Annotated in this window: 42 protein-coding genes (2 of these 42 running past the window's edge); 18 read left to right on the top strand and 24 right to left on the bottom strand. The window is 54.4% G+C overall.

Features of this window, described 5'->3' with window-relative positions; translation table 11 throughout:
- A protein-coding gene (locus AAHF05_RS10860) for a benzoate/H(+) symporter BenE family transporter (protein WP_129325006.1) crosses the window boundary here: on the top strand, positions 1–34 show its 3' end. 1,136 nt of this gene lie to the left of the window's left edge; only the last 34 of its 1,170 coding nucleotides appear in the window; its start codon lies beyond the left edge, outside the window; it ends in the stop codon at positions 32–34.
- On the opposite strand, the gene AAHF05_RS10855 is transcribed toward AAHF05_RS10860, so the two are convergent.
- Positions 14–886: a helix-turn-helix transcriptional regulator gene (locus AAHF05_RS10855; protein WP_028017448.1), complete on the bottom strand. Its 873-nt coding sequence runs from the start codon at positions 884–886 to the stop codon at positions 14–16. The genes AAHF05_RS10860 and AAHF05_RS10855 overlap by 21 nt on opposite strands.
- A gap of 174 nt (positions 887–1,060) precedes the next feature.
- Here AAHF05_RS10855 and AAHF05_RS10850 point away from each other — a divergent pair, with 174 nt between their 5' ends.
- Positions 1,061–1,957 (top strand): DMT family transporter, encoded by an 897-nt coding sequence (locus tag AAHF05_RS10850; RefSeq protein ID WP_129325005.1) that lies wholly within the window; start codon positions 1,061–1,063, stop codon positions 1,955–1,957.
- A 34-nt stretch (positions 1,958–1,991) separates the two neighbouring features.
- On the opposite strand, the gene AAHF05_RS10845 is transcribed toward AAHF05_RS10850, so the two are convergent.
- Together AAHF05_RS10845 and AAHF05_RS10840 are read right to left on the bottom strand one after the other, a co-directional pair.
- Positions 1,992–2,666 (bottom strand): DUF3313 domain-containing protein, encoded by a 675-nt coding sequence (locus tag AAHF05_RS10845; RefSeq protein WP_129325004.1) that lies wholly within the window; start codon positions 2,664–2,666, stop codon positions 1,992–1,994.
- Between the two features lie 135 nt (positions 2,667–2,801).
- On the bottom strand, positions 2,802–4,397 hold the full coding sequence (locus AAHF05_RS10840; protein WP_129325034.1) for an ABC transporter substrate-binding protein: 1,596 nt from the start codon (positions 4,395–4,397) through the stop codon (positions 2,802–2,804).
- Positions 4,398–4,508: 111 nt separating this feature from the next.
- Here AAHF05_RS10840 and pepT point away from each other — a divergent pair, with 111 nt between their 5' ends.
- Positions 4,509–5,738 (top strand): peptidase T, encoded by a 1,230-nt coding sequence (pepT, locus tag AAHF05_RS10835; protein ID WP_129325003.1) that lies wholly within the window; start codon positions 4,509–4,511, stop codon positions 5,736–5,738.
- Here pepT and tehB read toward each other — a convergent pair.
- On the bottom strand, positions 5,735–6,328 hold the full coding sequence (gene tehB, locus AAHF05_RS10830; RefSeq protein ID WP_129325002.1) for a tellurite resistance methyltransferase TehB: 594 nt from the start codon (positions 6,326–6,328) through the stop codon (positions 5,735–5,737). The genes pepT and tehB overlap by 4 nt on opposite strands.
- Before the next feature lie 135 nt (positions 6,329–6,463).
- Here tehB and ydcK point away from each other — a divergent pair, with 135 nt between their 5' ends.
- Positions 6,464–7,444 carry a YdcK family protein gene (gene ydcK / locus AAHF05_RS10825; RefSeq protein ID WP_129325001.1) on the top strand — a complete coding sequence of 327 codons (981 nt, stop codon included), beginning with the start codon at positions 6,464–6,466 and terminating at the stop codon, positions 7,442–7,444.
- Here the strand turns inward: ydcK and rimL are convergent.
- From rimL to AAHF05_RS10790, 7 genes are all read right to left on the bottom strand, one after another.
- Complete coding sequence (gene rimL, locus AAHF05_RS10820; RefSeq protein ID WP_129325000.1) at positions 7,439–7,978, bottom strand: 50S ribosomal protein L7/L12-serine acetyltransferase; 540 nt, start codon at positions 7,976–7,978, stop codon at positions 7,439–7,441. The two genes, ydcK and rimL, sit on opposite strands and share 6 nt — an antisense overlap.
- A gap of 11 nt (positions 7,979–7,989) precedes the next feature.
- On the bottom strand, positions 7,990–8,607 hold the full coding sequence (locus tag AAHF05_RS10815) for a hypothetical protein (RefSeq protein WP_129324999.1): 618 nt from the start codon (positions 8,605–8,607) through the stop codon (positions 7,990–7,992).
- Between the two features lie 14 nt (positions 8,608–8,621).
- On the bottom strand, positions 8,622–9,980 hold the full coding sequence (locus tag AAHF05_RS10810) for an McrC family protein (protein ID WP_129324998.1): 1,359 nt from the start codon (positions 9,978–9,980) through the stop codon (positions 8,622–8,624).
- The gene (locus AAHF05_RS10805) at positions 9,977–11,959 is read right to left on the bottom strand and encodes an AAA family ATPase (protein WP_129324997.1); all 1,983 of its coding nucleotides are present in this window, start codon (positions 11,957–11,959) and stop codon (positions 9,977–9,979) included. Before AAHF05_RS10805 ends, AAHF05_RS10810 begins: the two co-directional genes overlap by 4 nt.
- Positions 11,960–12,074: 115 nt before the next feature.
- The gene (locus AAHF05_RS10800; protein ID WP_129324996.1) at positions 12,075–13,730 is read right to left on the bottom strand and encodes a glucan biosynthesis protein D; all 1,656 of its coding nucleotides are present in this window, start codon (positions 13,728–13,730) and stop codon (positions 12,075–12,077) included.
- A gap of 242 nt (positions 13,731–13,972) precedes the next feature.
- Positions 13,973–14,746 carry a transporter substrate-binding domain-containing protein gene (locus AAHF05_RS10795; protein ID WP_049007271.1) on the bottom strand — a complete coding sequence of 258 codons (774 nt, stop codon included), beginning with the start codon at positions 14,744–14,746 and terminating at the stop codon, positions 13,973–13,975.
- Between the two features lie 10 nt (positions 14,747–14,756).
- The gene (locus tag AAHF05_RS10790) at positions 14,757–15,926 is read right to left on the bottom strand and encodes a pyridoxal phosphate-dependent aminotransferase (RefSeq protein WP_049007272.1); all 1,170 of its coding nucleotides are present in this window, start codon (positions 15,924–15,926) and stop codon (positions 14,757–14,759) included.
- 114 nt (positions 15,927–16,040) lie between these two features.
- Between AAHF05_RS10790 and AAHF05_RS10785 the strand changes: the two genes are divergently transcribed.
- Positions 16,041–16,883 (top strand): LysR family transcriptional regulator, encoded by an 843-nt coding sequence (locus tag AAHF05_RS10785; protein WP_129324995.1) that lies wholly within the window; start codon positions 16,041–16,043, stop codon positions 16,881–16,883.
- Here AAHF05_RS10785 and AAHF05_RS10780 read toward each other — a convergent pair.
- Positions 16,870–18,375, bottom strand: coding sequence for a carboxylesterase/lipase family protein (locus AAHF05_RS10780; RefSeq protein ID WP_129324994.1), 1,506 nt, complete (start codon positions 18,373–18,375; stop codon positions 16,870–16,872). The two genes, AAHF05_RS10785 and AAHF05_RS10780, sit on opposite strands and share 14 nt — an antisense overlap.
- Positions 18,376–18,418: 43 nt before the next feature.
- Positions 18,419–19,762: a VOC family protein gene (locus tag AAHF05_RS10775; RefSeq protein ID WP_129324993.1), complete on the bottom strand. Its 1,344-nt coding sequence runs from the start codon at positions 19,760–19,762 to the stop codon at positions 18,419–18,421.
- A gap of 362 nt (positions 19,763–20,124) precedes the next feature.
- Here AAHF05_RS10775 and AAHF05_RS10770 point away from each other — a divergent pair, with 362 nt between their 5' ends.
- The 6 genes from AAHF05_RS10770 to AAHF05_RS10745 all read left to right on the top strand — a co-directional run bounded on the left by AAHF05_RS10770 (position 20,125) and on the right by AAHF05_RS10745 (position 27,889).
- Positions 20,125–21,528 (top strand): cytochrome ubiquinol oxidase subunit I, encoded by a 1,404-nt coding sequence (locus AAHF05_RS10770; protein WP_129324992.1) that lies wholly within the window; start codon positions 20,125–20,127, stop codon positions 21,526–21,528.
- Positions 21,528–22,538, top strand: a complete 1,011-nt coding sequence (gene cydB / locus AAHF05_RS10765; protein ID WP_129324991.1) for a cytochrome d ubiquinol oxidase subunit II — start codon at positions 21,528–21,530, stop codon at positions 22,536–22,538. Before AAHF05_RS10770 ends, cydB begins: the two co-directional genes overlap by 1 nt.
- Before the next feature lie 270 nt (positions 22,539–22,808).
- The gene (locus tag AAHF05_RS10760) at positions 22,809–23,198 is read left to right on the top strand and encodes a YdeI family stress tolerance OB fold protein (RefSeq protein ID WP_049007278.1); all 390 of its coding nucleotides are present in this window, start codon (positions 22,809–22,811) and stop codon (positions 23,196–23,198) included.
- Between the two features lie 64 nt (positions 23,199–23,262).
- Positions 23,263–24,147, top strand: a complete 885-nt coding sequence (locus AAHF05_RS10755) for an SDR family oxidoreductase (protein WP_129324990.1) — start codon at positions 23,263–23,265, stop codon at positions 24,145–24,147.
- Between the two features lie 180 nt (positions 24,148–24,327).
- Positions 24,328–25,251, top strand: coding sequence for a LysR substrate-binding domain-containing protein (locus tag AAHF05_RS10750; protein WP_028017465.1), 924 nt, complete (start codon positions 24,328–24,330; stop codon positions 25,249–25,251).
- 256 nt (positions 25,252–25,507) lie between these two features.
- Positions 25,508–27,889 carry a glucose/quinate/shikimate family membrane-bound PQQ-dependent dehydrogenase gene (locus AAHF05_RS10745; protein WP_129324989.1) on the top strand — a complete coding sequence of 794 codons (2,382 nt, stop codon included), beginning with the start codon at positions 25,508–25,510 and terminating at the stop codon, positions 27,887–27,889.
- Between the two features lie 51 nt (positions 27,890–27,940).
- Here the strand turns inward: AAHF05_RS10745 and AAHF05_RS10740 are convergent, their stop codons facing one another.
- The 6 genes from AAHF05_RS10740 to AAHF05_RS10715 form a co-directional block, all read right to left on the bottom strand.
- The gene (locus AAHF05_RS10740; protein ID WP_028017467.1) at positions 27,941–29,632 is read right to left on the bottom strand and encodes a methyl-accepting chemotaxis protein; all 1,692 of its coding nucleotides are present in this window, start codon (positions 29,630–29,632) and stop codon (positions 27,941–27,943) included.
- A 160-nt stretch (positions 29,633–29,792) separates the two neighbouring features.
- Entirely contained in the window at positions 29,793–30,911 is a 1,119-nt protein-coding gene (locus AAHF05_RS10735) for an S-(hydroxymethyl)glutathione dehydrogenase/class III alcohol dehydrogenase (protein WP_029740540.1), read from the bottom strand.
- A gap of 31 nt (positions 30,912–30,942) precedes the next feature.
- Positions 30,943–31,218: a metal/formaldehyde-sensitive transcriptional repressor gene (locus tag AAHF05_RS10730; protein WP_028017469.1), complete on the bottom strand. Its 276-nt coding sequence runs from the start codon at positions 31,216–31,218 to the stop codon at positions 30,943–30,945.
- A 133-nt stretch (positions 31,219–31,351) separates the two neighbouring features.
- Positions 31,352–31,588, bottom strand: a complete 237-nt coding sequence (locus AAHF05_RS10725) for a hypothetical protein (protein ID WP_374936463.1) — start codon at positions 31,586–31,588, stop codon at positions 31,352–31,354.
- A 39-nt stretch (positions 31,589–31,627) separates the two neighbouring features.
- Positions 31,628–31,870 (bottom strand): hypothetical protein, encoded by a 243-nt coding sequence (locus AAHF05_RS10720; protein ID WP_374936462.1) that lies wholly within the window; start codon positions 31,868–31,870, stop codon positions 31,628–31,630.
- A 24-nt stretch (positions 31,871–31,894) separates the two neighbouring features.
- Positions 31,895–32,200, bottom strand: a complete 306-nt coding sequence (locus AAHF05_RS10715; RefSeq protein WP_129324987.1) for a hypothetical protein — start codon at positions 32,198–32,200, stop codon at positions 31,895–31,897.
- 614 nt (positions 32,201–32,814) lie between these two features.
- Between AAHF05_RS10715 and AAHF05_RS10710 the strand changes: the two genes are divergently transcribed.
- From AAHF05_RS10710 to AAHF05_RS10700, 3 genes are all read left to right on the top strand, one after another.
- Positions 32,815–33,183 carry an NlpC/P60 family protein gene (locus tag AAHF05_RS10710; RefSeq protein WP_129324986.1) on the top strand — a complete coding sequence of 123 codons (369 nt, stop codon included), beginning with the start codon at positions 32,815–32,817 and terminating at the stop codon, positions 33,181–33,183.
- Positions 33,183–33,686, top strand: a complete 504-nt coding sequence (locus AAHF05_RS10705; protein WP_129324985.1) for a YbjP/YqhG family protein — start codon at positions 33,183–33,185, stop codon at positions 33,684–33,686. Before AAHF05_RS10710 ends, AAHF05_RS10705 begins: the two co-directional genes overlap by 1 nt.
- Before the next feature lie 63 nt (positions 33,687–33,749).
- Positions 33,750–34,616, top strand: coding sequence for a GyrI-like domain-containing protein (locus AAHF05_RS10700; protein ID WP_129324984.1), 867 nt, complete (start codon positions 33,750–33,752; stop codon positions 34,614–34,616).
- Between the two features lie 49 nt (positions 34,617–34,665).
- On the opposite strand, the gene AAHF05_RS10695 is transcribed toward AAHF05_RS10700, so the two are convergent.
- Entirely contained in the window at positions 34,666–35,595 is a 930-nt protein-coding gene (locus tag AAHF05_RS10695) for a LysR family transcriptional regulator (RefSeq protein WP_129324983.1), read from the bottom strand.
- 89 nt (positions 35,596–35,684) lie between these two features.
- Between AAHF05_RS10695 and AAHF05_RS10690 the strand changes: the two genes are divergently transcribed.
- From AAHF05_RS10690 to AAHF05_RS10680, 3 genes are all read left to right on the top strand, one after another.
- Positions 35,685–36,161 (top strand): GNAT family N-acetyltransferase, encoded by a 477-nt coding sequence (locus AAHF05_RS10690; RefSeq protein ID WP_129324982.1) that lies wholly within the window; start codon positions 35,685–35,687, stop codon positions 36,159–36,161.
- Positions 36,162–36,286: 125 nt separating this feature from the next.
- Positions 36,287–36,955: an epoxyqueuosine reductase QueH gene (locus AAHF05_RS10685; protein WP_129324981.1), complete on the top strand. Its 669-nt coding sequence runs from the start codon at positions 36,287–36,289 to the stop codon at positions 36,953–36,955.
- A 119-nt stretch (positions 36,956–37,074) separates the two neighbouring features.
- The gene (locus AAHF05_RS10680) at positions 37,075–37,347 is read left to right on the top strand and encodes a YqjD family protein (RefSeq protein WP_028017472.1); all 273 of its coding nucleotides are present in this window, start codon (positions 37,075–37,077) and stop codon (positions 37,345–37,347) included.
- Between the two features lie 31 nt (positions 37,348–37,378).
- Here the strand turns inward: AAHF05_RS10680 and AAHF05_RS10675 are convergent, their stop codons facing one another.
- On the bottom strand, positions 37,379–38,842 hold the full coding sequence (locus tag AAHF05_RS10675) for an EAL domain-containing protein (RefSeq protein ID WP_129324980.1): 1,464 nt from the start codon (positions 38,840–38,842) through the stop codon (positions 37,379–37,381).
- Positions 38,843–39,119: 277 nt separating this feature from the next.
- Between AAHF05_RS10675 and AAHF05_RS10670 the strand changes: the two genes are divergently transcribed.
- Positions 39,120–40,004 (top strand): MarR family transcriptional regulator, encoded by an 885-nt coding sequence (locus AAHF05_RS10670; RefSeq protein WP_129324979.1) that lies wholly within the window; start codon positions 39,120–39,122, stop codon positions 40,002–40,004.
- 35 nt (positions 40,005–40,039) lie between these two features.
- On the opposite strand, the gene AAHF05_RS10665 is transcribed toward AAHF05_RS10670, so the two are convergent.
- The 3 genes from AAHF05_RS10665 to AAHF05_RS10655 form a co-directional block, all read right to left on the bottom strand.
- Entirely contained in the window at positions 40,040–41,215 is a 1,176-nt protein-coding gene (locus tag AAHF05_RS10665; protein ID WP_129324978.1) for an HlyD family type I secretion periplasmic adaptor subunit, read from the bottom strand.
- Positions 41,212–43,392: a type I secretion system permease/ATPase gene (locus tag AAHF05_RS10660; protein ID WP_129324977.1), complete on the bottom strand. Its 2,181-nt coding sequence runs from the start codon at positions 43,390–43,392 to the stop codon at positions 41,212–41,214. The genes AAHF05_RS10665 and AAHF05_RS10660 overlap by 4 nt, the downstream gene beginning before the upstream one ends.
- A 176-nt stretch (positions 43,393–43,568) precedes the next feature.
- Positions 43,569–57,671: the 3' portion of an Ig-like domain-containing protein gene (locus AAHF05_RS10655; RefSeq protein WP_374936461.1), read on the bottom strand. Its footprint extends 3,903 nt past the window's final position; only the last 14,103 of its 18,006 coding nucleotides appear in the window; its start codon lies off the right edge, out of view; its stop codon occupies positions 43,569–43,571.

Below are 57,671 nucleotides of genomic sequence, written 5' to 3'. Positions count from 1 at the left end.
CTATGCCCTGTTATCACGCACTCGCCGCGCGTAGCTGAGAAGGCGTCATTCCCGTCACGCTGCGAAAGCGGTTACTGAAGTGGCTGGCGGAGTTAAACCCACAGGCAAGCGCGATATCCGTCAGCGGCGTCGCCGTGTGTTGTACCAGCGCTTTCGCCTTTTCCATTCTGCGCTGCATCACGTACTGATGCGGCGCCAACCCCGTCGACTGGCGGAACATGCGGGCAAAATGGTATTCGCTGAGGGCGGCCTGCGCCGCCAGTTCTGCCAGCGTCAGGGGCTGCCCCAGGTTCTCTTCGATAAAGGCCAGCACGTTACGCAACACGAACGGGGATAACCCGCCCGTGACGACCGGCAATTTCCACTGAACGTTCGAGTAGTTTTGCAGCAGATGCGTTAACAGCAGCGTAGAGGCCGTGCTCAGGGTGAGCTGGTTAGCGTGCTGCTGCCAGTCGCAGCCAAGTAAAAACTGACGGTACAACGCGGTTATCTTCGGGTCACTGCCGAAAATACGCTCGTCCAGGGTCAGCGAAAGTGGCCGCTTGTCCCAGATTTTTTCTCCCACATCGCGCAGATGTTCATCGGTGCAGTAGAGATGCACAAACGACAGGTCATCCCGGATATCCCACGTTGATTCGCTCTCTTTGGGCATCAAACAGAAACGATCCGGACCACCGCCATTTTTCCAGCCGCCCGGCGTTTTTTGATAACTTTCGTAACCGTCAGCCACGTACAGGCTAAGGGTATGATGATTGCTTTTTACCGTTATCGTATCGTGCTTGTTGTACCACGCTGCCAGCTGAATACCCGAGTTCAGCGAGACGGTTTCCCGCAGGACTGCATTCTGTTGGCGCAGCGTTTCAAAGGTATCGTAAGCGTGAGACATAACCGTTAGCGTGTTATTGATCAGAATATCAGTCTAAGAATTGTTGCCGCCGGTTGCCAGTCCCCATAAAAGAAAAAAGCGCAAGAATTTGCAAGTCTACCGCAAGGCAGTGCAAGCCCCTTGCGGCTCAGCGCGCCATACTGCGCGCTTCCGTGGTTTGAGAAGAGAAAAAGTATGAACGCATTATTATACGGACTGGTGGTCATTATCTGGGGAACCACCTGGATTGCGATTTTCCTGCAGCAGGGCCCAGTGGCGGCGCCCGTCTCTATTTTCTGGCGCTTCGCGGTTGCCAGCCTCACGATGATGGTGGTGTTACTCGCCCTGCGTCGACTGCGCAAACTGGCGCTGCGGGATCACCTGTTCTGCATACTCCAGGGATGCTGCGTTTTCTGCTTTAACTTCTGGTGTTTTTATACCGCGGCCTCGCACATCAATACCGGGCTGGAATCGGTGATTTTCTCAATGGCGGTGCTCTATAACGCCATTAACAGCTTTATTTTCTTCGGCCAACGCCCACCAGCGCGGTTCTGGACCGCTGCGGCTCTGGGGTTGATTGGCATTATCACCCTCTTCTGGGACGATCTTCTGGCCAGCGGCTGGAGCGCGTCACTCCTGACGGGTATTGGTCTTTCCGCACTCGGTACCTACGGTTTTTCGCTGGGCAATATGATCAGCATGCGCCATCAGCGCAAAGGCCTTGAAACCATGACTACCAACGCCTGGGCGATGCTGTATGGCACACTGGTGATGGGCTGCATTGCCCTTTTCAGAGGCGACAGTTTCACCCCGGAATGGACGGTGAGCTACATTGGCGCGCTGCTCTATCTGGCTTTGTTTGGTTCGGTGATTGCTTTCGGTGCTTACTTTACGTTGGTGGGACGTATCGGCCCAGGCAAAGCGGCCTACAGCACGCTGCTCTTCCCGCTGGTGGCGTTGTCCATCTCCACGGTGTATGAAGGCTACGTCTGGCATATTAACGGTATCGTCGGATTATTGCTGATTCTGGGGGGAAATATGGTGATGTTTACCAAGCCAGAAACCTGGTTCAGGCGCTTACGAACGGCGTAAATAAAACGGCCTGCATTTCGCAGGCCGTTTTATTTTATTTAGAGGTTTTTTTCACATCAAACATGGTGGCATCTGTCGCCATGTCATCAACAACCTGTTTTAGCGTTGCGAAAGTCATTGGCGTGCTTTCGTTATTCAGCTCTTTGCCTTCGCCTTTACGAACCACTTTAATGACAGGCTTGCCGGTTTTCGCATCAATCAACTCACCTTCAAAGTAAAGGTGGGTATCCATTGTGCGGTGGCCGGTCGCCATTTGCGTACCCGCTACAACCAGCGCCACAGGCACCACTTCATAGAACTGCAACCCTTCTTTCTTCGAGCTTACGCCGGTGATCGCACCACGGAAGATCAGGCTACGCGGCCCTGGCGTGGTAACAATCGGTTTGCGTTGACCAATTGCAGTTTTCATTTTGTTGTTGGTATAACTCAGCAGCTCATCCAGTGTTTTTTGACCAATCTGCGTGGTTGGTTTTGGAGCCGGATAATAAGTAATCGGGTTCCAGACAATATTGTCATAATTAGCTTCGTTATATGACGGATCAACCCAACGTAAGGTCGGTTTACCCGTTGCAGAAGTTGTTTCCTTTAAACCAGAATAGTCTTTTAAAAAGCCTGAGTATTGTTCGGGAGCGGCCACTTTTGATGAACAGCCCGCCAAAGCCAACAGACCAGTAAGCACTGCAACTTTTAAAAAAGTTTGAGTACGCATGATGGTTTTCCATGTTATCTGCAAGTATGCATTTGAAGTTATAGCAAAGGACTGGAGGGTTTGTTGTGACAAAAAATGATGTCGGGAGCACAAATTGCAAAAAGACTGCCCGGATGCGTGCCGGGCAGTGAAAAATTACTGATGTATATCCAGTTGCCAGAACAGATGCTTACCGAACGGGTCAATTTCATAACCCGTCACCTCTTTGCGCACCGGTTCAAAAATGGTTGAATGCGCAATCATCACCGCTGGCATCTGGTCATGCATCATCTGCTGAGCCTCTTTATACAGCGCCACACGTTTATCGTGGTCGGTTATTGATTTTGCCTCCGCAATAATTTTATCAAATGGCTTATAGCACCACTTCGCCGAGTTCGAACCGCCATTTGCAGAGGTGCAGGTAAATAGCGGACCAAAGAAGTTGTCCGGATCGCCCGTTGCGGTCGTCCAGCCCATCAGCGCAGCCTGATGCTCCCCGCCCTTCACGCGCTTGAGGTATTCACCCCATTCATAGGTGACAATGTGAGTTTGTACGCCCACTTTCGCCCAGTCGGCCTGAATCATTTCGGCCATACGTTTCGCATTCGGATTGTACGGACGCTGCACCGGCATTGCCCACAAATCAATGTTCACTCCGTTTGCAAAACCTGCTTCCTTCAGCAGCGCTTTTGCCTTTTCCAGATCGTAATCGTAATCCTTAAGTTCACTGTCGGCGCTCCATACCCCTGGCGGCAGCAGGTTCTTCGCGGCGGTCCCCGTGCCATGGAACACCGCGTCAATAATGGCTGATTTGTTGATGGCGATGGCCAGCGCCTGGCGAACCTTCACGTTATCCAGCGGTGGCTTTTGGGTGTTAAACGCCAGAAAACCAGTGTTCAGCCCTGCCTTGCTCATCAGGTTGATGTCTTTGTTCGCCTTCATACGCGGCAGATCGGCTGGGTTCGGGAACGGCATCACCTGACATTCGTTCTTTTCGATTTTGGCAAAACGTACTGAAGCATCCGGCGTGATGGTAAACACCAGTCGATCGAGTTTCGATTTACCCTGCCAGTAGTCTGCAAACGCGGTGAAAAGGATGCGGGAGTCCTTCTGATACTGTGTGAGCTTAAACGGCCCGGTGCCAATCGGCTCCATATCCACCTTCTCTGGTGTCCCCGCTTTCAGCATCGCGTCGGCATACTCCGCAGAGAGGATCGAGGCAAAATACCATGCCAGATCCGCGACAAACGGCGCCTCCGGGTGTGCCAGCGTAAAGCGCACGGTGTGGTCATCGACTTTATCAATGGCGGTTATCAGACTGCCAAACTCCAGACTTTCGAAATTGGAATAGCTGCCGTTAGAGACGTTATGGTAAGGATGATTCACATCTTTCTGCCGCATAAACGAAAAGATGACGTCATCGGCGTTAAAGTCCCGGGTCGGTGTGAACAATTTATTGCTCTGGAATTTCACCCCCTTGCGCAGATGGAAGGTATAGACTTTACCGTCGTCGCTGACCTCCCAGCTCTCCGCCAGGCTCGGTACCAGCTCCGTGGTGCCAGGTTTGAAATCGACCAGCCGGTTATAAACAGGTACGGCACTGGCATCCACGCTGGTGCCCGACGTGTATAACTGAGGATTAAAGTTTTCCGGCGATCCTTCGGAACAATACACGAGCGTTTTCGCAGCGACAGTGGAACTGACGGTGAGCGCCGCAAGAGCAAGCGTTAAGATTGTGAGTTTGCTTTTCATCATTTATTCCTGTCTTTTTAATTCGACGGCTAATTAATTCTTTTGCCATTTCATAAATAACATTAAAGTGAAGTGGCAAACACCTGAAAAATAAATAAGAAATAAATCACTATGGGCTCGCCACTTTCCAGACAATTAACGCACCGCTTTTTTCGCTATCTCTCCATCACCAGCCAGAGCGATGCCAGAGTAAAAACGCTGCCCTCTACGCCAGGCCAACACAACATGGCGCAGGAGCTTGCTCAGGAGCTGGCACAGCTGGGGTTAGACGACATTGTGATTGATGAATTCGCCACAGTGACCGCGGTGAAAAAAGGTAACGTCGCCGGTGCGCCGCGTATTGGTTTTATTACCCATATTGATACCGTCGACGTGGGATTATCACCGGATATTCATCCGCAGATATTAACATTTACAGGTGAAGACCTCTGCCTGAATAAAGACAAAGACATCTGGTTACGCGTAAAAGAGCATCCGGAAATTCTGGCCTATCCGGATGAAGAGATTATTTTCAGTGACGGAACCAGCGTTTTGGGCGCAGATAATAAATCAGCCGTTACCGTAGTCATGACCGTGCTGGAAAACCTGACCGCGGAGCATCAACACGGCGACATTGTGGTCGCATTTGTCCCGGATGAAGAAATCGGTCTGTGTGGCGCGAAGGCGCTCGATCTGAAACGCTTCGACGTTGATTTTGCCTGGACCATTGACTGCTGCGAGCTGGGTGAAATTGTCTACGAGAATTTTAATGCGGCAGCCGCGGAAATCCGCTTTACCGGCGTGACGGCACACCCCATGTCCGCCAAAGGCGTGCTGGTGAACCCCCTGCTGATGGCGACCGATTACATCAACCATTTTGACCGCCAGCAAACGCCCGAGTGTACCGAAGGTCGTGAGGGCTATATCTGGTTTAACGGTATTCAGGCGGGGCAAAACGAGGCCATCCTCAAAGCGAATATCCGCGATTTTGACAAGGACAGCTTTGCCGCCCGCAAGCAGCAGATTGCCGACGTTGCCGCGCTGATAGCCGCCCAACATCCAACGGCCAACGTGGACTATCGCATTGAAGATACCTACAGCAATATCAGCAATGCGATTGGCGAAGACAGGCGCGCCATCGACCTGATGTTTGAAGCGATGGAATCGCTCGGCATCACGCCGAAACCGACGCCGATGCGCGGCGGCACAGACGGTGCGGCACTCTCGGCAAAAGGGCTACTTACGCCAAACTTCTTCACCGGCGCGCATAACTTCCACTCGAGGTTTGAATTTCTGCCGCTGTCGTCGTTCGAGGCCTCTTACCAGACTGCCCTGCAACTCTGTCTGCTGGCCGCCCGTTAAGTGGGCTTACGCGCCAGCATGGTGGCAAAGCGCAGCTTAATGCGATTGCCGTTTTCATCGGTGCGGTGCAGTTCACCAACGTCTTCGTTGTATTTGAGCAACTCCCAGCCTTCATAGTAGTTGCTCAGTTCACCGCTTTTGAATGCAAACGGGAAACCAACGGTACACGGGTAGTCCACCGTATCCATGGCGGCGACAATCAGGTTGTGACCGCCTGGTGTAGTGCAGCGCTGCATATTGGCGATAAGACCGGGGATGGTTTTTGCATCCAGAAACATCAGCACGACGGTGGACAAAATAAAATCATATTCACCGTCGAAACTCAGGGTGTTGAGATCTTTTATCGCCGTGTGGAGGTTGTCGATCCCTTCTTCAGCCTTAATGCGCTCGATATTATCAATGCTCATCGGGTTTTTATCCCAGGCCGTCACCTCGTGACCGTTAGCAGCAAGGTAGAGACTGTTACGGCCATTGCCACAGCCCAGATCCAGCGTTTTACCCGGTTTAACCCTTTCTGCACTGAACAGCACCTCGGAATGCGTTCGGGTTAAGCCATATTTCTCTGTGAAGTAATTCTCATCGACGGTCATTATTTTTTCCTGATCCTGCATAAATTTAAAGTGCATTTTTAATGCCATTTTAAGGCGTTTACCGTCTGGTTGCCAACCGTTCGAAAACCGAAATATTTGCTACGTTTAGTTAAGACGGTTATCAGAGAGAGCAAGATGAACAAATATCGCCTGAGCGACGATACACGCCTTTGGCAATGGAAAAATGGCGAAACAACCCACTCGACCACATTACGGCAGATTATCGCCACGGCGGAGTTTAACGACGTGACGATAGGTACGAAAGGTGGATGGATTGACGATGAGCGCGCCCTCGCACAAGACGGTGACTGTTGGATCTACGACGAAAACAGCGTGGTGTTCGCCGGTGCCACCGTATCCGGCAACGCGCGGCTTACTCTGCCTTGCATCATCAGCCACGAAGCGCATATCGGCGACAATTGCTGGCTGGACGAGGCTGAAGTCAGCCATGGAGCCCGAATAAGTGACAACGTCACCATTCAGCACTCCTGTGTTCGGGGTGAATGTCATATTTATGGCAATGCCCGCGTGCTTCACAACAGCGTCGTTATTGCCGCCAAAGGCCTGACGCCGGACCATGAACAGATCCTGCAAATCTACGATAACGCGACGGTCAGCCAGTCACGCATTGTGCATCAGGCGCAAATCTACGGCGATGCGATGGTGAATGATGCCTTTATTGAGCACCGCGCCGAAATATTCGACAACGCAATCCTTCAAGGCAACGATCTCAATAACGTCTGGGTGTGCGACTGCGCAAAGATCTATGGCAATGCCCGCGTGATTGCCGGTTTTGACGACGATGCCATTCCGACGGTGCGCTACAGCTCTCAGGTCGCGGAGGATGCGGTGGTAGAAGGAAACTGCATCATAAAACACCACGTTCTGATTGGGGGACAGGCATGGCTACGCGGTGGGCCGATCATGCTGGATGATAAAGTCGTGATTCAGGGACGGGCGAGGATCAGCGGCGATGTGCTGATTGAGCACCGGGTTGAAATCACCGACGATGCGGTGATTGAAGCGTTTGCCGGTGAGAATATTCATCTGCGCGGCGAAAAGGTCATTAATGGCAACCAGCGCATTACCCGCACGCCCCTGCTGGGCGCGCTATAGCGTGTAAATCTTGCCGTAGATGTTCACATCGTCGAAATGACCATTGAGGAATTCCGCTTCGCGCAGGCAACCTTCCAGCGTAAAACCGTTGCGCAGGGCAACTTTGTTGCTGTGCTGATTCGCGACCCGACACTTAATCACAAAACGACGGATTTCACCGCGTTCAGCGTAGTAACGCATAAACGCCTGCAATGACTGAGAGAGGATCCCCTGCCCTTGATGCGCTTCATCCAGCCAGTAGCCGATGTACCCGGCTTTGTTGGCCGGTTCAATCGTGTTAAACGACAGCACGCCGACCAGCCCATCATCCTTAAAGATCAAAAACATTTTGGCGTAGCCGCGCTGGTGCAGCATCTGGTTACTCTGCACGTTACGGCGGGTATCTTCTTCGCTGCTCGCGTGCTGGGCCCAGTCAAAGGCGGTTTGCAGAAAAGCTCTGTTTTTGACGACAAGGTTGTGCAGTTCGGCGGCGTAGCGCTCTTCAACGGCGCGCAGTTCGATGTGTTGCGATACAGGGATGATTTCAGATGTCATAATACCTCATATTAACGAATGTGACTCTTTAAACAAGAATGCCGTTTCACAATACTAAGCTTTGTTATTCTCATGGCTTCTTGCTCGAGCGCATAAAAATTTGCTGAGCAAATCTTAAAGTATTCATTACCCGTGAATGGCTCAGAGTGAGTGTAACTACGTTCATTATTTACTGAAGAGCAACCGGCAGAATGCAGGAAAGTTGAATTTGAAGGATCCATCTCACTGCTTATTTCACTTCTTTTACGCAAATTTAAAACATAGCCTTCAGGGTTTGCATTCAGCCAGTTTTTATATTGCACTTCGCTGTTATCGAGTTCTTCACTGTGAAATCGCACAACGGAGGCATTACGATCAGTAATATATTTCATCGCAGCCAGAAGATAGGAGGCTTTGAAAGTCACATCCTGGTAGTCTTTCGCTAACAAACTTTCAGCTTCTTCAAACCGCTCAACAAATGCTGCAACCTCTTTGGGATCGATACGGCTAATATTATCTTTTCCATTTCGGACAAACAGCTTTTGCTCTTCAGTGTAGAGAGTGAAAGGAACATTCCTTGATCCAGTGTACAGCTCGACGGGGTGGGAAAAATACTCCAACATTAGATGATAGAAATCTTTATAAGCCATGATTCTGTCTCCCTTTAATATTCGTGAAATGCGTGGCTGTTTTGTTGCTCATCATAAATGACTTCAGGCTCATCTTCAGGGAAGCAACTGAACGAATCCTGCCATTCGCCTTTCACCAATCCACCAGATTCAAGGTCAAAGGGCACACACCATAGAGATAAATCTTCGTCAAAACGGAACACCGGTAATGGCGCAGCAAAGTACTGATGACGCGGATAAATCAGCATCATTTTGCCTTTCCCATGAAGATACTTTTGCCCATAGGCGAACATCTGATACAGGTCCGACTGGCTGATTTCATACTTCCTCAGAGCATCATCAGCTCTGCTATCTAATAGCTTCCATTTAGCATCCATAACCACCGTCTGCTCGCCGGTGATAAGAAAGTCAGGTTTAAGCATGAACCATCGTTGAGATAACTTTTCGCCAACAGGAACATGTTCTAACAAGTACTGGCTCTTAGTCTGCTCAATAAGCTGGTAATCGTGATGCAACGCTCCAGCCAGACCGTATCCTACCCAGCCCTCATATAACTTCTCCATAGGGAACAGCAAAGATATTCCCTGATGCAATCCATATTGAAAATCTGGATTCATCTGTTCAAGAATGAGCTGGCACCACGGCTTTATCGCGCGATAGCCAAAGAGATATTTACCGTCACTCCACTGCCTCATTGAAAGTGTTGTACTGCCAGAGATCGGCACTATGCCATCCAGTTGGTGGCTAAGTGAATTTGCCTGCCTCCAGCTCTGCCCTTGTCTGGTCATTTTGAGAGTCCAGTCTAAAGCAGTCCGTAACAGGCGATTTTCGATACGCTGAGGGGAGAACTCAGCATAACGCACATGAAAATGAGTGCCTCTGCCCGGAGGCATTCTCATTTGCGCAGTGACATCCAATTGACCACGGATGAATGCACTATGCTCATCCTCAATGAGGTGATAATCGAAACGCAGTCCTTTGCGAACTAAATCAGTAAGATGTCGCAAAAACTCGCTGATTATCCATTCATGTAGAGGCTGGTCACTACGTTGCAATACCGCCTGGCTCGCCTCACGAGGTGCAATTCCGGTAGAGGCACTTAGCATTCGGCGTAAAAGCTGACGCAGAGGGACTATTTCAGCGGGAACGTCAAGAGTGGTTTTTGGCAGAATTTCAATTGACTCGCCAGTCGGGGATTGCAGATAACCGACATAGCTTCCCAAACGCAAAAATCGCCTCCCTTCCCGGCTGAGAATTTGAGAGGTACCACTCCACTTTTGTTGCAATTGCTCAAGCCAGGAAAATGTTGCTTCAGAGACAATTCCCAAATCCATACTGGCTGGTTGAGAGTTATCACAGGTAAGCAGAGCATATTCCCGGACCTGAATCATCATGCCACAATACCCTGATAAGCTTCTGCCGACACGAAAGCATGTTCATTGATACGAAAACGCCTGTCAGACAAACTATCCGCAATATCTTTCGGGAATAGCGCAGAAAATGACGGTAATTGTGCTGACTGTTGCAAGAGAATAAAACGGTTTTCTTTCGCTTTCACTGAATCATTAAGCACCCAACCGATACGTTCATAATCATCAAAGAAATACTCTCTCAGCAATGGAATGAGTTTTTCCTGGAAGATGCTGGCAAGACAGGCTTCACGGTCGGCGTTATTTTCTAATTTCTTTAATGGCATGAAGTAAGCATGACCAATCATATGCTCACTATCCAGCAGTGCTTCGATACGTTGATTAATGCGCGTTAACAACGTTTCGACATCAACGCCAAACGCAGTGACCCCAGCTAATAACTCCGGTCGTGCAGGCATTTCGGTAAAGCTAAAGCGTCGTCTTAGCGCCAGGTCCATTTGTATCAGGGATTTATCCGCAGTATTCATCGTCCCAATGACATAGACATTTCTTGGCACGGAAAACAGCTGTTTAGAATAAGGCAGGACTAAGGAGCGGGAATCTTCAGCTCCCAATCGTTTATCGGATTCCAACAGAGTAATCAATTCACCAAAGATACGGGCAATATTTCCCCTGTTTATCTCATCGATAATGAGCACATGCGGTAATGCTTGATTATCACTTGTTTCTACCGGGGCCAATAGTTGAGACAGTTTTTCTCTGTCAATTGAGGCATCCCTCAACTCATATAATGTCATCTGTGAAAGTGCTTTTAAAAAAAGCTGCTCTTTCGGTAAGCTCGGTGAATAAGTTCGTAACCAGTTGACCTTACGCATTTGGTGATAGCCTACGCGTTCATCATTTGGCAGGAATTGATAATCCCCGGCGATCTCGGCGATGGCCCTGAACTTATGATTACCATCGGAAATAATAACCAGATCGCCATTCCGAATGATATTTTTAAACATGTTGACCGCAGTCAACATGTATTCACTTCTCTCAACCTGGCCTTCATTCGATTCGTCTATGCGTAATCGGACATCCGCAGGAGTAGTGCAACCACTAAAATCAAGATTATCTCCCCAACCCAATAAAATATAATTGTTCGCAAGGCACTCATCGAAAATATAATCTTCACCGTCAAGAGTATTTCCAAGAGACATTTTCCAAATCCGTCTCCCATTCAAAGACAATGACTGGGTTGAACTACCACTCGTTTTAACTTCAGCATTCAGGCACAGCTGCTTAAAAATACCATCCATAACTTCGTAGCGAAGCGTACCCGAGCTTTCATCAGTAGTCGCACGAATACCCTCGATAAAGTCCTCATAGGAGAAACTTTGATGGAAAGTGGTAAACATGATGCGCTGCTTTTCTACCAGAATCTGATACCGCTGCTTTACCTTTTCCCGTAAGTCATTGCCATGATGCTCACGCGTAGCCTGTTGATACCATGCATTATCCGCAATTTTGACTGCCAATTCGGTCGTCGTGTAGGTTTTACCCGTGCCTGGTGGTCCAAAGAGAATCTGGTTTAAGGGATACATTAACGATTGCTCCTTGTTTTCGTTGTCTCTTTTTAGTCCAGGCTGGGTGATCAAAGAGGGTTGGCCTCTCAACAAATTCACGAGAGCCTGTAGCGCTTCGACTGATTCAACATCAGTTGCATAACCATATTGGGAGGTACCATTATCTTTCGGGTAACGTCGATAGCTGGTGCTTTTTACTTTTTCCCAAAGGCAGTAGAGACCCTCAATGCGATCAATTTCCGCCTTTAAGGCAAGGGTGTCTGGTGCGAGAACCAATGGGCTCTTGTTAACAACGCCGTCCCGACTGCGTTTGACATACAGATACTTCCCATTTCCGAGCGGATGCTCGGATGCATAGCTTGGCTCGAATTTTCCATCCTCAAGCCGGTAACCCAATTCATTCAGTGCATGGAATATCTGGAGCGAATTCAGCATTTCCTACACCACTCCTTGTTAAGAAAGCAGCACAAATGAGAACATATGCTAAATCATGATTTATAACAGTTAATCGCCCGGCAGCGTTACGCTTACCAGGCGCAGTTCAACTCGATTAACGCATTACCCTGTCATCAACGTACTGACGTTTATCCGGTGCTGGCGGGAAATACTGATACAGCCAGGTTTCACTGATGGCATCCCCCTGGCAGCGCAGGAACAAACGCATGTCCACTGGTTCGGTCGAATCCGATGTTGGATACCAGTCAAACAGAATGCGATAGCCGTCAAACGGTTCAACGTAAAGGATCTCAACCCGCTTCGCTTCACCGCTGGAGAGCGTAATGACCGGCTCGATGCCTTTTGGTGCAGCCGCTTTCAGGTCGCCACCGACAAAGTCGATAGCGAAGCGACGGGCCCACACTTTCGGGTAATTTTCGCCGGGTGCCCACCCTTCCGGGAAGCCCCCCATACCGGTGCGGGTCGCGAAGACCGTTGCCAGCGGAGAACGCACTGGCGGCATGGCGCTCCAGTAGAGGCGATATTTGAAGTCCAGCTCGTCGCCCGCTTTGACCGCTTTTTCTGGCTGCCAGAAACAAACCACGTTATCCAGCGTTTCACCCGTGGTCGGGATCTCCATCAGGCCAACTGAGCCTTTGCCCCAGTCATTGCGTGGCTCAACCCACAGGCTTGGGCGTTTGTTATACCAGCCCATCACGTCCTGATAGTGCGAGAAATCGCGATCAAGTTGCAGCAGGCCGAACCCTTTCGGGTTTTTGTCCATATAGGCATTGAACTGCAGCTTCTGCGGGTTGTTCAGCGGACGACAGATCCACTCCCCGTTGCCGCGCCACATGGCCAGGCGGTCGGAGTCATGAATTTGCGGGTGAATGGTGTCACACATGCGGCGTTCGTTATTACCGCAGCTGAACATGCTGGTCATCGGCGCGATGCCGAGTTGCTTAATGTCTTTACGCGCATAGAGGTGGTTTTCCACCTCCATAATCACCTGGCTCTTCTCGCAGTGGATCAAGAATTTATAAGCACCAGTGATGCTTGGGCTGTCCAGCAGCGTATAAACGGTAAAAGTGGTGTCACCAGGTTTGACGGTTTCAAACCAGAACGAGGTGAAATCCGGAAACTCTTCCGGTGTGTCGGTAAAGGTATCTACCGCCAGGCCACGTGCGGAAAGACCGTACTGGTAGGTGTCATCAACCGCACGGAAATAGCTCGCACCGAGGAAAGAGACGATATCGCGACGCGCCAGTTCAGGGGCTTTAAACGCACGGAAGCCCGCAAAGCCGAGATCGCTTTGCCCTTCCAGCTGTTTGGTATCCACACCCGTTTCACCATAGCTGAACAGCTCCGGACGGAAGTGGATCTCGCGCGCCATAGAAGTAGACTGGTCGAGCGAGAACATCCGCACGCGGCGACGGAAACCCATTCCCATATGGAAGAACTGCACGTCCAGTTGACGCCCTTCAATGTTATTCCACAGAGACTGCTTTTCATCGTAGCGGATGGCGTTGTACGCCTGCGGCGTCATGGTGGCCAGCGTGTCCGGCAGCGGGCGCGGCGCACCACCCCACGGGGTTTTCGCCAGGTCATGCGCCATGGATTGCAGTACGGAGAAATCAAAACGACGGCTCTGGCCGTCAGCAATGTCAGAGTCAGCAGCGTATGCCGCTTTGGAAAACAGAGAAGCAAGGCCAGATGTGCCGCTCAGGGCTGCCACTGCCAGCGAGCCTTTTAGAAAACGTCTGCGATTCATGCCTGGAAAAACGTCCTTATGGTCGTGTGAATGTGTTTCGCGCTCGGCGAAATGACGGCAAGAAAGAACGCACAGCCTAAACAAAAATGGTTAAGAATCCAATTGTTGGCCGGTGATTATATGAACAAAGTGTGAAATATTTTCTGTCGACCAGAACGGCCCGAAAGTGGTGTAAAGAAAGCCTGGAGAATGTGTAGAAAAATGCCCCGGCGCGACATCGTTCGCCGGGGCCAATGAGGCGGTTATTTTACGCTGACATCGATACCCGGGAAGTACTTATCAGCGAGTTTAGCGATCGTGCCGTCGGCACGTACTTTATCAATCGCGGCATCAAGTTGCTTTTTGGTGGCCTCGTCACCTTTACGCAACCCAAAACCGATCCCACTGCCGAGGATAGTGTCGTCAGACACCGGTTTGCCGATGAAGCCAAACCCTTTCCCCTGCGGCTTGCTGAGGAAACCTGCCTGCCCGGCCGCTGACATGACCAGCGAGGCGTCGATCCGACCATTCAGCAGATCGCCCCAGGCCATATTCTGATCTTTATAAGACACCACGGTGACACCCTGCTTTTCCCAGTGCTCTTTCGCATAGGTTTCCTGAATGGATCCCTGCAGCACACCGATGGTTTTTCCCTTCAGCCCTTCGGGAGTCGCCTCTACCGCCGTTCCGGCCTTACCGACCAGCTGCGACGGAATACGGTAGATCGGTTGGGTAAAATCAATACTCTTGCGGCGCTGTTCGGTGATATTCATCGCCGAGTTGATCGCGTCGAATTTCTTCGCCACCAGCCCCGGAATCAACGCATCAAACGAGGTTTCAACCCAGGTGCACTTCAGCGCTGCGGCTTTACAAATGGCATTCCCCAGTTCAACGTCAAACCCTTCCAGTTCGCCCGCCGCATTACGGCTCTCAAACGGCGGATATTCCGCTTCCAGACCGTAACGCAGCTCGGTAGCCGCGAAGGAAGAAAAAGTACACAGCAATCCCATGCCGACAACTAACGCGCGTAATTTCATCCAATACTCCTCAGCGTGGTTTAACCCGACACAGGGCCTGGGCACCTGCCCGTAACGTCGCCTCATCTTTCGCAAAAGAGAGACGAATCAATTTATTATCCGTACCGTCCGCATAAAACGCCGACAGCGGAATGGTGGCAACACCGTACTCAACGATCAGCCGTTTCACCAGCTCGCTATCGCGCTCATCGCTAAACTGGCTGTAGTCCGCCAGCATGAAGAACGACCCGGCACTCGGCAACAGGGTAAACGGCGAATCCTCAAGCAGACTTTGCAGCAGATCGCGCTTACGCTGGTAAAACGCCGACAGCGACAGCCAGGTTTGCGGATCAACCATATGCTCAGCAAAGGCATGCTGCATTGGCGTATCGGCAGAAAACATTAAAAATTGATGGACTTTACAAATCTCGTCCATCAGTACCGCCGGGGCAACACAGTAACCCACACGCCACCCGGTAACGTGATAGGTTTTTCCGAAAGATGAGATAATCACGCTACGCTCCGCCAGCTGCGGGTGGGTGGCCATCCCGTGGTGCGGTTCACCATCAAAAACAACGTGTTCGTACACTTCGTCAGACAAAATAATGATATCGGTATTGCGCGTCAGCGCCGCCAGCTGCTGCAGGTCGTTGGCTGAGAAAACCTGACCGCTCGGGTTGTGCGGCGTATTGATGATAATCATACGCGTACGCGGGGTGATCGCGGCACGCACTTCATCCCAGTTGACGGCAAAATCCGGCACCGTGAGTTTGATGGCGACCGGGGTTGCCCCCTGTAGGCGGACAATTGGCGCATAGCTGTCAAATGACGGTTCAAAGTAGATCACCTCATCGCCCGGGTGCACCAGCCCGCTGATTGCCGAATAAAGCCCTTCGCTGGCGCTGGCGGTGACCAGCACCTCGCTACCTGGGTCATACTGCGTGCCGTAGAGGGTGGCAATTTTATCGGCAATGCGTTCTTTGAGCGGCTGCAGACCGGTCATCGCAGCGTACTGGTTGTGCCCTGCCTCCATTGCGCGGGTGACGCCCGCAATCAGCTTCGGGTCGCAGGAAAAATTCGGTGCGCCCTGAGAAAGGTTAATCGCGTTATGCTGCGCCGAGAGCTGGCCGATAACGGTAAAAATGGTGGTACCCACATCAGGCAGTTTAGAGCGTGTTTGCACCGGCGTTCGTAAAGTCATCCTCTTTCCCTTCTCATGGACATTGCATAACTATTCAAACAACAAGTGAGTTGTCGGGACAATCGAATTGTTGTCATAATAGCCATGAGAAAAATGCATAGCTGAGGTGTTTATATGTCGCGCCGTTCGCTCCCGCTCAATGCCATCGACGCATTTTTAGTCACCGCGCGTCACCTGAACCTCACCCACGCCGCCGCTGAGCTTTGCCTGACACAGGGGGCAGTGAGCCGCAAGATCGCTTCCCTTGAAGCGTGGTTTGGCTTTCCGCTATTTGAGCGTCATGCGCGTGGGCTGCGGCTGTCACCGCAGGGAAGCGCCCTGTTGCCTGAACTGCAATCGTCTTTCGAGCAATTGCTGACGGTGGCCGACCGGGCCCGCAGCCAGCAAACCGTCATCCGCTTAAAAGCCCCCACCTGCGCCATGCGCTGGCTGGTCCCCCGCCTGCTGGAGGTGGAGCGTGAACAGCCGGATCTGCAAATTGCGTTGACCACCACCACCGATCACAACGTGAATTTCAAAACCGAATCTTACGACGCGGCCATCGTGTTCGGCACGCATATGAGTGCCGGCGACCTGCTGTTTGAAGAGGCGTTAACCCCGGTGCTTAGCCCTATGCGCGCGAGCGCCGCACTGGGTTCGTTGACATTTCTTCACCCGACAAGAGATAAGACAGACTGGTCATTGTGGCTGGCAAAACAGGAAGGTCCGGGCTTTGTTATGCACAAAAATCAACACTTCGATACGATGGATCTCGCCATTACGGCGGCCATTCAAGGGCTGGGCATCGCCATTGCCGACGAAACGTTGGTAGAAGAAGATGTCCGTGCCGGAAGGCTAACGCGGCCCTATGAGGCAAGTATAAAAACCGGCGCGAGCTACCGCCTGGTGCTGCGCGAAACGCCTGGCGAAGAAAATGGGCTGGCGGCGTTTCGCGCTTGTTTGCTTAGTCGAGGCTGACGTGATGCTTCATCACCCGCCTGAAGAGACCCATGCGCGCACGCATAAAGCGGTTTTCAAGCCTGAAACCTGCATGTTTATTCAATCCAATACGTAACAGAACGTCCCTCCCTTTGCGACATGCTGGCCAGTGCGTGGGCCCAGGCAGGATGTCGCGACGCCCGGCGTCACGCGCGAAACTTACCCAGTAATCGGCCACCTGGGCAGCAAACTGGAGATCGCGTGCATTAACATACTGACGCGACGGTTCTACCTGACCAAGCGTATCGAACACATAGGGAACTTCATTGCCGTGCCAGGCACCGTTGATATAGGTGTCATGTTCTGCTTCCGCGACATAGTCGAACCAGTAACGCCAGCACAATCCGCCGATACGCTGTTGAGCCTGCATCACTACGTAGCCCATCGTGGTGAACGCCATATCGCGGCACACCTGTCGGCCCAGCTCTTCGTCACCTTTGACGCCAGGATAGAGCAGCTTAATCAACCCCAGACCAAAGCGACGTTCGCGGCGCAGTTTCTGGATTTGCCCGGCAAGATCGATACCAAACACCGCCATCACGCTGGCTTCATCGCTGTTTGAACCAATCATCACCGGCACAGGATGCTGTCGGGCGGCGAAGAAGACATCGAGCATCGCTTCCGGCAGCACGCAATCCCCGACGATGGGTGCCGGGGCAATGTTCAGCGGTGCGGTTAATGGCCAGAACGCGTCGGGCGGAATAGCGCGTAGCTCCTCGGCTGTCGCATTCTCCAGGCCAAAATGGGCGGCCAGCGCTTCCCCCTTCTGCAGTGCCTGCTCGCGCGGCGTGTCAGGTAAGGTGTAACCGCTTTGTACAATCGCCTTATGGAACAATCCTTCTGCCAATGGCGAGGCCAGCAGCGAAAGCACGCTGCGCGCGCCAGCGGATTCGCCAAACAGGGTCACGTTAGCAGGGTCGCCGCCAAACGCAGCAATGTTATCCCGCACCCATTCGAGCGCGGCGATCTGGTCCAGCAGGGCAAAATTATGCACAACGCGATCTTCTTCACCCTCCAGTGCAGGATGGGCAAAGAAGCCAAGATGACCGAGGCGATAGTTGATCGTGACTACAACCACACCGCGCATTGCCAGCGCTTTGCCGTTATAGGGCGGCAGGCCCCCGGCACCAATGGTAAACCCGCCGCCGTGCAACCAGACCATCACCGGAAGCGATTCCGCGCGCTCTTTGGGAGACCAGACGTTGAGATAGAGACAATCTTCAGAAAACTGGCCCGGATCGCCGCCGCCTAGCTCCTGACAATACTCGCTGCTTTGCCAGCTTGAGGCCGAAAAGGTGGTGGCTTCGCGAAGTCCATCCCACGGTTCAGGCTGCCGCGGGGAACGCCAGCGCCACTCGCCCACGGGCGGTGCGGCGTAGGGAATACCGCACCAGACATGGACATTTTCATCGGTTAAACCAGACAGTGCGCCGCAGCGCGTTTCAACCACAGGGGCGGAAGGATTTTGCATAACAACCTTATATTTTCCATCACACCCCAGCAGAGTAACGGTTTCAGAGCAAACCGCAACGCTGTTTGCTTCGTACTTCAGCCTCCTGATAGAGCGTAAACTCGTCATACACCGGGCAGCCCAGCGCCGCTTCAAAGGCATCGCGGCTGGCATTTCCGTGGCTGCGCGCCTGGGTTTCGTTCCCGAGATTGGACTGAAATATCCCGGCGGCGCTGACCGGCAGGAAATCTTCGTAGGTAATCGGCTGAGCGACCACCCACCCACGTTCGATCAGCGGCTGCGGATCGTCTCCGGGACGAAACGCGTGGCGATGCGCTTCCCCCGCAGGCGTCAGACGATAGCGGAAATAGGCCAGCTCCTGACGACGCATTAGCATTTCGCTGTCCGGGAAAGCGTTAAAGATCTCCCGCAAATGCAACTGGTGGGTCAGGTTATCTTTACCGGTACCGGCCTGTGCGAGCAGGCTATCGTACAGTTCACGACCTTTCGGGGTCAGAGCTACGCCGCGCTGTTCAATCTCACCAAAGCGCGCGGTGTGGGTGCCTTTATGTTCACCGGCAAACAGCACTGGTTCTTCCAGCGCCTTAAAGCTGGTCTGGCGCAATAAGACGGGAACCTCTCGACGAGGAGGGCCTTCGATCAGAATTTTAGGTTCGATACCGTACTTCGGCATCAGCTCCTGCACCCGGTCGATATCCAGGGTACGCGGCGTGAGGTGGTTAATGTGGCAGCCCGGGAAGCAAACCACATCGGCAATCAGCCGGTGTTCGTTGTGCAGGGCCAGATAGGTTTCCTGATCGACCGTCGCATGACGATGCCAGCGGAAGGTTTCCAGCGCTTCCTGCACAAATTCGTGCGCCTGTGCGTCAGTAAACTGCCCTTCCGACTCATGGAGCTCGATCAGCGCCAGACAGCGTGGGGTAAAGATGTTCCGGTGAGACAGGATCTCCGCCGCACGTTCACGCAGCGCAACGTTTTCAATCAGCTCAAGACGCAGCAGCGAGGTAAAGATACGAAACGGATTACGGCACAGCGCCGCATCGTCTATCGGACGAAACGCAGTGGAGTGGACCGGCACCCCCGCCTGAGAGAGATCGTAATAGCTGACCGGGTACATGCCCATGATGGCAAACATACGACGCAGGGTTGATAGTTCCTGTGCCGTGCCGACGCGGATCGCCCCGTGGCGCTCCACGTTCAGGCGCGCCAGTTCATCGGCATTAGCCAGTTGTTCATGTAATAGCGGGTTATTTTCCAGAACCGCCAGGTTTACGTCTGCGACCAGTTCGAGCAAAGTGCCGTATTGCGGAACTTCCTGCTGGTACATCGCCGACATAGCCTGCGAAAAGCGTTCCCGAATGTCATCAGCCGTGATGGTGTTCGCCATGATGTCATGCCTCCAGTGAATATTACCTGGAGTGTAGAGAAACCCGTTCCTTCCTGGGGGAAGAATTTCTGATTTGTGATCTTAAGACGACAGTGGTCAAACCGTGTGCTACTGGCCCCCTGAACAACCCCGAACGGAACCATTATTTTATCCTCACACTGTCTCCAGACGAGGATTTTGCCAACAGGGTCTACACTCTATCTTTAGGTAAAGAGGTTCGCGGAAGTTGGCACGGCGATCCGCATTCCGACCTGCTCACCGTGGCCGATTGCGGCACCGGTATCAAAAACCGTAATCGGTTTTGCCTGGTAGCAAAAGCAGCCCGGCGATGCGCGTGCCCCATCGTTTCAGAGGTACGGACCATGTTCGCACTTGATGCATTCCATTTAGCAAGAATTCAGTTCGCTTTTACCGTCTCGTTCCACATCCTGTTTCCTGCGATCACCATCGGGCTCGCCAGCTATCTGGTGGTGCTGGAGGGCATGTGGCTGCGCACCAAAAACGACGTCTGGCGATCGCTGTACCATTTCTGGCTCAAGATATTTGCCGTTAACTTCGGGATGGGCGTCGTTTCCGGTCTGGTCATGGCGTATCAGTTTGGCACCAACTGGAGCGGCTTCTCACAGTTCGCCGGCAGTATTACCGGCCCACTCCTGACCTATGAGGTGTTAACCGCCTTCTTCCTGGAAGCCGGTTTCCTTGGCGTTATGATGTTCGGCTGGAATAAGGTCGGTCCGGGTCTGCACTTCTTTTCAACCTGCATGGTGGCGCTCGGCACGCTGATGTCGACCTTCTGGATCCTCGCCTCCAACAGCTGGATGCATACCCCGCAGGGTTTCACTATCGAGAACGGGCAGGTTATCCCGCAGGACTGGCTGGCGATTGTCTTTAACCCCTCCTTCCCTTACCGCCTTATTCATATGGCCATCGCCGCTTTTTTGAGCAGCGCTCTGTTTGTCGGGGCATCGGGCGCATGGCATCTGCTGCGCGGTAACGATACCCCCGCCGTTCGCACCATGTTTTCGATGGCGATGTGGATGGCGCTGGTGGTCGCGCCCATTCAGGCGGTGGTGGGCGATATGCACGGCCTGAACACGCTTGAGCATCAGCCGGCAAAAATTGCCGCCATTGAGGGGCACTGGGAAAATCCTCCCGGCGAGGCTACCCCGCTGCTGCTGTTTGGCCTGCCGGATATGGACGAGGAGCGCACCAAATACGGTCTGGAAATCCCCGCGCTCGGCAGCCTTATCCTGACGCACAGCCTGGATAAGCAGGTCCCGGCGCTGAAAGACTTTCCGAAAGAAGATCGCCCAAACTCGACCATCGTTTTCTGGTCGTTCCGCGTGATGGTCGGGATGGGACTGCTGATGATTACCCTTGGTCTTATCAGCGTCTGGCTGCGCTATCGCCATCGACTTTACCACTCGCGCCCGTTCCACTGGTTTGCCCTCTGCATGGGGCCTGCCGGGCTGCTGGCGCTGCTCGCCGGATGGGTAACCACCGAAGTGGGACGTCAGCCGTGGGTCGTCTATGGCTACCTGCGCACCATCGACGCGGTATCGCTGCACAGCACCTTGCAGATGAGCATCAGCCTGCTGGCGTTCTTCGTCGTCTACTCGTCGGTGTTTGGCGTAGGCTATGTCTATCTCATCCGGCTGATTAAGAAAGGTCCTCGGCCCGTCGATACGCTGACGTCAAACACCTCGGGCACGCCTGCCCGTCCGCTGTCTGCCGCTGAGTCTGTTCCGGAAGAGGAGAAAATCTGATGGGTGTCGATATCTCAGTGATTTGGTTTGCCATCATCGTGTTTGCCACGCTGATGTACATCATTATGGATGGCTTCGATCTGGGCATTGGCCTGCTGTTCAACTTCGTCGGCGATGCCAGAGAGCGCGATGTGATGGTCAACAGCGTGGCGCCCGTCTGGGACGGTAACGAGACCTGGCTGGTACTCGGCGGCGCGGGGCTCTTCGGCGCATTTCCGCTGGCCTATGCGGTCATTATTGATGCGCTGACGATCCCCCTCACCGCGATGCTGATCGGCCTCATTTTTCGCGGCGTCGCCTTTGAGTTCCGCTTCAAAGCCACCCCCTCACACCGCAAGTTCTGGGACTACTCCTTTGCTGGCGGCTCCCTGCTCGCCACCTTCAGCCAGGGCGTGGTGGTGGGGGCGATGATAAACGGCTTCGACGTGGAGGGACGGCGGTTTGTTGGCTCGGCGCTGAACTGGCTCACACCCTTTAACCTCTTCTGCGGCATCGGTCTGGTCGTCGCCTACACGCTGCTGGGCACAACCTGGCTCATTATGAAAAGCGAAGGCGCGTTGCAGGTCCGTATGCGCGAGCTGACCCGCCACGTGCTGCTGGCGCTGATAGTGGTAATTGCGGTGGTGAGCGTCTGGACGCCGCTCGGCTGGCAGTACGTGGCCGACCGCTGGTTTACCCTACCCAACTTCTTCTGGTTCCTGCCGGTTCCTCTGCTGGTCGGGATCTTCAGCGTGTTGATCTGGCGCCTGACCCGCAATCCGACCAGCCACGCGCGCCCTTTTCTGCTGACGCTGGGACTTATTTTCCTCGGGTTTAGCGGACTGGGCATCAGCCTCTGGCCGAATATTATTCCGCCGCGTATCACCCTGTGGGAAGCCGCAGCCCCGCCTGCCAGCCAGCTGTTTATGCTGGTCGGGACATTACTGATTATTCCGGTGATCCTGGCGTACACCGCCTGGAGCTACTATGTCTTCCGGGGCAAGGTTTCGGATACTGAAGGCTATCACTGAGGAACGCCATGACGGCGGACTGTTGTCGCGAAAAAGAATGTTTCTCTGTCCGCCTGTCATTTCTCGAAAGGAATATTCGAAATATATACATGGCGTTCAATCATGGCATATTTAATTTCTCGCATACCTGTATAGCAATTATTATGGCGGCCAATAGCAGAATACCTTCGATTTTTAAGGTGCGTGTTTTTAGGACTTATCACATTTGCCCCATAAAGGAATAGCAATAATACTTAATAATTCAATACACCCAAAGATGAAGGATATCAGATGAAATTATCATCCGCTTTCGCTTTAGTGATATTTCTGGCTCCGACCGCATGGGCAGATAATAACGGCGGATTACAAAAAGGCGAAGCCCCACCGCCACCTCATTCGCTGGATAGCGGATATCGCGGAACCGACGATGCGCGCATTATGACAATCACTCAGGCAAAACAAATGCACGATGGTGCAACAATTTCATTGCGCGGTAATCTTATTGACGGTAGCGGCGATAAATTTGTATTTCAGGATAAAACCGGAAAAATCGACGTTATTATTCCCCAGACAGTCTTCGACGGCAGAACGGTAAAACCCGACCAAATGATCGGTATTAACGGTTCGCTTGATAAAAAATCATCCCCTGCCGTCGTCCGCGTAGATCGTTTGCAGAAATAATTCAGCGAAGCGTTAACGCTGCAGTTATCCATCAAATCTCACCCCTTGGCTTAAGGAGTCAGCTATGAGCGATACCCAACAACGTACGAACGCTTACCCGCAACCCCCGTTCCCGGAACAGCCGCAAACGCCGCCGGGACTGGCATCCGAAATGCAACCTGTACCTGACCATGGGGAAACCAGTTACAAAGGGCATGGACGCCTCACCGGCAAAAAAGCGCTGATAACCGGCGGAGACTCCGGTATTGGACGTGCGGTGGCGATTGCCTATGCCCGTGAAGGTGCCGATATTGCCATCAACTACCTGCCGGAAGAGGAGCAGGACGCGGTAGCCGTTATTGACCTGATTAAAGCTGAAGGCCGCACTGCCGTCGCGCTTCCGGGCGATATCAGGGACGAAACCTTCTGCCAGAACCTGGTTGATGAGGCCGCCACCCAACTTGGCGGGCTGGATATTCTGGTGAATAACGCCGGTCGCCAGCAGTTCCGGGAATCAATTGAAGAACTGACTACCGAAGAATTCGACGCGACGTTTAAAACGAACGTGTATGCCCCTTTCTGGATCACCAAAGCCGCTCTGCGCCACCTGAAAGCTTCATCCGTTATCATTAATACCTCCTCCGTGCAGGCGGTGAAGCCCAGCCCCGTACTGTTGGATTATGCCCAGACGAAAGCCTGTCTGGCGGTATTTACCAAAGCATTAGCCAAACAGCTGGGGCCAAAAGGCATTCGCGTCAACGCGGTCGCCCCAGGTCCTTACTGGACGGTGCTGCAATCCAGCGGCGGGCAACCGATGGAAAAAATGAAGGAGTTCGGTGGCGACACCCCGCTGGGGCGTCCGGGCCAGCCCGTCGAGATTGCGCCATTGTACGTCACGCTGGCCTCGGATGAATGTTCCTTTACGTCCGGCCAGGTGTGGTGCTCTGACGGCGGTGACGGCGTGATCTAAACCGGTTAGCTACTCCTCTCCTGAATGCGCGATAAATGAACACGGACGTTCGCTTTTGTGCCCCGTCGAAAAACATGTTGTAACTCAAACAGATCAAATGTTAAAAATATTTTGCTATCAGGTTATCAAAATTAAACAACTTAACTTGTCACCCGCATCGCTCTGTTTTTAACATCGCCTATGGAAAAAAATGGTCTGTTCAGTCAGCGCATCCGCTTGCGCCATTTGCATACATTTGTGGCCGTCGCTCAACAGGGAACGCTGGGGCGTGCGGCTGAAACTCTTAACCTGAGCCAGCCTGCTCTCTCGAAAACGCTGAATGAGCTGGAACAACTTACCGGTACACGTCTTTTTGACCGTGGCCGTTTAGGGGCACAACTGACCCTGGTGGGCGAGCAATTTCTCACGCACGCCGTAAAAGTGCTTGATGCCCTCAACACCGCGGGCCAGTCCCTCAATCGCAAAGAAGAGCACGCCAGCGAAGTTGTGCGCGTGGGAGCCCTGCCTACCGCTGCACTGGGTATTCTGCCTCCGGTCATCGGTCAGTTCCACAAACAGCAAAGACATACCACGATTCAGGTTGCCACCATGAATAACACCATGCTGCTCGCGGGGCTGAAATCAGGTGAGTTGGATCTTGGCATCGGTCGAATGTCCGATCCTGAACTGATGGGTGGTCTGAATTACGAACTGTTGTTCCTGGAATCACTGAAGCTGGTTGTGCGTCCTGACCACCCTCTGTTGCAGGATACCGTGACGTTAAGCCGCGTCATGGAGTGGCCTGTGGTGGTTTGCCCTAAAGGGACGGTCCCGCGAGACACTGCCGAGACACTGCTTAAAATGCAGGGATGTTCGCTGCCTTCGGGTTGTATCGAAACGCTTTCGGCCTCGCTTTCACGCCAGCTTACCCTGGATTATGACTACGTCTGGTTCGTTCCCTCCGGCGCAGTAAAAGATGATTTACGCCAGGGTACGCTTACCGCACTGCCGGTGACGTCGCCTGGCGCCGGTGAACCCATCGGTATTCTGACGCGGGTAGATACCCCGCTTTCCACAGGCGCACAGACGCTGCTGAGCGCCATTCGCAAATCTATGCCGGTCTAGAAACCCTTCCCCTCACTCTACCCCTCTCCCCAAAGGGGGCGAGGGGCAGTCCTGTGCTCTAATCAATTAATGCGAAATTATTCATTAACAATTGCGTAAAACAATTTAACAGTTTTATCATACCTGTGGATTCACCAAATGGTTCGCAAATCATTTTACAAACCCGAATTCACTCGTATTTATCATTACTCCCTCTGCAATTATTACCCAACTGGTACATTTCCGGCACGGCGGGGGGATCTAAAGGAGACAGAAAATGGCATTTGGCAGCGCGCCGCGCGGGATACCTCGTATTCTGCAGTGGCTACTTGCCGGACTGATGATGCTCATCGGTCTGGCCGTCGGCGGGTTGGGCTTTAAGCTCGCCTCCGTAGGTGGAAGTTGGTACTTCCTGATAATGGGCGTGGTGATGGTGATTGCCGCGATCCTCATTTTTACCAGTCGCACCAGTGGGATAGTGCTTTATAGCATCGCGTTTATCGCCTCGCTGTTCTGGGCGGTAAGCGATGCGGGCTGGGATTTCTGGCCGCTCTTCTCCCGCCTCTTTACGTTTGCCGTACTGGCATTCCTCTGCGCCATCGTGTGGCCTTTTCTGCGTGCAGCAAACCATAACGCACCGAACAAGGCTCCCGCTTTTGGTATCGCAGCCGTGCTTGCGGTGGCTATGCTGGTCAGCCTGGGCTGGATGTTTAAACCGCAAACTCTCGTGGCGGCTAACGAGCCCGTTCCGGTTAAACCCGTCGCACCCGGCGAGCAGCAAAAAAACTGGGAGCACTGGGGCAACACCACGCGCGGCGACCGCTTCGCCGCGCTGGATCAGATTAACAAACAGAATGTCAGTGACCTGAAAGTTGCCTGGGTTGCACACACGGGTGATATCCCGCAGAGCAATGGTTCTGGCGCGGAAGATCAAAACACGCCATTGCAGATTGGCGACACGCTCTATGTCTGTACGCCATACAGTAAAGTGCTGGCGCTGGATGTCGACTCAGGTAAAGAGAAGTGGCGCTATGATTCCAATGCCACGGCACCTAACTGGCAGCGTTGTCGTGGTCTGGGCTATTTTGAAGATCGCTCTTCAGTGACAACGTCACAGGTTGAGACACAGCCTGCCGCGTGCCCTCGCCGCCTGTTCCTGCCCACTACTGATGCCCGCCTGATTGCCATCAACGCGGATACTGGTAAGGTATGCGAAGACTTTGGCGACCATGGCACCGTTGACCTGAGCGTCGGCATGGGCGAGATCAAGCCGGGCTACTATCAGCAAACGTCTACTCCGCTGGTTGCCGGGAATGTTGTTGTCGTCGGCGGTCGCGTCGCGGATAACTACTCCACCGGCGAACCGCCGGGCGTGGTGCGCGCGTATGACGTTCACACCGGTAAACTGGCGTGGGCGTGGGATCCGGGTAACCCGAACCTGACCGGCCTGCCGCCGGAAGGCCAGACCTACACGCGCGGTACGCCGAACGTCTGGTCGGCGATGTCTTACGACGCCAAACTGAACCTGATCTACCTGCCAACCGGCAACGCCACCCCGGATTTCTGGGCAGGTGAACGTACCGCGCTGGATGATAAATACAGTTCATCTATCGTGGCGGTTGATGCAGCCACCGGTCAGGTCCGCTGGCATTTCCAGACCACCCACCACGACCTGTGGGACTTTGATCTGCCTTCCCAGCCGCTGCTGTACGACCTGCCCGACGGTAAGGGCGGTACCACGCCTGTACTGGTGCAGACCAGCAAGCAGGGTATGATCTTCATGCTCAACCGCGAAACCGGTAAGCCGGTGGCGAAGGTTGAGGAGCGTCCTGTCCCGGCGGGTAACGTCGAAGGTGAGCGCTACTCTCCAACCCAGCCGTATTCTGTTGGTATGCCGATGATTGGCAACCAGACGCTGACCGAGTCCGACATGTGGGGGGCGACGCCTGTCGACCTGCTGCTGTGCCGTATTCAGTTCAAAGAGATGCGCCATCAGGGCGTCTTCACGCCGCCAGGTCTCGACCGTTCCCTGCAGTTCCCTGGCTCGCTCGGCGGGATGAACTGGGGCAGCGTCTCCGTTGACCCGAACAACAGCCTGATGTTCGTCAACGATATGCGCCTGGGGCTGGCAAACTACATGGTACCGCGCGCTAACGTGGCGAAAAACGCCAGCGGCATCGAGATGGGTATCGTACCGATGGACGGCACGCCGTTCGGCGCCATGCGCGAACGTTTCCTGTCGCCGCTGGGCATTCCGTGCCAAAAGCCGCCGTTTGGCACCATGTCAGCCGTTGACCTGAAAACCGGCAAGCTGGTGTGGCAGGTTCCTGTCGGTACGGTGGAAGATACCGGCCCGCTGGGCATTCGTATGCATATGCCGATCCCAATTGGTATGCCGACACTGGGTGCGTCACTCTCTACTCAGTCTGGTCTGCTGTTCTTTGCCGGCACTCAGGACTTCTACCTGCGCGCGTTTGATACCGCCACCGGGAAAGAGATCTGGAAAGACCGTCTGCCGGTGGGCAGCCAGTCCGGCCCGATGACCTACGTGTCGCCGAAAACCGGCAAACAGTACATCATCATTAACGCCGGTGGTGCCCGTCAGTCACCGGATCGCGGTGATTACGTTATCGCGTATGCCTTACCCGATAAGAAGTAACAGATGAAAAAAAAGGGACCGAAAGGTCCCTTTTTTTTCTGGTGGCGTAACTCAGAACGTTTCCCAGTTATCCCCGGAAACCGTCGCCGCGGGGCGTAGCGGCGTGCTCTTCGTCACTGAGGCTGGTGTAGCCACTCGACCTGGCTTCACGCTGCTCAAACGAAACGCGCCAACTGCCTCGGTCAGACGCGCGCCCTGTTCTTCCAGAGATGCTGCGGCTGCTGAGGCTTCTTCCACCAGCGAGGCGTTCTGCTGGGTTACTTTATCCATCTCAGAAATCGCCTGACTCACCTGCACAATGCCACGACTCTGCTCATCAGACGCTGCGGCAATCTCCAGCATGATGTCAGTCACCCGTTTAACCGCCTCCACGATTTCATTCATGGTGTTGCCGGCGGCGACAACTTCACCAGAACCCTGGTCGATCAGCGAGACCGACTCGTTGATCAGGCTCTCAATCTCTTTTGCGGCATTCGCACTGCGGCTTGCCAGGGTACGTACTTCACTTGCTACCACAGCAAACCCACGCCCCTGTTCACCCGCCCGCGCCGCTTCTACCGCTGCGTTAAGCGCCAGGATATTGGTCTGGAAGGCAATGCTGTTAATCACTGCGGTAATCTCAGAGATTTTTTTCGAACTGCTGGAGATGTTACCCATGGTTTTGACCACCCCGGAGACCATCTGGCCGCCACGGCTGGCTTTACCGGAGGCATCTTCTGCCAGTTTACTGGCATGGTGAGCATTATCCGCGTTCTGTTTCACCGTTGCGGTCAGTTGTTCCATGCTTGCGGCGGTCTGCTCAATGGCAGCAGCCTGCTGTTCAGTGCGCGAAGAGAGATCGGTGTTACCGGCAGAGATTTCACTGGTTCCACGGTAGATCTCCTCCGCCCCCTGACGTACGGTACCCACGGTGTTTTCAAGCGAGTGCTGCATGGTTTGCAGATCGCGCGTCAGGCGGCCAATTTCGCTACGTCCGGCCACATCGTCCGGCATCGTCAGGTCGCCTTTGGCGATATTCTCGATACGTTTCGCCGCACGCTGCAGCGGATGGATCACCGTGCGGCGCAGCACGGTAAAGGTCAATGCCGTCAGCACTAGTGCGAGCGCGAACGCGCCGATCATAAACATCAGACCCAGCTGTGTGCGGCTGTGCGCCTGTGCCGTCAGGGCATTGGCACGGTCGGTACGGATCTTAATCGCCTTCAGCAGCACGGCGTTGTAAGCGTCGTCCAGCGGACGCGCTGTTTCGTTTTCATGGTTGATAATCGCTTCGAACATACCGTTTTTGGCGAATTTCACCATCGGCTGCATACCCGCAATATAGGCGTCATATCGTGCTTTAAGGTCAGCATCCAGCGCTTCGCCCTCTGCGGTACGCACGGCGCGATTCATATAGGCGGTGAAACTCTCCTGAGACTGCTTAATACGTGTTTCCGCATCGCTGATGTTCTGCTTCATGGCATCCATCTCCGCGATACGGCTTGCCGCACCGGCGTGGATAAGATTGATACGCGCGGTTCGCAGATGGTTTGAGCTGTTCGACAGCCCCATACGCACCTGAATTTCAGATGTGACATCCTGCTGATCGCGATCGGCCTGAAGCAGGAAATATCCCGCCAGACCTGAGCTCAAGGCAAAAAGCAGAATAATGCCACCGAGAATGGAGGAAAACAGCGGAACCAGCCTGATGTGATGCAAGAAGCTCAGCTTGCGCTGCGCCTGCATCGAAGTAGTGTTGTCCATGACCGTCGACTCTCTTATAGGTAAGATGCGTAAAAACACGCCCGTTAAATAGTCATCGGCACGGCAGAGATTTAGATTACGGCTAAAAACGCCGCACTGGTCACACTTTAGAGAAGATTATTAAAGAAATGCCAGCGGTGAAAAACCGCTGGCAGAAGAATTACTTGTCGCCGAAATGAATAACGGTGCGGATGGATTTCCCTTCGTGCATCAGATCAAACGCTTCGTTGATCTGCTCCAGTGGCAAACGATGGGTGATGAACGGGTCGAGCTGGATTTTTCCGGCCATGGCATCTTCAACCATACCCGGGAGCTGAGTACGCCCTTTCACGCCGCCAAACGCGGAACCGCGCCACACGCGACCTGTCACCAGCTGGAATGGACGAGTTTTAATCTCCTGACCCGCCCCGGCAACCCCAATAATGATGCTCTCGCCCCAGCCTTTGTGGCAGCACTCCAGCGCAGAACGCATGACGTTAACGTTGCCGATACACTCGAAGCTGAAGTCAACGCCGCCGTCGGTCAGCTCAACGATGACATCCTGAATCGGTTTTTCGTGATCTTTCGGGTTCACGAAATCGGTCGCACCCATTTCACCCGCCAGCTTGAATTTCTCCGGATTGGTGTCGACTGCGATGATACGGCCGGCCTTCGCCTGAACCGCGCCCTGAATCACCGCCAGACCAATGCCGCCGAGACCGAACACCGCCACGGTATCGCCCTCTTTGACCTTTGCCGTGTTATGCACCGCGCCGATACCGGTGGTCACGCCGCAGCCCAGCAGGCAAACTTTATCCAACGGCGCCTGCGGGTTCACCTTCGCCAGCGAGATTTCCGCGCAAACGGTGTACTCGCTGAAGGTGCTAGTGCCCATGTAGTGATAAACCGGCTCGCCGTTATAAGAGAAACGGGTGGTGCCGTCCGGCATCAGCCCTTTGCCCTGAGTGGCGCGAACCGCCTGGCAGAGGTTGGTTTTACCGGATTTACAGAACTTACACTCGCCGCACTCCGCGGTGTACAGCGGGATCACGTGATCCCCTGGTTTCAGGCTGGTCACGCCCTCGCCCACTTCTACCACAATCCCGCCCCCTTCATGACCGAGTACCGCAGGGAAAACGCCTTCCGGATCGTCACCCGACAGCGTAAACGCATCGGTATGACATACGCCGGTATGGGTTATTTTGATCAACACTTCGCCTTTCTTCGGCGGTGCCACGTCGATTTCAACGATTTTGAGCGGCTGGCCGGGGCCAAATGCGACAGCAGCGCGAGATTTCATATTGTCTTCCCTTATTGTGAGGTATGTGGGTTTATTTTAGATAAGAGCGCAGCAAATGGCCGACTTCCGCCATGCGCACGGCTCGCTGATCCGGCGTTGTTTCCCCCGTCACCAGCTCATCGTTGAGGTGAATCTCGACCATTTCGCCCATCAGGCCATTGGCAGCACCGCGCACGGCGGCGATTTGCTGCAGGATGGCTAAACAGGGATCGCCCGACTCCAGCGCGCGTTCAAGGGCATCGACCTGCCCACGAATGCGACGGACGCGGGTAAGGATACGTTTTTTGTCTTCGGGTGAATGCGGCATTTGCCCTCCTGATACTATAGGGGGGTATGGTACTATCACAAACAACTGTCTGTAAACATTACGTTTTCCATGGTTATCATGCATCAATTCTAAATTGTTAAATCTAATATTTAGCCTTCACAAAAGCTTTAGTCTATTCACATAACTTCACTCTTTCCCATTCTCTCTTAAGAATCCCCCCCACTACCTCCATTAATTCTTCTGAACCATTTAATAAGTCTGTATAAACTTCGGTTACATTAGCCAATCCACCTGAAGCTTCATCAATAACCAATCTATTTATTGAAGTCTTTAAAAAAATCATCAATCGTTTAATTTCGTGAGTTTCTTTTTCTTTAGGATTCAAACTTAGAAGTATAAGGAATTTCATTTTATCCATTCCATTGTGAGTTAATTGAGATCTCTCCAGTCAACTTGCAAATTCATCACTTGCATCCTGATAACGAGCTCTAAAATCCTCTGAGTAATTAGTGCCTTTATATATATCAGTTATTACCCGCAACTTACGCTCAGTAATCAGATAGCCTGAACGGGCATCGTAGTGATTGAACATTAACAAACAAAACTCAGCAATATTATCACGAAAATCATTAATCCATTTCTGCCTGTTAGCAGAAATAACTTGTGCATTAATTGTCTTTTGGGTTAGCATTTTTTGTATTTCACGTTCTTCTTTCTATGAGGCAAATTGAGAAGCACGCTCTCCCATCATAAACAACTGTTGCTTTGCCCTTTCAGATTTTAAGAACCGCTGCTGCTCATCTCTTTCTTTTCTTACATTTTTTGCATTTACGTGAAACGTTCTCCAAGCAATCAGTGCAGGAATGATACCGCCAAGGAAAGTAGCTCCAACCGTTAACCAGAGTTGACTGTAGTCAGTAGGCGTGTCGATAGTTATTTTAGGAAGAGACGTTAGTTTCAAAAAAAGCTGTTCAACACTGCCGGCTTCAAGAAGCTTGAATGGTACGCCTTGCCAAGACATAGATTATCCTTACGTCTGTATGATGATGAGGAACTAAGATAACATCCTAATGGGCATGATGGAATTGTGAACCAAATGAAAAAATGCTTTTGCAGGCCCAATAATTTTTCTGTCACATATTTTACATAATTCAGACTGCAACATATAAAAATTTCCTCGTCCAGCACATTCTCGCGCCTCACAACTCGCTTTCGTGCTAGTTACTTTTTCTATCTGGTTTAAGCAGATAAAGTTTTAATAGAGCGTATCTCATTTATCTAACTTGGGTTAAAGAGTTCTATCGCGAACATGTGGAAATGATAAATAATGTTTGATTTGGACTTCGTTCTTTATACCCCCACCATCAGAAGCTCTTATTTTGTCATAAAATTTAAGTTAGACTGATGACTTTCACCTTACATATGAGGGCGTAATTGTATTTACCAGGCGATGTAAACCTTCCATTTTGGATTGTGATAACAACAGATCATTTTAAGCATTTGATTAACTACACATATCAAATACAAAAACCAATAACCCGCTGAAATATATAATTTTTCAATAGCATTATTTGCCTAATCGGATTGAAACTCTCGTTGTTTAGTGACACTTTCATCTACAACAGGAGTTAACACATGGCATGGAACAAACACGCAGCGGCCCTGTATGCACGACAGAATGCCGGTACTTCCTCGCAAAAACGCTGTGGAGAATTTACGCGTAAGGCTATACGTGCAGGTGGCGTGGATATTGGCAATGCACCTAACGCAAAAGATTACGGCGGTAATATTGAACGGGCAGGTTTTCGAATTTTAGGACAAGGCGAAACATTACAGGAAGGCGATGTGGTTGTTATTCAGCCCTATGATGGCGGTAATCCTGCGGGTCACATGGCAATTTACGACGGCACTACCTGGTACTCAGATTTCAGACAAAGAGATATGTGGGGTGGTCCGGGATATCGTTCTGCGCGCCCTTCTTACAAAATTTACAGGAAAAACTGATGCGTAACGTTCTTTTGATGTGCCTGTTATTGACGGGATGTTCAGCACAGATGGATTCGCCGGAAAAACGTATCAATGATTTTTATTCGTTCTACCTCACGGCCTTCGTTACAGATACCCATGAAGATAATCTCGATTCACCAAAAATGCGTGAGTATATTGCGCGCGACACGCTCTTCCGTCTGAAGAAAATTCTTTCTCTCAATGAGCAGGAAATTATCGGTTCTGATTATTTTACCTATACACAAGACTATGCCGCGGAGTGGATCCCTGACCTGAGCGTAAGCAACGCAATAAACTCAGTGTCCGGAAAAGTTGTTAACGTCGGGCTGGGTGCAGGTAATGGGCAAAAACAGCGGTTAAACGTGTATCTGCGCAATGAAGACGGTAAATGGAAAATTTATCGCGTCACCGATACGAGCCATCATTTCGAACAGTATATTTTTGATGACAGGGCGATTGCTGCCGCACAACGATATGCGGCCAGTATAACTTCTCCATAATTAGCAAGATCGGTCAGGATCATAACTGGCCGGTCCGGCAAAGTAGGTCATCAGGAGGATGCAATGAACGATGCAATCAAAACGGTCTACCGCGAGCGCTTCACGATGGTGTGCGACTATATCGCCCACCATCTCGATGAGCCGCTCACGCTGGAGAAGCTCAGCTCGTTAGCCTGCTCTTCGCCTTATCATTTTCACCGGCAGTTTCTGGCATTCAGCGGCCAGCCGCTGTATCGCTATATCCAGTGGTTACGCCTCCGTCGTGCTTCGTGGCGACTGGCGTTTAATCCACAGGATAAGGTGATTGATATTGCGCTTGATGCCGGATTCCAGAACCCCGAATCGTTCAGCCGCGCCTTCAGAAACGCATTTGGAAAAAGCCCCCGTCAGTTTCGGCAACAGCCGGACTGGCTGAGCTGGCACCAGCGCGTACCGAAAATGACCTTTCAGGAGCAAAAAACAATGGAAATTAAGATTGTCGATTTCCCACAGACCCGAGTGGCAGTGCTGCAGCACCGTGGCAGCCCGGATAGGGTTAATGACAGCGCGGCGAAATTTATTGCCTGGCGTAAAACCTCGGGCTTATCACCCGTACACGAAAGCAGCACCTTTGGCATTGCCTGGGATGACCCGGCAACCACACCCGCAGACGCCTTTCGTTTCGATATTTGCGGCAGTATCTCTGAAGCGATACCAGAAAATGACTTCGGGGCTTCCAGTGGTGAAATCGACGGTGGTCGATACGCCGTCGGGCGTCACACAGGTTCGCTGGATAACATTTCCGCCACGGTATGGGTGATGTTTCGCGACTGGCTACCGGCCAGCGGCGAAACGCTGCGCGATGCCCCGGTATTTTTCCACTACCTCAACTTTATTCACGAGGTGCCGGAACATGCGCTGCAAACGGATATCTACCTGCCGTTAAAATGACTAAACCTCATTGACCGCTATATCGGCCGGGTAGCTGCGCTTACCCGGCCTAAACGTCCCTACCAGTCTGCGCTAGCGACTGCAGTTCCTGCTTAAGCCATCGGGTCGCACCCCGCTGCCCGCTGCGTTTATGTGAGTAAATTTTCACTTCGAACGCGTGTATCGGGAACGGTAGTGCAAAAATTCTGAGATCCGCTGTCGCAATCAGCTTTTCAGCAGCATATCGGGGGATCGCCATCAGCAGGTCGCTTTCCGCTACGATAAACGGCGCGCTGAGCATCGACGGCGTTTTGATCGCGATTTGTCGGGTATAGCCCAACTGCTCAAGCCGCACGTCCAGCACGCCCTTCTTCTCATTCCACGGGGTCACCACCAGATGCCGGGCCGCGAGATAATCCTCCAGCGTAAGCCGCGTCCGGCTTGCGTTGCTGATGACCACATACTCATCTTTAAACCAGCCGATCTCTTCCAGTTCCGGATGGCGGATATCATCCGGCGTGCTAAAGCCCAGCGCCAGATCCACCTCACCCGCCAGCAGCTCCGTCAGCGCCGGGCTGTGCGGCAGATAGCGCAATTCAAATCGTAAACCCGGCGCAGTAAGCTGCAGCTTGTGCATGAGAGCAGGAAAAATGCAAAGCGCGGTAAAATCCGTTATCGCAATCTGCAAGCTCTCTGTACTGCTGGCTGCATCAAACTCCAGCTGCGGGGTCAGCTCATGATTCAGGAACGACAGTGCGGAAGCAATCGAAGGCGCGAGCTGAGAGGCATACACACTGGGAGACATACTATGTCCTTCGCGAAAAAACAGCGGGTCATTCAGGGTGACGCGCAAACGCGACAGCGCATGGCTGAGCGCGGATGTGCTCATCGCCAACTCGTCAGCGGCCAGCCGAACGGAGCGGTGACGGTAAATCGCGTCGAAAACGGGCAGCAGGTTTAAATCAAGCCGCCTCAGTACCGGATGCATAATATTCATCATATATTGATTTCATTGCACTTAATTCTACGGACAATACTCCGTATGCTTAACGCCATCAATCAAGACGCACGCTAAAAGCAGGGAAAACAATGAGCATCACCATTCGTCAGGCACGCCCCGAAGATGCGGCGGCCATTTACGCCATGATCTATGAACTGGCAGTGTATGAAAAAGCGCCGGAAGAAGTGGTTACTACACCGGAGGAGATCCGGAAAACGCTCTTTGTCGCAGATACCAAAACCGAAGCATTGATCGCGGAGTGTGAAGGCAAGATCGCCGGCTATGCCGTGTACTTCACCAGTTATTCAACCTGGCTCGGGCGCAACGGGATTTATATGGAAGACCTGTACGTTTCTCCGGAATATCGCGGTAAAGGTGCAGGCAGAGCGCTGCTGAGACATATCGCGCAGCTCGCGGTAAAACGACAGTGCGGTCGTCTTGAGTGGAGCGTGCTGGACTGGAACCAGCCTGCTATCGACTTTTACCTGAGTATTGGCGCGCTGCCACAGTCCGAATGGATCCGCTATCGTCTTGATGGCGAAGCACTACTCAAATTTGCCGAATAGCAGCACGATTTACCCGAGAATAATCCCGCCCCGCGGGATTATTCTTATCTGCGTTGCTCCCTTCTCTACAGTTTATGAATTTATGCTACTCTTCCATAAATTTCATAAACATAATGCAGAACATCATGACGACAGTTCCTTTTATCCGCCCGCAACTTACCCTGCCAGACGGTGCCGAAAAACTGCTGCTGCACTCCTGCTGTGCCCCCTGCTCGGGTGAAGTGATGGAGGCTATTCAGGCTTCTGGCATTGAATACACGATTTTTTTCTATAACCCCAATATCCATCCGCAAAAGGAATACCTCATTCGCAAGGAGGAAAATATTCGGTTTGCGGAAAAACACGGTGTGCCGTTTGTTGATGCCGATTACGACACCGATAACTGGTTTGAGCGTGCTAAAGGCATGGAGTGGGAGCCCGAGCGCGGCGTGCGCTGCACTATGTGCTTCGATATGCGCTTCGAGCGAACGGCGCTCTATGCGGCAGAAAATGGATTCAGCGTCATCTGCAGCTCGCTGGGTATCTCCCGCTGGAAGAACATGCAGCAGATAAATGACTGCGGTCAGCGTGTGGCTGCACGCTATCCAGGTATGGTTTACTGGGACTATAACTGGCGCAAACAGGGCGGATCCTCACGCATGATAGAGATCAGCAAGCGTGAACAGTTTTACCAGCAGGAATATTGCGGATGCGTTTATTCTCTCAGGGACAGTAACCTGCATCGTAAGTCTCAGGGCCGCCCGTTGATCCGCATTGGGAAGCTCTATTACGGTCAGGATGACAATGAGAAATAACGGGTTCCCGATATAGAGATATATCCGAAAACCATCCTGTCAGGTGCCGAATTTAGCCTTTCGTCTCGCACCTCTACAAAGAGCGGCTATCCTTTAACTATCAACAAAAGGAGGCAAAAATGTCTGATTTCGGTACTGATAAAAATACCCAGTTTGCTGAAGACAAAGCAAAAAATAAACTTGATGAACTCGCAGGTTCAGCGCAGCAGCAGTTTGGTGAATTCGTTGACTCACCAAAACATCAGATAAAAGGTGCCGCGAAAAAATATGCCGCGCAGGCCAGCGATGCGGTCTCCGATGTCACCGAAGCGGTCAGAAACAACCCTCTCACCGGCCTAATCGCCGCTGGTGCTGTCGGTATTGTGCTCGGCCTGCTGCTGGGTCGAAAATAACTCAAGGCCCTTCGGGGCTTTATTTTCCTTACTAGCTAAATAACCGTACCATGCGGTCTAACTCATCTTCTTTCACAGCACGAGATAAATAATACCCCTGAAAGTTTTTGACGCCCAGGGCAGCTAATTTCTCAAACTTTTCTTCGCTATCAACTCCCTCTGCAATGCAATCCGTCCCGGTCATATCGCTATAAAGTTGTATCGCTTTAATAAGGTGATAGTCATTGTCATTTGCCACGAAATGCTCAACAATGTCCTTGTCTAGTTTGAGCCCATCAAAATGTACCTGTCGCACCGGGAACATGGTTTGATGGTTAGAGAAGCAGTCATCCAAAAATAATCGACATCCCGTACTCCGTAAATGCCGCATAGTTTCAGGGATCCTGGTGTCCTTCGTGACATCAATATCCTCCGCAAATTCAAAGACTAAATTTTCGGCCCACCGCGGTTTGAGTAGCATGTCGATAGCTTTCTTTGCCATATCAGGCAATGCATTCCCGGAAGCCAGTCGGGGTGGTATATTAACTGAAAAATAATATTTCCCGTTATATTTATTAATACCTGACACGGCAGCATGGATAACTAACGCCGTAATCTTTAGCCATATTTCATTATTTGAAATATCAGCCAAAAAACTGACTGGCTTGACGATTTTACCATTTTTATTCCAGCGAATAAGTATTTCAAAACCAACCCCTTTTTTGTTATGGTCGGTAATGATCTGGTACACAGGGAAGATCTCCCGCTTAAGCAGTGCGTTAAAAATCTCTGTTTCCTTTTTCGTAAAGTCTGTCTTTTGATTTTTTCGCTTAATACTTTCACCCACATTGAAATTGTGTGGATCGTTTACCCATTGCTTGATTAAATGTAATTTTTGAACACCTTCCTTTCGGTGAGTATATACCGTTTTATTAGACAACCCCATTGTATCGCACAATTCTTTTACGGACATACCCCGGTAGAAACTTAATAAAACATCAACCTCCCTTCGGGTTAGCCATTTAAAATTTCCTTTAGCAGAATAATCCAGAGAGTGATCCCGCAATAAACGAGAACCATCCTTAAATATATTATCATGCATGCTGATGGAGCCTATTATATCAGACACGCTGGCTATGCGAATCAGCGATAACTGACGGCTGCTATTTAAAAGGCTACCCAGGGTGCGATACAGCCAGCTGTCTGGTATATCACCATACAGAGTAACACGTTGAATAACGGGTAGCGAATTAAGTACGGATGCCAGGCGTTTCAGACTCTCAAGGAGATTGACAATACCTTTCCCGAGGAACACCACAATGTGAGCACTCTGATTTATAAGAATATTTTTTCTGTCTTGTTGCGATATCTCATCCCCAACAAAGCGAATAAGCGATGCCTCTATCCCGTATTTTTCCAGGATCAGACGATATCCCTGAAATGTGAAGCCGCAGGCTGAGATGACAAACTTTTGGTCATCGCAAGCCCCATTTCTGAGAGAAATTTTTTGGGTCATAACCTGCTCCTGGGCACCAACGCGCCATTTCCATTTGTGAATGCATAAAATGTCATGCACCTGATGTGAGTATTAATTTTACCGTACAACAACAGGGTAAGAAACAGTCCTCACCGGAACATCTTTGCGTTAATCACTTCACGCCACACAACGTGCAAATATACTTTTCTTTTCAAATAACCACGGTAAATGTTTCATTCTCAGGGTATAATGAAAATTCCGAAAAAGAAGGCTGGATACTTCATCTATCGGCTCATTCAAATACGAGAAATACGCTATGGATAATCATATCTCATCCAGGGCCTTGCTACATCGAAGGGATGTTATAAAGAACAATCCGCGATTCAGTGAGGCAATATTAGAGCACTACACCATTAATGACACCATCTACAAAAAACAACCTTTGTTCTACAAAACAATGCTGCAGGAATCACGATTTAACATTATCCTTTCCATGTGTTGTTTTATTTTTGGAAATCAGGCTGAATCTGTATCGGAAATAAAAGAGTTATGTTCTCGCTATAAAATAGCCAGCCCCAACAGCGTTATTGCAATCATTACGATACTCAGAACCACCGGGCGCATCAGCACCTGGCGCTGCACGGAAGACAGACGCAAAACGAGAATAGCGCCAACTGAAAAAGGCCTGAATGAACTAAAGCGATATATGTCCGGGGCTTTTTTGCCGGTCAGCATTCTTTATCCGGCATTTAATATTGACGTTAACCTTTTGGATAATGACGTGTTGAGAAATAATTTTTTCCGTCGCGCAGCAGAATATCTATTTCGGGGATTAACGTTCAGAAAGGTTTTGCCTGAAGTGGGATTATTCATCGATAAAGATGGCGGTCGAATGATTATGCTCTATCTATACCTGCAGGCCATAAAAAACAAATCTGCCCATGGTGCAACTATTGAGTATTCAGCAAGCACACTCGCAAAAGAATTTTTTGTTTCAAGAATTCACGTCAACCGAATCATCAAATCGGCACAAGAGGCAGGCTATCTGAAAGATCGCGGTGATGGGCGTATGTCGATATACCCGGCGTTTATCGAACTCGTTGAAAATTATGCCGGATTATATTTTGCATATGTCACGCATTACATTAACGTTGTTCCTAAAGATCGCCGCCACGGTCATCACGTGACGTCAACCGCTTAACTCAGGAGGCGTTCGGTGTTCCGAACGCCATTCGCCTATCGCTCTCGTAACGCCTCTTTCGCTTTATTCAATGGTTTCAACAGATAATCCAGAATAGTTTTACTGCCCGTTTTAATATCAACCGTGGCTATCATGCCCGGAAAGACCGGAAATTCTTTGCCTTGCTTATTGGTCAGATGGTTATTGTCGGTACGGATGTAAACGCGATAATAGTAGACGTCTCTTTTCACTTCATCCTGTAAGGTGTCCGGGGAAATCATGGTCACGTCTCCTTCCAGCCCACCGTAAATGGAGTAGTCATAGGCCGTAATTTTTACCAGCGCTTTCTGGCCTGGATGGATAAAGGCCACATCACGCGGTGAGATTTTCGCCTCAACCACCATCTGATCGTCCAGCGGAACCAGACTCATCAGTTTGCCGTTGGGGGGAATAACGCCACCAACGGTTGTAACGTCAATATCCTTAACAATCCCGCGAACCGGCGCATTGAAGGTCAGCCTTGTCAGGGAATCCTCGCGTCCCTTCATCACCGAACGCTGGGCTTCAATTTCCGCATTCGCTTTTGCCAGCTCTTCACGGGCGCGAACGTAGTATTGATTTTTCATCTCGGTGATTTTATTCTCAAGCTCATTTTTTTGACGCTCAAGACGTAATACCTCAACCTTGCTGGCCGCACCCTGGGTCACCAGTGGTCGGGTTAACGACAGCTCTCGCTGCACCAGTTCTGCCCCCTGACGCAAACCAGCCAGCCCTTTTTCCAGACTCTCGCGACGGGACTGGTAAAGCGCTGTTTCCTGCTTGACCAGCTCAACGTCGTCATCCAGTTCCTCAGGAAACGCGAGCTCCGTATCGTTCACTTCGGCCTTCAGGCGCGCAGCCGTTGCCAACGCGGCATTCAGACGAGACTCACTCTCCAGCACGCTTGACTCGGTTTTGGTCCGGTCAAGCTGCGCAAGCTGCTGACCGCGTTCAACAATGTCACCTTCGCGCACCATCAGGCTGTGAATAATGCCGCCCTCAAGAGACTGAATCACCTGCTCATGCGATGAAGGTATAACTTTGCCGTTGCCGGTAGTGACTTCATCAAGCTGGAAAAGACTCGCCCAGATGATAAACACCGCCAGCAGGGCGAACAGCGACCATGCCACCAGGGACGAACACGGTAAGCGCGGCTCCTTCAGACGACTATTGAAACGTGAGAAATCATTCATGCCGCGCCCTCCTCTGCCACCGCTGCCGGTTTCATGGTCACGGTGCGCTGAGCCGCTTTTTGCGGTGCCATACCGTGCTGATGCAGGATCGCGTCACGTGGACCGTCCATCACCACCTTACCGTTTTCCAGCACAATGATACGGTCGACCAGGTCCAGAATAGGCAAGCGGTGAGTTGCCACAACCAACGTCCGGCGTTTACCCAGCCACTTGTGAAGATGTTGAATAAACTGCTTCTCGCTCACTTCATCCAGCCAGGCGGTAGGCTCATCCAGCAGCAGGATATGCGGTGAGGTGATCAGGGCGCGCGCCAACAACAGCGCCTGGCGCTGGCCGCCCGATAGCCCCGTGCCTCCCTCGTTGATGATGGTGTTCAACCCCATTTTCTGTTTGCGCACAAACTCCAGCGCACCGCTGTTGACCAGCGCATGATGAATTTCATCGTCAGTGGCGAGCGGGTTCCCCATCAGGATGTTGTCACGCACCGAGCCAAAGAACAGGCGCGCCTGCTGGCTGAGCAACTGCATATCACGACGCACGTCGGCCGGATCAAGATGGTTCAGGGCAATATCGTCCAGCAGAATGCTCCCCTGCTGCGGCTCCTGCATACCCGCCAGAAGCTGTAACAGCGTGCTTTTACCGGAACCATTTCGCCCCAGCACCGCAACCCGTTCTCCGGCACGGATCTGCAGCTTGCTGATGTTAAGCACGGTGAGCTTCTCTTCTTCGTCGTAGTAAAACCCGACGTCCTCAAGCCTGTAGTCGCCGCGCAGGTGCGCTTTGTGCACCTTTTTGCCGTTCTGCGGATCGTCAATCGGACGCTGCATCAGGTCGTCCAGCCCCTTGCGGGCCACTTTTGCCGACTGCCAGCGCGAGAGCACGCCTGAGATCTGCGACAGCGGCGCAATTGTGCGCGATGCCAGAATCGAGGTCCCCACCAGCGCACCGGTGGTCATGTCGCCGCTGATCACCAGATAACAGCCCACCAGCAGTACCACCGCATAGACAATCGACTGCACCTCCTGCGTCCAGGTGAGCAGCAGGCCCGTCAGCCAGCGCTGCTTCATTCCGACGCTGGCGGCAACGTCGTTGGTGTTATTCCACTGGTTCTGGAAACGCTGCTCGGCGCGCATCAGCTTGATGTCTTCAATGCCCTGCACCGCTTCAACCAGCGTGGCGTTACGAATGGCGGATTCGCGCATCCCCTCACTGGAGAGTTTACCCAGCGGACGCTGCACCAGCAGACCCGGAATGAGCAGCAACGGTACGGCGAGCAGAACCACCAGCACCAGTGGACCGCCAATCATCCACAGGATGAAGACGAACAGCAGGAAAAACGGCAGATCGGAAAGTGCCGCAATGGTGGTGGAGGTGATGAGCTCGCGCACCGACTCCAGCTCGCGGATCTGGGCTATAAACGATCCGGTTGATTTAGAGCGCGCGCCGTTTTTAATCCTTAGCGCATGGGCAAAAACGCGTTCGGAGATGCGCAGATCGGCACGCTTCCCCACCACGTCAGAGATATGCACGCGCAGCATACGCATGATGAATTCAAACACGATGGCAATCATCACGCCACCAAACAGCACCCACAGCGTGGCTTCAGACTGCGACGGTACCACCCTGTCGTAGACCTGCATGGAGAAAACCATGCCGGAAAGCGCCAGCACGTTAGCGACCAGCGCCACCAGCATAATGTCGCTGTAGCGTCGCCAGTCCTTCAGCGCCAGTTGCCAGAACCAGTTTTTTTCATACGGTTTGATGTAGTCATCCACGCGGGCATCCGGCGCGGATTCAAGCGGGCGCAGCACCATTAGTCCTGTTAACCGTGACCCTAGCTCCTCACGCGTTAGCGTTGTCTCCAGACCTCCGTCACCGCTGAACTGCAGACTGACATTACCTTCACCGTCCATGCGAGCGATCACCGCGATTTGCCCGCCGGTGAATTCCGCCAGCATCGGCAAGCGCCACGGGTCAAGGGATACGGCATCTGCCGCGACCATACGCATCCCCAGCCCAAGCTGGCGTGCCATCTCCTCCAGCACCAGCTGGCGCGGAGACTGACTTTCATGATTAATGGTGACCCGAACATGCTCCGCAGAAAAATCCAGCCGATAATGCTTCGCGATGACGAACATGCCCTGCAGCCAGGGTTCGTACTGTGGATGTGTCTTCATAATGCTACGTCCTGTCCAGCGCGATAATTACGCACTGAAATGATAACTTTACGGGATGATTGAAAATCGAACCGTCTCTAAACGAGCCCGCAAAATAATCTTGTGAAATATAGGGTTATTGCTATTCCTGTAAAGAAACGCAAAAAGCCGCGAGGATCGCTCCCCGCGGCGCTGTTTTACGCAATTAACAGCTGATGGTTTGCCAGCAGCGTCGCCAGATCCGTCTGAACGCCGTTGAGTGTCACCAGGGTGGTTGGCGTGAACTGACCGCCGGTACCGTCCAGATCCACCTGAATTTCGGTATTGCTGCCGTTCTGCACCACGCGGATGTAATCGCTGATATTGCCCGCGCTGCTGTCCAGCGTGGCCACGCCGTTCACATAGCTCGCCGAGCCCGTGCCGGTATAGCCGCTGCCGGAGAGCAGATCGCGCAGGTCAATACGATCCGTGTCCGTGGTCCCTTCCCAGGTGCCGACCGTAAAGCCGTTCACCACGTCGTGACCGTTACCGCCCGTGGCATCCGACGCGTTGATCAACTTATAGAGCAGCGTATCGTGACCGCCGCTGCCGATGTTGAAGGTGTCGTTGCCGCCTCGGCCTTCGAACTGGTTATCACCGCTGTTGCCAGTGATAACGTCGTCGAAGTCAGAGCCGTTAATCCCTTCAATGTTCAGCAGTCGCGTGGTACCGAACCCGGTGCTCTGGGCGGTTGAGAGGCGTAAGTCAACCGTAATCCCGGACGTTGCGTTGCGGTAATCCACCACGTCCATCCCACCGGTATTGCTCCAGGTGTCGTAGTCGGAATGGGTATTCCAGCCACCGGAACCGTTGTAGGTATAGGTGCCATCCTCTGCGATAAAGGTGTCGTTATACCCGGTCCCGGTGATGGTCCCGCTGTGGCCGCCGGTGGCCGCTTCGGCCGTCAGGACGTAGCCCTCTTTGCCGTTGCCCGCCTCCAGACCGCTCCAGGTGACGTTATCCGACACGCCGTTGGTGATCTTCAGGATCTCTGCCGAATAGGTTTCTTTCGGACCCAGCCCGTAGAAACTCACCAGTGCAGAGGTATCGTTCGAACCGATACCGGACTGGGCGTTGATGATCTGCGACGCCACCAGCACGCCCGCGGCGTTATACAGATTGACCGTGTTGCCGTAGTAGGCGTTGATGCCCTCGCTGTCGACAATGTGCAGATGCATCGCAGTGCCGTCAGCAATGGTTTTGCTGTTTTGTACCAGCACCACCTTACCGTTTTGCTGAGACACCAGCAGATCCTGTGCGCCGTCCCAGTTGTAGTCCACGGCCGCCACGCCGGTGACGTTCGCCAGTCCTGACGCCAGCTGGCTTGAGGTCCAGGTGGAGCCGTAACCGTTGTTGGTGAACAGAGTCGCCGTCTGCGAACCGCCGTAGGTACTGAGCTTGATGATGTCCATCTGCCCGTCGCCGTTCCAGTCCACCGCCACCGACAGATAACCTGCCGTGGCGTTCGAGGCTTCCACCGCGCTCTTGGTAGCAGAGAGCTTCCCGGTACCGTCGTTGTAGTAGATCACCCCGCCGTTGTTGTTGTAGCTGCTGCCCAGGTACAGATCCATGTAGCCATCGCCGTTGAAGTCCGCCCACGTCATGGACGCCGCCGTGGTGGTATTCGAGGCGTTAGCCACAAACACGTTGGTCAGGTTCTGGCCGATGGAGAGCGTGCCGTTACCGTTGTTGTTGATCACGGTTAACGAGTTCGCGCCGCTGCGATTGGTGTGCTGAACAATATCCACCGTGCCGTCGTTGTTCAGGTCAACGCCTGAAATTTCACGCATGGTGGTGAATTGTCCCCAGAACCCGGCCCCGCCGTTGGTGCCATCCGGCGACAGAACGCCGTTCTTATTGATCAGGTAGGTAATGGAGTCGGCACCCGCATCGCCGTACGCCAGATCCAGGTAGCCATCCCCGGTTTTGTCGTACGCAATCACGCCGCCGTACCAGATGGTGGTCCCCATCGCCAGCTGGCTGGCGTTATAGGTGCTGCCATCGTAGGTCCACATCACCTGCGTGGATCCACCATAGGTGTTCTCCGTGGCGAAAATGTCCTGCGTGCCGTTACGGTCAAAGTCGGCGGCGGTCTGGCTCACCACGTAGAAGCCGCGGGTGTTGGTCAGCGTATTCCCGGCATAGCTCGAGCTATCGCTGCTGGAGTAAGACTGGCCGTTAGCAATGATATTCCACAGACCGCTGCTATTCATGCCGAGGGTCATGGTGGAGTTGTTGCTGTTCCCCGCCGTGGTTGCCCAGTCGGTATTCACCGAGGTGGTATCAATCACCAGGCTGCCGGTCGCCTTGCCGGTGGTATTGCCGTTACCCGCGCTGCTCTTCACCTGCGCCGTCACGCTGTAGCTCGACACGCTAAGCGCATCGCCGTCCGGGATCTGCAGATACCAGGTGTTATGTGCCGGATCGACCACTACCGCGCCGCCCGTCTGGGAGGTATAGGTTTTGCCGTTCACCGTCACCACCAGGTATTCACCGTTCACCAGATCAGCGGAGACGGTACCGCTGACAATCGGCGTGGTATCCGATGTGGTCTGCGCGGTAATCGCCGCCGTGGTGGTCGGGATGCTGGTATCCACGTTCAGGACAAACCCGTCCGATTCCGTGTAGTTACCGGCCCTGTCGGTGACACGCACAATGTAAGTGTGGTTACCATCACTCAGGCCGTTGTCCTGGAAGGACCAGCTGGCACTGCCGTTCATGGTCACCTGGCCGAGCAGGACCCCGTCACGATAGAGCTGCACAATTTCACCGTCGTCCGGAGCGCGGTTAAGCGTCCCGTTGATCAGCGGCGAGTTATCGTCTGTTGCCACCGCGCTGCCAAAGGTGCCCTGACGCTCGCCTTCACCGTCGGTATAGCTCACTACCGTGCCTACCGTGGTTGGCGGCGTGGTGTCCACCGTCACCACCTGAGAGGCGGTAGAGCCCACGTTGCCCGCCTGGTCAATAATCCGAACCTGGTAGGTATAGTCCCCGTCAGGCAGATCGCGGGTATCGGTGTAGCTCCAGCGCTGGTTGGTGACCGTGGTGTCGAGCCAGGTATTCCCGCCGTCCAGGCTGATCTGTACGCGCTCGTCATTTGCCAGCGCGCTGCCCAGCGAGCCGTTGATCGTCAGCGTGGTGTCCATGGTGATGAAGTCACTGCTGGACTGCCCGGTATCTTCACTGATGCTGTCAACGGTGATGCCGTACTGCGGTGCCTGGGTATCCACCGTTACCGCCTGCGAGGTGGTTGCCCCAACGTTCCCCGCCTGGTCGACGACCCGCACCTGATAGTTATGGCTACCGTCGGTCAGGGTACGCGTGTCGCTGTAGCTCCACTGCGTACCGCTTACGGTGGCGTACACCCAGGTGTTGCCGCCGTCCATGCTCACCTGCACGAATTCACCCGCGCCAGGTTCTGCGCCGAGCGTTCCGTGCAGCGTGTACGAGGTCGAACTGGTCAGGAAGTCGTTATTGTCGAAGCCGGTATCCACGGTGATGTTATCCACGGTCACCGTAATGGCCGCATCCGGGGCGACCGTATCGACGGTCACCTGCTGATGGGCGCTGGCCCCCACGTTACCGGCGGCATCTACCACGCGGACATAGTAGTCATAGGTCTGGTTACCCAGCGTGCGGCCGTCCATGTAGTACCAGCTGTTGCCGGTGACAATCACGTTCTGCCAGGTCACACCGCCGTCGATGCTGATCTGGGCATACTCGCCGTCCGCAAGCGTCGCGCCGAGCGAGCCGTGCAGCGTCAGGGACGTGTCGCGAGTGATAAAGTCGCTGCTGCTCAGGCCGGTATCGTCGCTGATGCTGTCGATGGCGATCGTTTTACTGGCGTCCGGTGCCACCGTATCAATCGTCACCACCTGGCTGGCGGTGGCGCTGATATTGCCCGCGTCGTCAATCACGCGAAGCTGGTAGTTGTAATCCCCGTCGGCCAGGGTACGCCCATCCACATAGGTCCAGCTCAGGCCGCTGACGCTCACATCGGTCCAGGTAACGCCACCGTCGAGGCTGATCTGCGCGTGGTCGCCAGCGCCCAGCGCCGCGCCAAGCGTCCCTTTCAGGCTGATCTGGTTGTCGCTGGTGATAAAGTCGCTGCCGGACAGACCGGTATCCTGAGTGATGGAATCCACGGTAATGGTCGTTGCCGCAGGCTTCGTCAGATCAATCACTACGTCCTGGCTGTCCGTTGCCCCCACGTTACCCGCGTTATCGATCACGCGAACCTGGTACTGATACGTTCCGTCCGTCAGGCTGCGGCCATCGGTGTAGCGCCAGGTGGTACCCGTCACCGTCAGGTCAATCCAGGTTAACCCGCCGTCAAGGCTGATCTGCGCCTTCTCGTTATTGCCGAGCTGTGCGGTCAGCGAGCCATTCACCACCACCTGATTATCGTTAGTGATGAAATCACTCGCGCTCAGACCGGTGTCGTTTTGCAGGGAATCAATGCTGATCCCCATCGACGGCGCGGTGAGATCCACCGTAACGGTATGATTGTCGCTGGCGCTATTGCCGATGGTGTTGCTGACCTGCGCGTTGATGACGTAAGAACCGCCGTCTGCCAGCGCGCTCACCTCTGCGCTGCCGACCGTGTAGCTCCAGGTACCGTCATTCTGGACGGTTGCCGCGTAGGTTTTACCGTTCAGCGTGATGGTCACCGTCTGGCCTGCCGGGGCGTTGGTGGTGCCGCTAACAACCAGCGGCGTGCCGTGCTCGGCGGCGTTGACGATATCGTCCTGCGCAAAAGTGTTAATGGTGATGGTTGGGACGTCGCCGTTCAGCGTCACGTCGTGCGTGGCGCTGCCCGGGTTACCCGCCTTATCGTTCACCGAGGCGGTAATCGTGTAATCCCCGTCGCTCAGACCGAGGAAATCACGTCCCGGCACGAAGACCGACCACGAACCATCTGCCCCGACGGTCGCCTGATAGCTGTGTCCGTTGAAGGAGACGGTCACCGTCTGCCCCTGTTCCGCTGTGGTTGTGCCACGGATGGTCTGGCCCGCCAGCTGCTCTGCGTTGTTGACGATATCGTCATCGGCCACGGTGCTGATGGTCACGGTTGGCGCGACGGTATCGACCGTTAACGTGTGCGTGGTCTGGCCGTTGTTACCGGCTTTGTCATTGACCGATGCGGTCAAGGTCAGAGCTCCCTGGCTCAACGCAGCCAGATCGGCTGCCGGCACGTCGAGCGTCCAGGTGCCATCGTTAGCTACGGTTGCAGTGTAGGTTTTCCCGCCGAGCGTCACGGTGACGGTCTGACCCGCCTCTGCACTGGACGAACCATGCACCGTCAGCGGCTGCTGCGCTTCTGCCGCGTTCAGCATGTCATCGCCCGACAGCGTCGCAATACTCACGACTGGCGCCGTAGTATCTACGCTGATGCTGTGCGTCGCCGACGCGCTGTTGCCCGCGCTGTCCTGCGCCGACACAGACACCTGGTAGCTCGCGCCATCGGCCAGCGCGCCCACGTCGGCGGCAGGTACGGTGGTCGTCCAGCTGCCGTCGCTCTGGATGGTGGCCGTATAGCTCTTGCCGTTCAGGGTCACGGTGACCTGGGTCCCGCTGGCGAACTGGGCGCTGGAACCGTTAATCACCAGTGACGAACCAGCTTCAGCCGCGTTGATCACATCATCCCCGCTGAGGGTGTTAACCGTCAGTGCCACAGACGCGGTGTTGACCACCACATCGTGTGTCTGGGTGCTGCTGTTGCCCGCGCTGTCGGTAATGGTCGCACTAAGGGTCACGGTGCCGTCGGTGAGCGCGGAAATCACGCTTGCCGGAACGCCCACGCTCCAGTTACCGCTGGCGTCAACGGTAGTGGTGTACTGATTCGAACCGATGGTAATGACCAGCTTATCGCCAACGCTCGCACCGGTTGCCGTGCCGCTAACAATCTGTGCCTGTCCGTGCTCCACGCTGTTAATGACGTCATCGCCCGCGACAACGTTAAAGCTGACGGTTGGCGGCGTGGTATCAAGCGTAATCGCTTTGCCCACGCTGCCCGGGTTACCGGCAGCATCGTTCACGCTGACCTGCACGGTGTAGCCGTTATCCGCCAGAGCGGACAGATCGGTACCCGGCACGTTCACGCTCCAGATGCCACCCTGCTGTACCTTCGTGGTGTAGCTTTTACCGCCCAGCGTCACGCTGACCGTCTGCCCGACTTCCGCCGTGGTAGTACCGGAGAGGGTCACACCTGCGGACGCTTCGCTGGCGTTAATCACGTTATCGCCTGCAACCGTATCAATGGTCACGGTTGGCGCGGTGGCTTCCACGCTGTACTCGCGACCCGCAGACGCGCTGTTGCCGTTCACATTGGTCACGCTCACCTGCACGCTGGCATCGCCGTCTTTCAGGCCCGCCAGATCCGCAGAAGGCACGGTTGCGGTCCAGTTACCGTCGGCATCCACTTTCGCGGTATAGGTCTTGCCGGCGAAGGTGATGGTGACGCTCTGGTTTTCCTCTACGTTCGAGGTACTACCGGAGAGCACCAGATCCGTACCTTTCTCCGCCGCGTTAATCACGTCGTCGGTGGCAATTGCATCAATACTGATAGCCACCGCCGCCAGGTCGACGGTCACGTCATGACTGATCGTTACCGGGTTGCCCGCCGCGCTCTGGCCTGCAACGGTCACGGTGACCGTGCCTGCTGCCAGGGCCCCGACGTCTGCCGCCGGGATCGCCGCGATCCAGCTGCCGTCCGCCAGCACGGAGGCAGCATAGGTTTTGCCATTGACGGTTACCGTCAGCGTGGTACCTGCTGCCAGCCCGTTGCTGGAGCCGGTGAGGATCAGGTTCTGTCCGTGTTCGATGCTATTGATCACGTCGTCGCCCGCCACGGTATCCACACGCAGACCCGGCAGGTTGGCGTCGATGGTGATCTCACGCTCGCCTGTGCCGGTGTTGCCGTGGCCGTTGGTGACGGAAGCTAACGCAGTCAAATCGCCGTTGCCCAGCGCGGTCAGAACGTCGGACGGCACGTTAACGGACCAGGTGAGATCGCTCTGCACGGTTGTCGTGTACGTGTTGCCGCCAATGGATACGGTGACGGTATTGCCTGCTTCCGCGTTCGCTACCTTGCCGCTAATGGTCTGCCCCGCGGCCACTTCTGCCGCGTTGATGACGTTATCACCCGCTATGGTGTTGAGGGTAACGGTCGGCAACGCGGTGTCGACCAGCAGGTTCGCGGTGTTGCTGACGCTGTTGCCCACGGCGTTGGTCGCTACCGCGCTCAGGGTGTAGTTGGCTTCGCCCAGCGCGGCAAGATCCGCCGCCGGAACCGTGAGGCTCCAGCTGCCATCCGCCGCCGTGGTGGCGGTGTAGTTTTTACCGTTGAGGGTCACGGAAACCACTGTGCCTTCCGTCAGGTTGGCGCTGGTTCCATTGACGCTCAGATCCTGACCTTTCTCCACCGCGTTCAGCACGTTATCGTCGCTGATGGTGTTGAAGGCCACCGATGGCAGACCGGTATCGACGGTCACGTTATGCGTGCCGGTGCCGGTATTGCCCGCCGCGTCGGTGACTGACGCAGTAACGGTTACGGTGCCGTCGCTGAGGCCGGAAATCACATTTGCCGGTACGCCAACGCTCCAGTTACCCGCCGCGTCCAGCACGGTGGTGTACGTCTGTCCACCGATGGTGACGGTGACCTTATCACCCGCTGCCGCACCGGTGGCGGTGCCGCTGATGATTTGCGCCTGAGCGTGCTCAGTGATGTTAATCACGTCGTCGCCCGCCACGGTATTGATGGTCACCGCGGGCACGGTCACGTCCACCGTCAGCGTGTGATCAATCGACGCCGGGTTACCCGCCTTGTCGCTTACCGATGCGGTGACGGTCACACTGCCATCCGTCAGCGCCGCAACATCCTCCGCCGGGACGTTCAGCGTCCAGCCGCCATCCGCGCCCACGGTTGTGGTGTACTCTTTACCGTTCAGGCTCACGGTCACCGTCTGACCCGCTTCAGCGGTGCTGGTGCCGGACACGGTCAGGTCAGCCTGCGCTTCGGTGGCATTCAGGATGTCGTCAGCCGCAAGCGTATTGATGGTCACGGACGGCGCGGTAGCATCCACGCTGTACTCGCGGCCCGCCGAGGCGCTGTTGCCGTTCACATTGGTCACGCTCACCTGCACGCTGGCGTCGCCATCCTTGAGGTGTGCCAGATCCGCAGATGGTACGGCGTAGGTCCAGTTACCGCTGTCGTCCACGGTGGTGGTATAGATTTTGCCGTTCAGGCTCAGGGTCACGGTCTGCCCGGCTTCCACGTTGGTGGTCGCACCTGACAGCACCAGATCCGCGCCCTTCTCCGCCGCGTTAATCACATCATCGGTGGCGATGGCATTGATGCTGATGGCAACGGTCGCCAGATCCACCGTCACATCGTGACTGATGGTAATCGGGTTGCCCGCTGAGCTGTCGCCGGTAACGCTGATTTTGACGGTGCCTTCCGGCCACGCGCTCACGTCGGAGGACGGGATCGCCGCACTCCAGGTGCCGTCCGCCAGCACCATGGCCGCATAGTCTTTACCGTTGACGGTGACGGTCAGCGCCGTACCTGCCGCCAGCCCGTCGCTGGAGCCGGTGACGATCAGGTTTTGCGTATGTTCAATACTGTTGATGACATCGTCACCCGCCACGGTATCCACGCGCAGACCCGGCAGGTTAGCGTCGATGGTAATACCGCGCTCGCCGGTTCCGGTGTTGCCATGACCGTTGGTGACGGTCGCCGTTACGCTCAGGCTACCGTTGCCCAGCGAGGTCAGCACGTCAGACGGCACGTTCACGGACCAGGTCAGATCGTTCTGCACCGTTGCGGTGTAGCTGTTGCCGCCAATGGTGACGGTGACGGTATTGCCCGCTTCGGCATTCGCCACGGTGCCGCTCAGCGTCTGGCCTGCCGCCACTTCCGCCGCGTTGATGACGTTATCACCCGCCACGGTATTGATGGTGACGGTCGGCAGCGCAGTGTCCACCAGCAGGTTCGTGGTATTACTCACGCTGTTGCCCACGCCGTTGGTGGCGGTCGCGTTCAGGGTGTAATTAGCCTGACCCAGAGCGGCCAGATCCGCTGCCGGAACCGTCAGGCTCCAGCTGCCGTCTGCAGCCGTGGTGGCCGTGTAGTTTTTACCGTTCAGGGTCACCGTCACCACGGTGCCTTCCGCGAGGTTAGCGCTGGTGCCGCTCACGCTCAGATCCTGACCTTTTTCCACCGCGTTCAGCACGTTATCGTCGCTGATGGCGTTGAAGTTGACCGATGGCAGACCGGTATCAACGGTCACGTTATGGGTGCCGCTGCCCGTGTTCCCCGCTGCGTCGGTAACTGACGCCGTGACGGTCACGGTGCCGTCGCTGAGGCCGGAAATTACATTCGCCGGTACACCCACGCTCCAGTTACCCGCCGCGTCCAGCACGGTGGTGTAAGTCTGTCCGCCAATCGTGACGGTCACCTTATCACCTGCTGCCGCGCCGGTGGCGGAGCCGCTGACGATCTGCGCCTGAGCGTGCTCAGCCACGTTAATCACGTCGTCGCCAGCGATAGTGTTGATGGTCACTGCAGGGACGGTGACGTCCACCGTCAGGTTGTGATCAACCGACGCCGGGTTACCCGCTTTGTCGCTTACCGATGCGGTGACGGTCACACTGCCGTCCGTCAGCGCCGCAACATCCGCCGCCGGGACGTTCAGCGTCCAGCCGCCGTCAGCGCCCACGGTTGTGGTGTAGTCTTTGCCGTTCAGTGACACCGTTATCGTCTGACCCGCTTCGGCGGTGCTGGTGCCGGACACGGTCAGATCAGCCTGAGCCTCTGTCGCATTCAGAATGTCGTCAGCCGCAAGCGTATTGATAGTCACGGACGGCGCGGTGGTATCCACACTGTACTCGCGACCCGCCGATGCACTATTGCCGTTCACGTTGGTCACGCTCACCTGCACGCTGGCATCGCCGTCTTTCAGGTTGGTCAGATCGGCGGCGGGCACCGTGGTGGTCCATTTGCCGTCAGCGCCAACGGTCGCGGTGTAGCTCTTGCCGCCAAAGGTGATGGTGACGGTCTGGTTTTCCTCCACGTTCGAAGTCGCACCGGAGAGCACCAGATCCGCGCCCTTTTCAGCCGCATTGATCACATCGTCTGAGGCAATGGCGTCAATGCTGATGGCGACGTTTGCCAGGTCCACCGTCACATCGTGGCTAATGGAGACCGGGTTACCGGCGCTGCTCTGGCCTGCAACGGTCACCGTGACCGTGCCTGCAGCCAGTGCCCCCACGTCTGCCGCCGGGATCGCCGCGCTCCAGGAGCCGTCAGCCAGCACGATAGCCGGGTAGGTTTTGCCATTAACGGTCACGGTCAGCGCCGCGCCAGTCGCCAACCCGTCGCTGGTGCCGGTGATAATCAGATTCTGCCCGTGTTCGATGCTGTTGATCACATCGTCACCCGCCACGGTATCCACGCGCAGGCCCGGCAGGTTAGCGTCGATAGCAATATCGCGCTCGCCCGTTCCGCTATTACCCACGCCGTTTGTGACGTTAGCGGTCACAGTCAGATCGCCGTTACCCAGCGCGGTCAGAACGTCGGACGGCAGGTTAACGGACCAGGTCAGGTCGCTCTGCACCGTTGCGGTGTAGCTGTTACCACCAATCGTCACGGTCACGGTGTTGCCCGCTTCGGCATTCACCACTTTGCCGCTGATGGTCTGGCCGGCTGCCAGCTCAGCAGCGTTGATCACGTCGTCGCCCGCAACGGTGTTGATAATCACGCCCGGCAGAACGGATTCCACGTTCACGGTGTGCGACGTGCTGGTGCTGTTGCCGACGCTATCCGTTGCCGATGCGGTAACGGTATAAAGCGCCTCGCCAAGTTGCCCCACCTCGTTAGCCGGAACGGTCGTGGTCCATTTTCCGTTGCTATCAACCGTAGCGCTGTACGCTTTGCCGTTGAGCATTACGGTCACGGCCGCGCCTGCAGCCAGCCCGGACGCCGTACCGGAAAGGGTCAGATCCTGCGTTTTCTCGGTGCTATTGATCACATCGTCACCGGAAACGGTGTCAATGGTCAGCGCCGGTGCGGTCAGGTTGACTTCCACGCTGCGCGTGGCGCTGTTGCTGTTGCCCGCTTTATCCGTCAGCGCCGCGGTGATGGTGTAATCCCCGGCGGCCAGAGCCGTAACATCTGCTGCCGGCACGCCCACACTCCAGTTGCCAGCGGCGTCGATCGTGGCGGTGTAAGATTTGTTATTGATGGTGACGGTGACCACATCGCCCGCCGCCGCGCCGGTCACAGAGCCGGTAACAATCAATGCCTGCGCATGCTCGGCGCTGTTGATCACGTCGTCGTCGGAAACGGTATTAATGGTCAGCTGTGGTACGGTTGTATCAACCAGCACATCGCGATCCGCTGAGGCCGGGTTACCCGCTTTATCAGACACGGCGGCGCTGACGGTATAGTTGCCGTCGGCAATCGCCCCCAGATCCGCAGACGGTACGGTCACACTCCAGCTGCCGTTTGCCTGCACGGTGGTGGTGTAATTCGCGCCGTTCAGCGTGACGGTAACGGTCTGGCCCGCTTCGGCGTTGGTCACACCGTTGATCACAAGATCCTGCTGCGCTTCGGCCGCATTGATGATGTTGTTATCGCTGATAATTTCGATAGACACCGTCGGCGCGGTTGCATCCACGCTGTACTCGCGGCCCGCCGACGCGCTGTTACCGTTCACATTGGTGACGCTTACCTGCACGCTGGCGTCGCCGTCTTTCAGGCTGCCCAAATCGGCAGACGCTACGGTCGCCGTCCAGTTGCCGTCCGCATCCACCGTCGCGGTGTAAGACTTACCGCCAAATGAGATGGTGACGGTCTGGTTTTCTTCCACGTTAGTGGTGCTGCCGGACAGCACCAGGTCCGCGCCTTTCTCCGCCGCGTTAATCACGTCGTCTGTGGCAATCGGGTCAATGCTGATGGCGACTGCCGCCAGATCCACCTTCACGTCATGGCTGATAGAAACCGGGTTACCCGCTGCGCTCTGGCCTTCAACGGTCACAGTGAGCGTGCCAGCAGTCAGCGCGCTGACGTCTGCCGCCGGAATGGCTGCCGCCCAGGTACCGTCAGCGAGCACCGTCGCCGCGTAGGTTTTGCCGTTAACGGTCACGATTAGCGCCGCACCCGTTGCCAGGCCCTCGCTGGAGCCGGTGATAATCAGGTTCTGAGCGTGCTCGATGCTGTTGATCACATCGTCGCCGGCTACGGTATCAACGCGCAGGCCCGGCAGGTTGGCATCAATGGTGATGTCGCGCTCGACTGTTCCGGTGTTGCCGTGGCCGTTGGTGACGCTGGCTGAAACCGTCAGATCGCCGTTACCGATGGCGGTTAAGACCGTAGACGGCACGTTGACCGACCAGCTCAGATCGTCCTGAACCGTAGCCGTATACTTATTTCCGCCGATACTAATAGTGACAGTGTCACCGCTCGCTGCGCCGCTCACTTTGCCGCTCAGGGTCTGCCCGGCAGCCACTTCCGCTGCGTTGATGACATCGTCCGTGGCGACAGGGTTAATGGTGACCTGCGGCAATGCGCTGTCGACCAGTACGCTGTGGCTGGTACTCGCGCTGTTGCCTGCGGCGTCAGTTACACTCGCCGCCACGACGTAGCTTGCTTCTCCCAGCGCAGAGACGTTTGCCGCCGGAACGGTGATGCTCCAGTTACCGCTGGCGTCTGTGATGGCGCTGTAATTGATACCGTTCAGCGTCACCGTAATGGTGGTTCCGTCCGGCTGGTTGCTGGTACCGGAAAGAAGCAGATCTTCACCTTTCTCTGCCGCATTGATCACATCGTCACCCGCCAGGGTATTGATGGCGATAACCGGTGCGGTCAGGGAGACGTCAAAATCATGCGTGGCAGTGGTGCTGTTGCCCGCTTTATCGGTGAGGGTCGCCGATATTGTCTGGTCGCCGTTAGCCAGCACGCTCACGTCCGCCGCCGGAACACCCACGCTCCAGCTTCCGGACGCATCCAGCATCGCGGTGTAGTCTTTACCGTTCAGGGTCACGGTAATCACGTCGCCCGCCTGTGCCCCCGTAACCTTACCGGAAACAATCAGCGCCTGGCCGTGCTCGGCAATATTCACGATGTCGTCGCCCGCGACGATATTGAAGGTAATCTGCGGTACGGTGGTGTCAACCAGCACAGAAGCACCCGCACTGGCCGGGTTGCCTGCTTTATCGGACACCGTCGCCGTTACCGCCGCATTGCCGTCGGTGATGCCTGCCATGTCTGCCGCCGGGACGTCCAGCGTCCAGCTACCGTCGGCCTGCACCTGCGCAGCGTACTGATTGCCGTTGAAGGTCACGGTCACCGTCTGGCCTGCTTCGGCAGTAGACGTGCCGCTCAGGGTCAGATCCTGAGCCGCCTCGGCCGCGTTCAGCATATTGTCCTGGCTGATGGTGTTGATGGTCACCGTCGGCGCGGTGGTATCGACGCTGAATTCCTGCGCCGAAGACGCCGCGTTACCGTTCACATTGGTGACGTTGACCTGCACGCTGGCGTCACCGTCTTTCAGGCCGCTCAAATCGGCTGCCGGTACGGTGTACGTCCAGTCCCCGTTGGCATCCACCGTGGTGGTATACGTTTTACCCGCGAAGGTGATGGTCACGGTCTGGCCCGCTTCAACGTTGGATGAGGTGCCGGACAGCACCAGATCCTGGCCTTTTTCCGCCGCGTTGAGCACGTTGTCATCGGTCACGCTGTTGATGGTGATAGCCACAGGTGCGAGATCGACATCCACGACAGTCCCGATAGCGACCGGATTACCGGAGGTATCCTGTGCGCTTGCTGTGATCTTCAGCGAACCGTCCGCCCACAGAGATACATCCGCCGCCGGCACTGCCGCCTGCCAGGAACCGTCCGCCAGCACGGTTGCAGAATAAGTGTTGCCGTTAATGGTTACGGTGACGATGCTGCCCGCGGCCAGATCGGTGCTGGTGCCGGACACAATCAGGTTCTGAGCGTGCTCGATCACGTTAATCACGTCGTCACCCGCCACGGTATCAATCCGCAGTCCCGGGAGCTGGGCGTCGATGGTGAAGTCGAGAGAAGAAGAGCCGGTATTACCGTGCGCGTTGGTGACGCTGGCGGATACGGTGAGATCGCCGTTGCCGAGCGCGGTCAGCTGGTTCTCGCTTAACGGCAGGCTCCAGGTCAGATCGTCCTGCACGGTAGCTGTGTATGTCTGGCCGCCCAGGATAATAGTGACAGTGTCACCTGACGC

The sequence above is a fragment of the Enterobacter adelaidei genome (assembly GCF_041937165.1).
GTDB classification, from domain to species: Bacteria; Pseudomonadota; Gammaproteobacteria; order Enterobacterales; family Enterobacteriaceae; genus Enterobacter; species Enterobacter adelaidei.
Note: the sequence above shows the minus strand (reverse complement) of the source record. Positions and strands in the feature narration are given on the sequence as shown.

What these genes read in the sequence shown, in the direction of transcription:
- AAHF05_RS10855 (WP_028017448.1), bottom strand. Translation starts at nt 886, where the DNA reads ATGTCTCACGCTTACGATACCTTTGAAACGCTGCGCCAACAGAATGCA.
- AAHF05_RS10850 (WP_129325005.1), top strand. Translation starts at nt 1,061, where the DNA reads ATGAACGCATTATTATACGGACTGGTGGTCATTATCTGGGGAACCACC.
- AAHF05_RS10845 (WP_129325004.1), bottom strand. Translation starts at nt 2,666, where the DNA reads ATGCGTACTCAAACTTTTTTAAAAGTTGCAGTGCTTACTGGTCTGTTG.
- AAHF05_RS10840 (WP_129325034.1), bottom strand. Translation starts at nt 4,397, where the DNA reads ATGAAAAGCAAACTCACAATCTTAACGCTTGCTCTTGCGGCGCTCACC.
- pepT (WP_129325003.1), top strand. Translation starts at nt 4,509, where the DNA reads ATGGGCTCGCCACTTTCCAGACAATTAACGCACCGCTTTTTTCGCTAT.
- tehB (WP_129325002.1), bottom strand. Translation starts at nt 6,328, where the DNA reads ATGACCGTCGATGAGAATTACTTCACAGAGAAATATGGCTTAACCCGA.
- ydcK (WP_129325001.1), top strand. Translation starts at nt 6,464, where the DNA reads ATGAACAAATATCGCCTGAGCGACGATACACGCCTTTGGCAATGGAAA.
- rimL (WP_129325000.1), bottom strand. Translation starts at nt 7,978, where the DNA reads ATGACATCTGAAATCATCCCTGTATCGCAACACATCGAACTGCGCGCC.
- AAHF05_RS10815 (WP_129324999.1), bottom strand. Translation starts at nt 8,607, where the DNA reads ATGGCTTATAAAGATTTCTATCATCTAATGTTGGAGTATTTTTCCCAC.
- AAHF05_RS10810 (WP_129324998.1), bottom strand. Translation starts at nt 9,980, where the DNA reads ATGATGATTCAGGTCCGGGAATATGCTCTGCTTACCTGTGATAACTCT.
- AAHF05_RS10805 (WP_129324997.1), bottom strand. Translation starts at nt 11,959, where the DNA reads ATGCTGAATTCGCTCCAGATATTCCATGCACTGAATGAATTGGGTTAC.
- AAHF05_RS10800 (WP_129324996.1), bottom strand. Translation starts at nt 13,730, where the DNA reads ATGAATCGCAGACGTTTTCTAAAAGGCTCGCTGGCAGTGGCAGCCCTG.
- AAHF05_RS10795 (WP_049007271.1), bottom strand. Translation starts at nt 14,746, where the DNA reads ATGAAATTACGCGCGTTAGTTGTCGGCATGGGATTGCTGTGTACTTTT.
- AAHF05_RS10790 (WP_049007272.1), bottom strand. Translation starts at nt 15,926, where the DNA reads ATGACTTTACGAACGCCGGTGCAAACACGCTCTAAACTGCCTGATGTG.
- AAHF05_RS10785 (WP_129324995.1), top strand. Translation starts at nt 16,041, where the DNA reads ATGTCGCGCCGTTCGCTCCCGCTCAATGCCATCGACGCATTTTTAGTC.
- AAHF05_RS10780 (WP_129324994.1), bottom strand. Translation starts at nt 18,375, where the DNA reads ATGCAAAATCCTTCCGCCCCTGTGGTTGAAACGCGCTGCGGCGCACTG.
- AAHF05_RS10775 (WP_129324993.1), bottom strand. Translation starts at nt 19,762, where the DNA reads ATGGCGAACACCATCACGGCTGATGACATTCGGGAACGCTTTTCGCAG.
- AAHF05_RS10770 (WP_129324992.1), top strand. Translation starts at nt 20,125, where the DNA reads ATGTTCGCACTTGATGCATTCCATTTAGCAAGAATTCAGTTCGCTTTT.
- cydB (WP_129324991.1), top strand. Translation starts at nt 21,528, where the DNA reads ATGGGTGTCGATATCTCAGTGATTTGGTTTGCCATCATCGTGTTTGCC.
- AAHF05_RS10760 (WP_049007278.1), top strand. Translation starts at nt 22,809, where the DNA reads ATGAAATTATCATCCGCTTTCGCTTTAGTGATATTTCTGGCTCCGACC.
- AAHF05_RS10755 (WP_129324990.1), top strand. Translation starts at nt 23,263, where the DNA reads ATGAGCGATACCCAACAACGTACGAACGCTTACCCGCAACCCCCGTTC.
- AAHF05_RS10750 (WP_028017465.1), top strand. Translation starts at nt 24,328, where the DNA reads ATGGAAAAAAATGGTCTGTTCAGTCAGCGCATCCGCTTGCGCCATTTG.
- AAHF05_RS10745 (WP_129324989.1), top strand. Translation starts at nt 25,508, where the DNA reads ATGGCATTTGGCAGCGCGCCGCGCGGGATACCTCGTATTCTGCAGTGG.
- AAHF05_RS10740 (WP_028017467.1), bottom strand. Translation starts at nt 29,632, where the DNA reads ATGGACAACACTACTTCGATGCAGGCGCAGCGCAAGCTGAGCTTCTTG.
- AAHF05_RS10735 (WP_029740540.1), bottom strand. Translation starts at nt 30,911, where the DNA reads ATGAAATCTCGCGCTGCTGTCGCATTTGGCCCCGGCCAGCCGCTCAAA.
- AAHF05_RS10730 (WP_028017469.1), bottom strand. Translation starts at nt 31,218, where the DNA reads ATGCCGCATTCACCCGAAGACAAAAAACGTATCCTTACCCGCGTCCGT.
- AAHF05_RS10725 (WP_374936463.1), bottom strand. Translation starts at nt 31,588, where the DNA reads ATGAAATTCCTTATACTTCTAAGTTTGAATCCTAAAGAAAAAGAAACT.
- AAHF05_RS10720 (WP_374936462.1), bottom strand. Translation starts at nt 31,870, where the DNA reads ATGCTAACCCAAAAGACAATTAATGCACAAGTTATTTCTGCTAACAGG.
- AAHF05_RS10715 (WP_129324987.1), bottom strand. Translation starts at nt 32,200, where the DNA reads ATGTCTTGGCAAGGCGTACCATTCAAGCTTCTTGAAGCCGGCAGTGTT.
- AAHF05_RS10710 (WP_129324986.1), top strand. Translation starts at nt 32,815, where the DNA reads ATGGCATGGAACAAACACGCAGCGGCCCTGTATGCACGACAGAATGCC.
- AAHF05_RS10705 (WP_129324985.1), top strand. Translation starts at nt 33,183, where the DNA reads ATGCGTAACGTTCTTTTGATGTGCCTGTTATTGACGGGATGTTCAGCA.
- AAHF05_RS10700 (WP_129324984.1), top strand. Translation starts at nt 33,750, where the DNA reads ATGAACGATGCAATCAAAACGGTCTACCGCGAGCGCTTCACGATGGTG.
- AAHF05_RS10695 (WP_129324983.1), bottom strand. Translation starts at nt 35,595, where the DNA reads ATGATGAATATTATGCATCCGGTACTGAGGCGGCTTGATTTAAACCTG.
- AAHF05_RS10690 (WP_129324982.1), top strand. Translation starts at nt 35,685, where the DNA reads ATGAGCATCACCATTCGTCAGGCACGCCCCGAAGATGCGGCGGCCATT.
- AAHF05_RS10685 (WP_129324981.1), top strand. Translation starts at nt 36,287, where the DNA reads ATGACGACAGTTCCTTTTATCCGCCCGCAACTTACCCTGCCAGACGGT.
- AAHF05_RS10680 (WP_028017472.1), top strand. Translation starts at nt 37,075, where the DNA reads ATGTCTGATTTCGGTACTGATAAAAATACCCAGTTTGCTGAAGACAAA.
- AAHF05_RS10675 (WP_129324980.1), bottom strand. Translation starts at nt 38,842, where the DNA reads ATGACCCAAAAAATTTCTCTCAGAAATGGGGCTTGCGATGACCAAAAG.
- AAHF05_RS10670 (WP_129324979.1), top strand. Translation starts at nt 39,120, where the DNA reads ATGGATAATCATATCTCATCCAGGGCCTTGCTACATCGAAGGGATGTT.
- AAHF05_RS10665 (WP_129324978.1), bottom strand. Translation starts at nt 41,215, where the DNA reads ATGAATGATTTCTCACGTTTCAATAGTCGTCTGAAGGAGCCGCGCTTA.
- AAHF05_RS10660 (WP_129324977.1), bottom strand. Translation starts at nt 43,392, where the DNA reads ATGAAGACACATCCACAGTACGAACCCTGGCTGCAGGGCATGTTCGTC.